Genomic DNA, 44,219 nt, shown 5'->3' with positions numbered 1-44,219 from the left:
ATGGATTTTCATCTATTATCTATTTTTACGGGTACGGAACCATTTGCTGATTCGTCCGGACTGTACCAGTTTAAAGATAAGCCAGGACAACACTAATAGTACTATCGCCGGCCCAACCGCCTGACGCGCCATTTTTGCGTAATCCACCATCTCCACTCGTAACTGGTAGTGGTAATTCAAAGGTGGCACTCCTTCTGCAGTTACCAACAATGAATATAACCCCTGATCCAGTCTTTCCAAACCGTTAATCACACCATTTGGATAATAATCCGCATTCACTTGGGCAATCGTCTCACCTTCCGGAGTCGCTCCGCGATAAACTTTCAGGCTAACCGGCATATTTCTTAGTGCCGGATCAATCAGATCTATCACCAGATACGTCTCCCCCGCGATCGGTATTTCTGTGCAATATTGTCCCGTCTGATCATGCTGCGGTTGATACGCACTCAGATGCACCATATTTTCACCAATTTGACGAACACAGACGTCTTCTTCCAATGGTACCGCTCCATGTGCCTGTACATTACTTGCGCTAACAGCACCAATCAGTCCACAACACACTAAAACTGTTTGTATTGATCGCCTCACCATGGTCAACCCTCCCCAAACTTTTAATTTATTTATGGCGAATCTCTCTCAATCTGTTTGATCGCCACACCCATACTTAACTGCCATTTCATGGATACAACAGTACCTTTGACAGATTTTAGGGTATTTCGTTCTTTGTTTTTTTAATAAAAAAACCGGTACACCTCCTGCCTAACGACAGCGATGTACCGGTTTGTGGCAATTAACTTAACTCTAGTGTTGCTTAGAGTTTGGTGAAGACCGGAATTACAGGACCAGCAATACTGGTGATATGCCGATTTCCTTCTTCATCCCAAGCCATCAACAGTCCACCAAATCGGCTTTCCGGGTCACCCAACAGTGCCATCAGGCGCTGAATTTCCCATAGTGCATCTTTGGCTTCCATTTTCATTTCTCTGGTTTCACCTGGCTGAATCGGTGTTTCGTCATCAAATGACAATCCAATCGCCGTTAATTCACGTGGATAATTTGGATCCAGTGTTTTACGTCCAACAGAGTTAATAAAACGGATACCTGCTGTGGTGAATTCACCGAACTCAATCGCGCTATCGCCGTTGTTGGTTACTTCCATTGAAACGCGCAACGCACGACCTGGTACGTCATAGTTGGCATCCGTTATAGTAATGGCAACCGGATTAGGCGCTACCGGTAATGGCGCAACCTTGGATTCGCCCGCTTGAATCGGCACAGTGTAGGGGTGTTTGTTTTCCGTGTAGCGATAACCACCCCATACCAAACCTAGCGTCACCACGACCATCACCCATGCAATCTTGGTATCCACCGGATCACGCAACAGGTCATCACCATATGCCAGCAATACCCGGCTACGCGGGAGGAACATAGGACGAATAGTAAATACACCAATCCAGAAAACACCCAATGATATCCATAATACGTGCCAGAAGAGGCCGTTGGTATGGTTGAATGTTTCCGAATCAATGGTTTCACCCGTCAGCAATTTGAGTGGATTGGTAAAATCATCCCAACTTCCCGTGATGTTCATCCATGCACCTGGTCCAGCAATTGGGCCCGCTCCTTCTACATTCAACATGGAATGGACATGATGGCGACCAGGAATACGTGCTCTCAGATTAACTTCGAACTCATAGTCACGTCCAATTTGCAACGGTCCAGAAATGAACCATGGGTGCCCATTAAGTTTGGTGCTAAGCCGAACAAAAACTGGACTCGGGCTACCTACGTTCAGAAATGCACGCTCCGGTTTGGAAGCAGCCCGTGGCCAGTCTGCAGCCAAATGAAATTTACCTTCTATTCTCGCATGCTCATTTACCTTGACGGTTTCCGGACTCCATTTGACATCGTACCATTGCACCGTACGCATCCTCAGGAATGGCTCTTGTGAACGCTCACCATGTGCCGCTACTGTTGAGACGTCGAGTGCCACAGTCATGGTCAGTGCAGCTACCGCATAGGCCGCACCGTAAAGCCCCATTACGCTATGCTTGTATAGTTTTTTGATATTCATTATTTGATCCTCTCTGGAAAGCCTTCTTCACCAAATGCAGTCACGTCTTCTCTATGTACAATACGACCTCTTTTACCTTTGACATAGAAGAAAGCTGTGCAATAGACTTTACCCAGATACCACCACACCAAAAATACCAGCATAGAGACAAACGATGCAAAAAATGCCGCAATTACTGTGGTATGACCACCAAAGGTACGTAATGACCCTTTCTCAATCAAGCGAGTGTATTCTGGCGTACCTGTGCGAATGTACAGGTGACCCATATAATCGGCCATCGACAATAAGTGCCCTTCTACTACAATCGGCAAGTGCGTAGGTCCAAATATTGTCCAGTTGCCCGGATAGAACAATAAACCAAAAAATGCACCACCAAGTAGCGCCGTAATCAAGAAATTACGTGTCAAATACAAGGTCAGATCCAGCATCAACGCACCTGGTAGCATGATGCCCGGTGTGACAAAGTTGATTGGGTAATGTGACCACCAGTAAAAACCCCAATAGCGAGTCAGCCATTCACCAAGCAACAGGCATATTACACAGAGAGTCGCGCCAAAAGGCTGACGGTAATTCACCCACAGGTAATACATGATGGCCGAACAGTAGGTAATACCCACAATAGGGGTTAATACCGGCCACCATTGACGATCCTTCCAATCCAGCCAAAAATCCCAGTCGCCTGCCAACAGCATGAAATGCATGTGGTAGGTTCCAACCAACAGTACAATCAGAATCGGGAAATACACCGCATCAATCAGCCGCGACATGTGAATCGCTTCCGGCGGCATTTTAGCCGCTTTCAGTATTTCATTCGTTCTGAACACACCAGTCAACAAACCTTCGCCTTTGGTAAGCAACGTCAGCACCATCAATAGCGGTACGATATATATCAGAGCCAGCAAAAACTCATTCATAAACCCCTCCCTTCTTTAGCTTGTAATATTAAGTGTAGCAACATGACGATCCCTCTATCTATATCAATAAAGTACCACTCCCGTGTCCAGCTGGCCTCAATCCCTTGAAACCAGCTGGTCATTTTTTCCTCATACTTTTCCTGGTACCGTGACATCAATCACCCTACCACAGCACAGAAATTTACCAGATTAGGGTACGATCCGGTTGTTGAGGATTTCTTTGCTTTGGTTATTCCAGATAACATCGGTCAAATTGGAATAACGGGTGATAATCTGTGCTGCAATACCACCCTGGAACAAACCAGCCCAACCCAGAATCACGAAGCCCCAGTGCAATGGTGCACTAAACAGTTCTTCCATGAACCAGAAAGCATGGCCCCATTCATTCAAACCAACATTAGGCAGAATCATCAGTGGCCCTGCAATCGCCATCACCAGCGGGAACGATATCCCACGGCTATACAGCGGCAGACGGGTCATTGCATACAGATATGAAGCAATACCACAGACGATGTACATTGGGAATGAACCATAAAATACCACTACATGGCTAGGGGTAAAGCTCGTATCACGAATAATCACTTGATGCCAGGAAGCATCTTGCTCCGTGAAGAAACTACCACCCCAGTACACCCCAAAAATGTACACGCCAATCCACATCAACCAGTAAAAATAACGTTTGATTTCCAGTTTCGGATCAAGGTTATCCAACTGCTCTTTGGTATCGCGCGTTTTCAGAATCCAACCCCAGGTTACCAGGGCAAACAGCGGCATAATGGTCATGTGTACACGCCACAACCCCATCCAGATACGATCAAACTCAGGTTCCATCGAGTCCATGCCGTGCGAATACGCAAAAGTACGCTGATACCATACCCAGAATATCGCTACCGACAGCATGGTGATCATGCCAAATTTGTACCACTTGGAGTCATACCACAACGTCATATCGTAGCCTCTTTCCGAGGTTGACGCTGCGCTGCTCGTTCCCATTGTAGTTGCCATCTCCAGTTCCTCCTATCTAACAACATTTTTGTTAAAAATCGTGATGACCTTGTTACATTTCATCACCTTTCACCACAAAAACCACAATTTTCATGCGGTCTTTGCTCTGTTTGTGACCTTTTGTTTCTGCTTTTGTTCCGGCAAAGTTACATCTTTCACGCCAGATACACCTGAAAGCGTAGTCACCTTCTCATCCTTAGTCAAGTTTTTTTGGCAATTTTCTACAGACCAGTTAAAAATCACCAATGATTCAGCTCACTAGAAAACAAAGGCCAAGTAAATCTTTCTCGACCTATTTTCCATATTTTTCTCTTCACGGTTTTTTATAGCCATTTAGTTAAAATGGTTATACCTATGAATGCCGACTCTATTGTGACAAACGCACAAAAAGTGGCTGGGAAACTGTTTATCATTTCCATTGCAAATGGCCGGCAACACCGGCACTATCTTTATGCTTCTATCCGCATTAGTAGTTCAAGCCATTCTTCTTCTGATTCCTTAATTTTTTCTTCTAAAATACAACGATTTTGATCCAGAGTCTGTATTTCTTTTTGCGTCAAATTGATATATGTCGAGCTATCCATCAAGCAATTATTGATAACATCCAGCTCAGTTTGAAGAGATGCAATTGACATTTCCAGCTTTGCTTGCTTTGTGGCCAGAAATTTTTTACTCGGATTCGGCTTGATTGCTGATAATGAAGATCTGTCTCCCGCCGACATATTAAGTTTTGTCCGCTCTGTTTTTGACATTCGTTTTTTTTCAATCCATTTTTTATATTCTTCCAAATCACCCTCGAACATTTTTGCAGATCCATCCGCAACCAGCCAAAGTTCATCAGCAACTGCTTTAATCAAGCTTCGATCGTGCGATACCAACACCACCGCACCTGGGTATTCTTCCAAAGCAAAAGTCAATAAATCGCGCATTTCCATATCAAGGTGATTGGTCGGCTCATCCAGCAGCAGAATATGTGGTTTCTGGTAAGCAATCAGAGCTAATGCCAGTCGGCTTTTTTCTCCCCCAGAAAAAGTTGCAACGGGTCGATCTTCATCATTTCCCGCTAGACCGAAGCGCCCCAGAAAATTTCTTAATACTAATTCTGTTTCACCAGGAGCAATTTTCTGCATATGCTGCAAAGGGGTTTTATTACCATCCAGATATTCCAACTGATGCTGGGCAAAATAGCCAACACGAATATCGGAATTAATATGTATTTGCCCAATTGTCGGCTTGAGCTCACCGATTAAAAGCTTGATCAGTGTTGACTTGCCCGCACCATTAGGCCCTATCAGCGCCACACGCGCACCTGTGCGCAGAGAAAGGTTGATCTGGTCAAATATCAATTGATCACTATATCCGAAACCAGCACTTTCAGCCTGTATCAACAAATCCGGGCCGCGTTCCGGTGCTTCGATTTTAAATTGATAGTGATCACTCTTGCCGCGAGCAGGAGCAATTCTTACCAAACGCTCCAGAGCCTTAAGCCGACTCTGTGCCTGTTTTGCCTTAGTTGCCTTGGCACGAAATCGCCGCACAAAATCTTCCATGTGTGCGATCTGTTGCTGCTGTTGCTGAAAAGCCTGATCCTGCTGATTTATTCTCTCAACCAACGCACGCTCAAATTTATCGTAGTTGCCACTGTAAGTATCGATTACACCATCCTGCATATAGGCCACCTGATTGATACATGCATTCAGAAATTCACGATCATGCGAAACAACGATCAAACTTCCAGGGTAACGTGCAAGATATTCTTCCAGCCATACAATCGCCTCCAAATCAAGATGATTTGTCGGCTCATCCAGCAGTAGTAGATCGGCACGTCGCATCAGAGCCCTTGCCAAATTGAGCCGCATACGCCATCCGCCGGAAAAACTGCTAACAGGCTGATCCAACTCGACTTGCGAAAAACCCAGGCCATTTAATAGCTGAGCCGCACGTGCTGGCACACCGTAGCCATCAATTTCTTCAAATCGATGCTGAGCGGCAAACCAGTCCACGTCATGCGTATTGCTCTCTAACACAGATTGTAATTGCTGCCATTCCGTATCCCCTTCCAGCGTAAAAGCCAGCGCGGTTTGCGCAGAGCTAACAATCTCCTGCTCGACAAAAGCAAGTGTCTTATTTTTCTGCAACGACACTTCACCCTGGTCTGGCGTAATCTCTCCACGGATTAACCGAAACAAGGTAGATTTACCACATCCATTTCTACCGACCAACCCAACTCGTTGATTCGCAAAAACCTGCAGATTGATTTCACGCAGCAATGGAATGCCACTTTGAAGAAAAGAAAGATTACGAATCGAAAGCATAAAAACCTCATCATTACTGGATCTAATCCAAGTGGTTACAAAAAAATTAACACGAAAACGAGATCATTGTTGGGACAAGGGTCTCGCTGTACAATGACCTCCTATCTTAAAAAATATACTTTAAGTCACTCTCACAAACCATCCGGTTTTTTGTTCGACCAACTCGTCTACTCAGATTTTATATTTTCCGATATGGATACAGCATTCAACTACCCTGTGCGCGTTTATTACCAGGACACCGATACCGGCGGCGTGGTGTATCACGCGACCTACCTGAACTTCATGGAACGCGCCCGATATGAATGGTTGCGTGAACTGGGTTTTGAAGTGGATGGAATGATTCACTCGCATAAAATGATATTTCTGGTTCGCTCACTCAATATTGAATATTTTAAGCCAGCCCTGTTGGACGATCTGCTGCAGGTAACTGTGCAGGTATCTGAAATAGGGCGAAGCCGGATTACCCTGCAACAGAAAGTATTAAGGGAGGATGGCTTATTGGTCAGCGCAACTGTCCACGTGGTATGTGTAGGCGCCGAAACATTAAGACCAATCAGTGTTCCGCTACCACTTCGCCAAAAAATTGAGAAAACATCATCATGAACTCAACTGTTACCAACGATTTATCTTTATTTTACCTGATTAGCAGCGCAAGCTTGCCCGTGCAGCTGGTCATGCTACTTTTGCTCGTGGCTTCCTTTTTTTCCTGGTGGTTTATTTTTCGCAAATTGTTTGCAATACGGCAGGCAACCAGACAAACAGATGAATTCGAAAATGCCTTCTGGCGAGGCGCTGATTTGAATGCGCTCTACCAGCATGCTGCTGGCGGTCGCGAGACTGTGGGCAGCATGGAACGTATTTTTGAAGCAGGGTTTCGCGAATTTACCAAACATCAACCCGGCGTGGAGGCTGGGATCATCATGGACAGCACCCGTGGCGCAATGCGCGCGGTTTATCAACGCGAAATGGATAAGCTAGAATCACATCTGCCATTTCTCGCCACCGTCGGCTCAGTCAGCCCCTATATCGGCCTGTTTGGAACAGTGTGGGGCATCATGAATGCTTTTCGCGAATTATCCAATATCGCACAGGCGACCATTGCACACGTTGCGCCTGGCATTGCCGAGGCGCTGATCGCAACGGCAATGGGACTTTTTGCTGCCATTCCTGCTGTAATCGCCTACAATCGTTATGCCAGCGAAACGAGCCAATTGGCAACGCGCTTTGAGAGCTTTATTGATGAAGTTGCCAATGTACTGCAGCGTCGTATCGCCCAGCCAAGAAATCCTGCGGGGCATTTATGATGCAACGTCGTAACAAACGCCAACTGATGAACGAAATCAATGTAGTACCTTATATTGACGTCATGTTAGTGTTATTGATTATCTTTATGATTACGGCACCACTTATCCATCCAGGCCAGGTTGAACTGCCTGAGATCGGGCAATCTTCTACGCCACCCGTCGAACCACTTGAAGTCAGCATCGACGTTGATGGCGGCCTGACGCTACGTGACCGCGCAGCAAAAGGTGAGGAACAAAAAGTAGATCGCGATCGACTGGTGGAGCTGATCAAACTCAAGCAGCAACAGAATGCAGAGCAACCTGTTGTTATTGCTGCCGACAAACGTGTTCGTTATGAAGAGGTCATTCAGATTATGGATTTGTTACAGCAACAGCAGGTCAGAAGAATCGGCCTGCTGACCCGCCCAAAATAATCAATTGACAAACATGCAAACGGCCATCCAGCCAGATAATCATCATGCAGAACCTGGGAAAGTGCGCGCAGCACTTTTTGCTCTGCTTATTCATCTGGTTTTCTTCGGCTTGCTGATATTTGGTCTGAACTGGAAGAATGAAGCGCCCGAAGCAACTATAGTGGAATTATGGCAAAATTTTGCCGAGACCGAGCCTATCAAAACCACACAGCCGATCAAGCCGACTCCACCTACCCCGCCAGTCGTACAAAAGCCTGAACCAAAGGTTGAACCCAAACCGCAACCTGTGGAATCGAAGTCACCTCGTCAACCTGCTATCACAACTGCCGAGCCTTCCCCACCTTTGCGTAAACCAGCCATTTCACTGAAGGCAATAAAAGAGAAACCTGCACCCAAGCAAACAGCGGAAAAACCGCCTGAGCCTGTTAAAAAAACTGTGCCAGAAACACCATCTGACAAAGATATTCCCCAAAAGCCAGTTGAAAAAAAGATTGCAAATACCCAAGCAACTGAGCAAAAAAAACAGCAGGAACAAGAACGCCTGGCATTAAAAGCAAAGCAGGCTCAAATACTGGATGAAATTGCAAAATACAAGGCGATGATCCAAGCCAAAATTCGCAGCCGGATCGTCATGCCACCTGATCTCCCCGGTAATCCGGTTGTCGAATTTCGTGTCATCCTACTGCCAGGTGGTGATGTATTGAGTGTGGACCTACGTCGCTCAAGTGGCTTTACTGTGTTTGATGATGCCGTAGAAAGAGCAGTGCACCTTGCAAGACCTTTACCTTTGCCACCTGATCCCGCCTTTTTCAGGGAATTCCGCGATTTCAGTCTGACTGTGTATTATCGTGAATAACTTTTCCAAAAGTCTTTTTTGAGAACTTTCACCATGCATTTACGTAATTTGATTTGTATCATATGGATGCTGCTGGTTGGCACCACGACAGGCTTGCATGCCGCGCTAAATATCGAAATATACGGCGGGGGTGGCAGCAAAATTCCGATTGCGCTGGTACCTTTTGCTGCTGAAGCGCAACTCCCGGAACGGGTCTCGGCAGTTGTAGCGGCTGATCTGGAGCGGAGTGGCTTATTCAAGCTGGTTGATACTTTTGGTGCTTCTCCGCATGAACTCGACCAAGTCAACTATGCCGACTGGCAGAATCGGAACGCGGCAGCGCTGGTGATCGGCAGTATCTCAACACAACCAGATGGTCGCCTGGATGTGCGCTTTCGCCTGCTGGACGTTGCCAAACGTATCCAACTCGCGGGTTTTTCATCCATTGTCACAACCGATCAATTACGCGCCCTCTCCCACCGCATCGCCGATGTCATATATGAAACCTTGACGGGCGAGCCCGGGTTTTTTAGTTCCCGTATCGCCTTTGTCAGGAAGCAAGGCGATCAGTATGCGCTCCAGATTTCGGATTACGATGGTCTCAATGCGCGCTCGTTGATCGAGTATAGCGAGCCCATCATTTCTCCTGCCTGGTCGCCCGATGGCAGCAGAATCGCTTACGTTTCTTTTGAAAAAAAGAAACCGGTCGTTTATGTCCAGACGCTGGCCACGCGCGAACGCAAGGCAGTAGCAAATTTCAAGGGAAGCAACAGCGCTCCCGCCTGGTCACCCGATGGGCGCAAACTGGCGGTTGTGCTCTCACAGCAAGGTGGGTCACAGATTTATCTGATCAATGCGGATGGTAGCGGACTGCAACGACTCTCGCAGAGCAGTAGTATCGATACGGAACCCACATTCTCACCGGATGGCCGCTGGATCATCTTTACTTCTGACAGAGGCGGCAGTCCGCAGATCTATCGAATGCCGGCATCCGGGGAAAATACCGGCAGAGCCGAGCGGTTAACTTTTGAAGGTGACTACAATGTTAGTCCGCGTATCAGTCCTGATGGAAAAATGCTGGTTTATATTCGTCGCAATGCCGGCGGATTCAACGTCGCAGTACAAGATATGTCCACCCGCCAAGCGCAGATATTGACTGATTCCAAATTCGACGAGTCCCCAAGTTTTTCCCCAAATAACCGTATGATACTGTACGCATCTGAAATCAACAGGCGTGGTATATTATCGCTCGTTTCAGTAGATGGGCAAGTGAAACAACGGCTTTCTCCAGACATGGACAATATACGCGAACCGGCGTGGGGTCCGTTACCGGGAAAACGATAATTTGTGTAGTAATGACCAATCATTCTTCGAAAGGAAAAAAATGAAACTAATTTTTAGTTTATTTATAGTGCTAGCATTAGCCGCTTGCTCAAGCACCAAGCCAGTGTCCACAACTGATATCAGTGATCGCTCGGACAGCAGGAGTGGGATAAATGGAAATGATGGGCGCTCCAGTTTTGGCATGAATCCACTACAAGACCCCAACAACATCCTGTCACGTCGGAGCGTTTACTACGATTTTGACAGCTATAGCGTCGCCAATGAGTACCGTGACCTGGTATTAGCTCATGCTGCTTATTTACGCGACAACGGTAGTGCACGGGTATTGCTCCAAGGCAATACCGACGAACGAGGGAGCCGTGAATATAATCTTGCACTGGGTCAACGCCGCGCCGACAGCGTCAAAAGTATCATGTTACTATCAGGCGCCAGGGATGAACAGGTTGAATCTGTAAGCCTCGGAGAAGAAAAACCTCGCGCGCTGGGTAATGACGAGTCTTCCTGGGCAGAAAACCGCCGTACCGATATTCTCCATCAGGGAGAATACTGATGCGGTTGCGTGCTTTCCTGCTACTATTATGCTTAGGCAGTAATCTGTGTTTTGCTGGATTATTTGATGATGCCCATGCGCGTGAACAAATAGAAACCATGAAAGCACGCATCGACTTTATTGAAAATACGCTCTCTGGGCAAGCCTTAATCGAGCTGCATACCCAAAGTGAAACAATCAGAATCGAACTAGGTAAATTACGTGGTCAGCTGGAAGAACTTCAGGAAGAAAACCGGGCTTTGCGCCAGCAACAAAAAGATTTCTACCTGGACCTCGATAGCCGTTTACGCGCACTGGAAACCGGCACACCTGGCTCACCTCTGCAAAATCCCGGAAATAGAATCAGTGATACCGCGCCACCCACAGGGTCAACCGATCTTGACAGACCAGTTACAACAGCACCTAACACATTATCCGAACGTAGCGGAAGTCGGCTGCAACCATCTGATGCGGTACAGCGCAGTCGCTATGACACTGCATACGATCTGTTTAAAGATGGCAGCTATGACGCGGCTATCGCCGAATTTGAATCTTTTATAAAACAATACCCTCAGTCCCAACTGGCACCCGCTGCCGCTTACTGGATCGGCAACTCATATTACGCTCAACGTGATTTCGATGAATCCATTGCTGCACAGCAATGGCTAATCGAAACTTATCCTGCCAGTTCTAAAATTCCCGATGCACTCCTTAACATGGCCAGCAGCCAGGCAGAAAAAGGCCAACGCGCTATCGCCCAAAAAACACTCAAGGATCTTATTGCTCGTTATCCTGATAGCGGAGCTGCCCTGAAAGCTAAAGCACGTTACGAATCAATAAAAAAATAATTCTGCCAAGAACACCGACGGCCTGCTGCAAACAAGTCAAGCTAGGTCATTTGGCTGCTAATTTTGTCTGTCCATCCATAACCAAATGCCACGTATTACCGAAATCTTTTACTCACTTCAGGGAGAAACTAGCCGAGTTGGATTGCCAACGGCATTTATCCGTCTGACAGGCTGTCCGTTGCGCTGCGGGTATTGCGATACCAGCTATGCCTTCTCTGGTGGGACATTGATGTCAATCGATAGCGTGATCAATCAGGTCGCCTTATTTTCAACGCATTATGTAACGGTTACAGGCGGCGAACCACTTGCCCAGGTTGATTGCCTGCCCCTGCTGGCGTCACTCTGCGATCTCGGTTATTCCGTTTCACTCGAAACCAGTGGTGCGATCGATATATCCCCAGTAGACACGCGCGTCTCCCGCATTGTTGATATCAAAACACCTGGCTCTGGCGAAGTTGAAAGAAATAACTGGAAAAACCTGGAATATCTAACCGCGCAGGATGAATTAAAATTTGTACTATGTGATGAAAATGATTACCACTGGGCCAAACAGGTGATGCACGATCGCAAGCTTGATCAAATTTGCCCAATTTTATTCTCGCCTGTTTTCCAGCAACTTGATCCAACCGCCCTGGCTACCTGGATTTTGCAGGATAAACTACCTGTCCGCCTACAGCTGCAGTTGCACAAACTGATCTGGGGTGAGTGCGCGGGCAAATAAAACTGATGCGTTCTGTATGAAAAAAGCAGTTGTACTGTTGTCTGGTGGCATGGATTCAGCGACCACTCTGGCTATCGCGCACCAGGCGGGTTTTCTCTGTTATGCATTGAGTATAGATTACGGTCAGCGCCACCACTCTGAATTACAGGCTGCTGCAAATATTGGTAATCTGATTCAGGTAGCAAGCCATCAATTCATCAAACTAGATTTGACTACCCTCGCCTCCAGCGCGCTAACTGATCCCTCAACTACTCTCCCTACGAAAGAAGAACCGGGTGAAATTCCGATCACTTATGTGCCAGCCCGCAATACCATTATGCTGTCACTTGCCCTGGCATGGGCAGAAGTACTGCAGAGTTATGATATTTTTATCGGTGTGACTGCGGTTGATTACTCTGGCTATCCCGATTGTCGGCCAGATTATATTGCTGCGTTTCAGAAAATGACCAATCTCGCGACAAAAGCCGGCAGAGAAGGTAAATATTTTCAAATTCATGCTCCCTTAATAAACTGCTCAAAAGCCGCTATTATTCGGAAAGGTATTACTCTTGGGCTGGATTACAGCCTGACGGTTTCCTGTTACCAAGCTGACGAATCCGGACATGCCTGCGGACACTGCAACGCCTGCCGCATACGCCATGCCGGTTTCATCGCAGCAGGTATTGCCGATCCAACCCGCTATCAGGAAAAGTGAGGTTGCCCTCGTTTGCCCCGCTCAATGGTTATACCCAGCTTTCGAACGCCATCCAACACATCCAGTTTAGCTGCGTTCACTTTCACCCATGGCGACTGAAATTCTGTCAGAATCATCTGCGCAATATTTTCTGTCAATGTTTCCAGTAAAGAAAAATGTTGCTCAGCGAGCATGGCACGAATACGCTCCACAATTTGTGCGTAATCCAGCGTGTCTTCAATCTGATCCGTCAGATAGTCATGTTTTGATGGTAAGCCGATTTCGAGATTCAGCTCAATCGTCTGAGGGATTTTTTTCTCCCAGGGATAAATGCCAATCAAGGTTTTGATTCTGAATGCTTCAAGAAAAATAATATCCATTTAAGGTGTAATCAAAGTGACAAATAAGAGTGATGATGTCAGATTTTAATCTATTGAAGAAAAGATGAGCATCTTGACAGTGCTGTTGATTCTGGCTGCTTACATACTCGGATCCATACCTTTCGCCGTCGTGGCGAGCTGGGTATTTAAACTACCCGATCCGCGCAGTTATGGTTCCGGTAATCCAGGGGCGACGAACGTCTTACGTACTGGAAAAAAAGGGGCTGCAATTCTGACTCTGTTGGGTGATGCGGGCAAGGGGTGGCTGGCTATTGTGCTCGCCCGTCATTTTACAGCGCCCGATGGAGAAAGCACCATTTTGATTGCCGGAATGATGCTGGCTGTTTTTATAGGTCACCTGTATCCAATTTTCCTGAAGTTTCACGGAGGCAAAGGCGTCGCGACTGCTGCGGGTGTGTTGCTGGGTTTGACTCCATGGCTAGGTGCACTCACTATGCTAACTTGGATAATTGTTGCATTTTTATCACGAATTTCATCACTGGCTGCTCTGTCATCGGCGTTATTGGCGCCATTTTATACACACTGGCTATTACAGGACAATATTCTGACTTCAACCGTACTGATTATTTCAGTTCTAATGATGACGCGCCATCGGTCCAATATTACCAACCTGCTTGCAGGCAAGGAAACACGTATTGGAAAGTAAGAAATAATTACAGCCCAGTAGTCTGGCGCCACCAGTATCATTCCATTATTTCGTCTAATGGCCAGCGAGCCTTAACGCTAAAGCTACCGTTACACTTGGGTAACGATTGCGCATATTGCAAGCGCAATGCTCCGGCAAGTGCAATCATGGCTCCATTATCGGTACAAAATACTAATTCTGGAAAAAAAACCGTGGTGCCATCTGCTTGTATCCGCTGTAAAAGCTTCTGCCGTAATCGTGCATTGGCACCCACACCACCAGCCACAACTAAGCGTTGCAGCCCCGTCATTGTTAACGACGCCGCCGATTTTGTTACTAAGACATCCGTCACTGCTTCTTCAAAAGCCAATGCGATATCAGCATAACTCTCACTATCTTCCTTATGCTGCTCGATCAGTAACGCGACCGCCGTCTTCAATCCACTGAAACTGAAATTTAGATCCCCACTGTGCAACATTGGGCGTGGCAGTCTGAATTTTCCTGGTTGCCCTGTCCGCGCTATTTCTTCCAATCTCTGGCCACCTGGATAACCCAATCCCAATAGCTTTGCCGTTTTGTCAAAAGCCTCCCCTGCGGCATCATCTACTGTTTCTCCCAGCAATTGATAACGCCCAACACCCTCTACCAGCATCAGTTGAGTATGTCCGCCAGACACCAGCAAAGCCACGAAAGGAAAGGTCGGTGCTGGCCGGGATAGTAGTGGCGACAAAAGATGACCTTCAAGATGATGCACAGCAAGTGCCGGAATTCCCAGCGCATACGCCAGCGACGCACCTATACTCGCACCGGTCAATAACGCCCCGGCTAGACCCGGGCCTTGCGTATATGCTATGGCACTGATCGCTTTCAAAGATATTTGGGTCTGCCCAAGTAACGTCTTAATGAGCGGCAGCACCCGGCGAATATGATCACGGGAAGCGAGTTCCGGTACCACACCACCATATTCGCTATGTAAACTGATCTGAGAATGAAGCACATGTCCTAATAGACCATGTTCAACATGATAAAGTGCGACCCCGGTTTCATCACAGGATGTTTCCAATCCGAGAACGATCATACTGAATAGGCCTTACATTTCACAAATGGTTGTTCTTGCTTGACAAGGGTAATCATTTTACTTTTCAGTAATTTATCTTAGCATATGCTTTTTAGACATCCAGCTTCAAAAAATCGCCGTTAATCGAATAGATGGTACACAGAAAAACCACAATTTTTTAATGGATTATTTGAAAAATAGATATTAGCACGCGACAGCTGGTCAAGCGTTATCAGCGGAAAGGTCTTTCTGAATTGATCAGCAAGAAACGTGACTACACCTCGAATTACCGTCACCGAACTGATTAGCGCACATTCCTATGGCTTTGGTCCAGCACTACGAGCTTGCAAGGGGCTGACCAGGCTGCTCGGTACGGCTTCATGATGCATAACCGCATATATTCTATGGTAGCATGTTGCACAGTTTTATCGACTGAACGCATTGGAATCAGCCTTGTATCGGCATATCCCGACAAACTTCATCATGATGCTCCTCGCCTCAGAGCTTCACAAATTTAAAACAATATTAACCAACCCGCAGCATAAACAATTCAGGGCATTTCTAAAAACTCATCCTTCGTTACTCACAAAAAATGTTTCCTTACATATCAATTATATGCTGCGTCAACATTTTTTACCCGCGCCTAGTCTTACTTAGAACGCCGCATTTTTAGAGGTAGTGCCCACCATTTAACCAAGGAATCAGGATCATGACTGACTGGACTGACGGCTATGTGGCCGATATCACTTATACCCACGGATACTATTCAGAACTCAATCCCTTACGCATGCGCCTGGCGCTACTTTATGCCGGTATACGGCCACCAACTGTTGATACTGCTTGTGAGCTGGGTTTTGGCCAGGGTATGAGCATCAATCTCCATGCCGCCACTTCTGCTACTCAGTGGCATGGTACTGATTTCAATCCCTCACAGGCAGGTTTTGCACAAGAACTGGCACAAGCGTCCGGGTCGAATGCGCATCTTTTTGATGAAGCATTTGCTGATTTTTGTGCACGCAGCAATCTGCCGGACTTTGATTTCATTGGTCTACATGGTATCTGGAGCTGGATTTCTGATGACAACCGACAATCCATCGTTGATTTCATTCGCCGCCGGCTTAAAGTGGGCGGCGTACTCTACGTCAGCTACAACACGCAACCCGGCTGGGCGGCGATGGTACCTTTGCGCGAGCTGCTGGCCAGGCATACCGAAGTACTCGGCATGAAGGGGCAGGAAATTTCGCAACGTATCGACACGGCACTGGATTTTTCCGGAAAGCTGTTTGATGCCAATCCAGCTTTTGCTCGTGCCAACCCTCAAGTGGCGGAGCGATTGAAGAAAATCCGGGAACAGAATCGTCACTACCTTGCACACGAATATTTCAATCGCGACTGGCACCCAATGAGTTTTGCCCGTATGGGCGAGTGGCTCGCACCGGCAAAGATCGATTATGCGTGTTCCGCAAATTATCTCGATCATATCGATGTACTGAATCTCACCGCTCAACAGCAGACGCTACTTAAGGATATTCCTCACCCCATGTTTCGCCAATTGGTGCGGGATTTCTGTATCAATCAACAGTTCCGACGCGATTTCTGGGTCAAAGGCGCGCGCCCGCTGAACACGCTTGAGCAAGCCGAGCTGTTACGCACCGAACGCTGTGTGCTGGCACAACCACGTGCGCAGGTGAGTCTTAGAGCAAATGGTAATCTGGGCGAAGCAACGCTACAGGAGGCAATTTATGCGCCTGTACTGGATGCGCTCGCCGACCATCAGCCGCGAACCTTAACTGAACTGGAACAGGCCGTTAAACGGCAGAGCATTACCTTTGCACAGTTGCTGCAGGCGGTCATCGTACTGTCTGGTAACGGTGCACTCGCGCCAGCGCAGAATGAAGCGGCCATCGCGCAGGCAAAAGAAACCAGCAAGCGTCTCAATCTGTACCTGATGACAAAAGCGCGCAGCAGTAATGAGGCTTCCTATCTTGCCAGCCCCGTCACCGGCGGGGGCATGACTGTGCCGCGCTTTCATCAACTGTTTATGCTCGCTGCTTCTCAAGGGCACAAAACACCACAGGACTGGGCGCAATATGTCTGGCATCTACTCACCCTACAGGGACAGCGCATCGTCAAGAAAGACAAAACTTTGGATACTCCAGAAGACAATCTTGCTGAACTGAGTGCACAGGCACAAACCTTTGCAGACCATGACTTGCCAATACTTAAGGCACTTCAGGTGGCTTGAGCAGGTTTCCGATAAATGCAAAACTGTGAAGATTCGAGCTGATCATAATCAACTAATATGAAGGCCGACATTACAAATAAAATTGGATATGGCTATATCTACTTCAACAACCGACCGTAGTCACGCTGGCCGTGGATGGTATCGTTATTGACCAGTATGCCTAATCAGCGCAGAACGAGGCTACGCGCAGATCAGCATATCTTTAGTTCACCGACTCGGATTAACCTGGCGGACAAACCTATCCACTCCTGGAGAGAAAACCTTTCGGTCATTTCTGTCGATACAAATGGGAGAGTCTATGTGCTCTACTTTGCCGATGATCAGAAACGAGCATCAGCTTCTTCAGTCAATCGGTGCTAAATCCCATCTAAGGGCACCCTAATGTATTCGTTTTTTGTATTCTGGCAGCAATCATGAGAAACCTCTACCACCTAACTGCCAGTCAGCCCGCTACGCCGAGGAATGTTCACCGGGAGGCTCATCATCAAACCAGCGATACAGCACAGGCAGGACAACCAGCGTCAGCAACGTTGAGGTAATCAGTCCACCGATCACCACAATAGCAAGCGGCTTTTGCACTTCCGAACCAGGGCCGGTCGCGAAAAGGAACGGTGCCAATCCAAGCATCGCGACAGTTGCAGTCATCAATACGGGGCGGAAGCGCTGCTCGCAACCCTTGATAACAGCATCCCTCACACTTACCCCTTCCTCACGTAGCTTGCGGATATAAGAAATCAGTACGACACCGTTCAGAACAGCGATTCCCCATAACGCAATAAATCCTACCGATGCCGGCACCGACAAATATTCTCCGGTAAAAAACAGCGCGACCACTCCGCCAATCGACGCAAACGGCAAAACCAGAATGATCAGTGCCGCCAGTTTGATGGAATTAAACAACAGAAATAACAGAAAGAAAATGGCCGCGATTGTAATCGGAACAATTACCGACAGCGTTTCCATAGCACGCTCCATGTTTTCAAACTGACCACCCCACTCAAAGAAATATCTGGAAGGCAATACCACTTCCTCAGCAATACGCTCCTGAATTTCAGCGACAAATCCACCTAAATCGCGTCCTTCAACGTTTGCACCAACTACGACGCGACGCTTGGCACTCTCACGCGAAACTTGCGCTGGCCCATCCACAATCTTGATCTTTGCCACCGAGTGCAACGGAACCCTGACACCATCGTGTGCAGTCAACAACAGATTACGAATTTCCCTGATACTGTCTCGGAAATTTTCCGGAAAGCGCACTACGATATCAAAGCGGCGTTCGCCTTCGTATAGGCTGGTTACGCTACGGCCACCAATTGCAGTTTCAATCAGTTCATTGACATCGGCGACATTGATGCCATTGCGCGCGATCGCATTACGATCGATATCAATCGTCAACGATTGTTGCCCGGACAGGCGTTCGATGCGAATATCACGTGCTCCGGGTACATTGCGCAGAATACGGGCGATTTGTTCTGATAGTGCTCGCAGATCTTTCAGATCGTCCCCGAAGATCTTGACCGCAATTTGTGAGCGTACACCTGTAACCATTTCATCAACCCGTTCCGCAATCGGCTGCGACAACACAATATTGACGCCTGGCAGTACTTCGAGAATTTCTCGTATGTCCTCATCCACTTCATCCTGGGTTCGCCCAGAATCCGGATCGAGGACAACAATGGGGTCAGATTCATTCTGTCCAGCAGGATCGGCGGGAGATTCACCCCGCCCCAGTTTAGATACCACACTTTTAACACCGGGCACCTGTGATACCATTTTCATCGCTTCCATTTCCATCGCGATAGCTTCACCCAGCGAGATCGAAGCAACACGATTAATCTGTGGAGTAAGCGCGCCTTCCTGCAAAATAGGAATGAAGGATTTACCAAGAAATGGAAAAAGTGAAAAAGAGGCCAACAGTAATATCAGCGAAGTGACAATTGTAATTCTGCGGTTGGCCAGCGCTTTATTAAGTAAAAACTTATAAGCAAACCTCAGTCTGGCAATGATACGGGTATCGTGATCTGCGCCACCTTTCAGAAAAAATACACACAACACCGGAGATAATGACAGCGACACAATCAGTGAAACGGCCAAAGCGATGGCAATCGTATAGGCAAGCGGGCTGAATAGCTTACCTTCCATTCCCTGCAAGGTCATCAGAGGCAGGAAAACCAGAATGATGATGCAAATCCCAAAGATTACCGGTACGCCCACCTCACTCACTGCGTTAACGATTATACTCAGGCGCGTATCCTTGGCGTCGGCGCTGTGCCCCAGACGATGAAAAACGTTCTCAACCACCACCACGGTGGAATCCACCATCAGGCCGATCGCGATCGCCAGCCCGCCTAATGACATAAGGTTGGCAGAAATACCCTGCTGATTCATCACCATGAAAGTGATCAATGGCGTGATAACAAGCGTTGCCACCACGATCAGACTGGAGCGGACATCCCCCAGAAATATAAACAGAATGACAATAACCAGAAAAATACCTTCTATCAATACCTTCGTCACTGTCCACAATGCAGCATCGACCAGATCGGTACGATCATAATAAGGCACAATCTGCAAACCATCCGGCAATAAGCCACGCGCATTGATGTCCGCCACACGTTCCTTGACACGCCCGACAATTTCCTTGGCGTTGCCGCCTCTGACCATTAGCACGATACCGGAAGCCGATTCCGTATAGCCGCCTTTGATAATCGCGCCTGCCCGAACTTCCGTGCCAAGTTTTACTTCAGCCACATCGCGCACAAATACTGGCACACCGTTTTCTTCAGCGAGTACGATATTGGCGATATCCTCCAAGGTACGAATCAGCCCTACCCCCCTTACCAGATACTGCTCAGCAGCCAGGGGCAATATTCCTCCGCTGGAATTGGCATTATTACCAGCAATGGCGCGCTCGACCTGTTTAAGCGTTAAATTATAATGGCGCAATTTATTGGGATCAGTCAGGACATGGAATTGCTTGACATAGCCGCCCTGCGAGTTTATTTCGGCCACACCCGGGATCGAGCGCAACAGTGGCCGAACCACCCAGTCCTGAACTATACGGCGCTCAGTCAGTTCTTCAACCGTCAACGCGCGTTCGCCATCATCTGGATGATCGATCGTATACTGGTAAACCTCCCCCAATCCTGTCGAGACTGGACCAAGCACAGGCGTAATACCGGGCGGCATTCTGGTGGAAACTTCCAGCAATCGTTCCATCACCAGTTGGCGGGCAAAGTAAACATCTGTTGCGTCAGTAAAGACCAGCGTGATGATTGATAAACCGCTTTTATTCAAGGAGCGCATCTCTTCCAGCCCGGGTAGGCCGGTCATCGAGATTTCAAGCGGAACCGTTACCAGACGCTCAATTTCTTCGGGGCTACGGCCAATCGCTTCGGTGGCAATCTGTACCTGAATATTGGTCACATCGGGAAAGGCGTCCACAGAGAGCTTCTGGGAAGCTTGAAAACCAAATCCAACAAAAATCAATGCCACCACCACCACTACCAGGCGTTGTTTCAGCATTGCCCGCACGAAAGTAGTAATCATTTTCTACTCCAGCTCGGTGCGTTTACGCTCATTATTGAGATGAAACGCTCCTTCGATCACGATACGTTGACCTGCCGTCACTCCGGAAAGTACTGGCCGCAGACGATTGACGGCCGAACCCAGCTCCACCGGTACCAGCGTATAAGTGTTGTCACCCTGTTCGACAAACACATGGTCCTGATTATTCTCACGAACAACGGCATCATCAGGAATAACCAGGTGCTCATGTGACTGCTCGGTAATATGTACCGTCGCAAGCATATCCGGCTTCAGTTTGCGCAACGAATTATCCACCTCAGTCCGCACCATCACTGTACGGGTCAGTGGATTCACTATATCTGCCACAGCTATGATTACGCCAGTAAAGCTTTCATTTCCCAGCGCCGGCACCAGGATTTCAACATTCTGACCTCGCCTGACAAACCGGGCGACTTGTTCTGGTACATCTCCTACCACCCAGACAACTGACAAATCAGCCAGGGTAAACAGCAAATCCGAAGGTTGAACCACTTGTCCCTGGGCAACATTACGCTCAATAACGATGCCACTTCTGGGTGCTTTGATTTCGATAGAAGGTAAAATACGTCCATGTCGGACCAAGTCGAGCATGGCGCCGTTATCCACCCCCAGCAAGCGGAGTTGATCCTTCGCAGCGCTCAGGTCTGCCCGGGCAATTTGTGCTTCGGACTCACGCCGTTGCAATTCAGCCGCACTGATGACATCACCGGCAAACAGCAACCTGGCACGCTTCGCAGCCTGATCGGCGAGTGTTGCCAATGAATTTGCGCGCAAGAAGGACAGTTGCGCCTGTGTCAGCTCCGGGCTGGCAATACGTGCCAGTTTCGCGCCCGCTTCGACACTATCACCAAGCTGAACATAAATCTCAACAATACGGCCGGTAATACTGGCACCCACACGCACTACACGCTGCTCATGCACCTTGATTTGCCCTGGCACATGCAATTGCTCGGCTATATCAGCAACGAACGGTTCCCCGATTTTGACCCGCTGTGCCATCTCCCCCTTGAGGATAACCTCGTTATGCCCGGATGATGTTTGCGCATCCTTGTTATCAACTTCTTCAGGAACTGACTGCTGACAGCCCACGATCAGCATGATCAGAAAAATGCAGGGAGCTAAGGTTATTTTGTTCACGTTCATTCGATATATTGGTCTTGTGGATAATGGGCACGTAATCGGTCGATTTCCGCTGCAGCCGCCTGCAATTCAAATTGGGCCTGTAGTAATTCCGAGCGCGTATTGCGCAACACCCGCTGGGTATCGAGCACTTCCATGAATCCTCGTTCCCCAAGACGAAAAGCGGTTTCTGCCACACGCAAGGCAGCCTCTGCCTCGCGGACGATTCCGCCCTCGAACATCTCCACCCGACGCCGGGCGATTTCCATCGACTGCCAAGCCGATTCAAGTAACCGCACGATTTCGTAGCGCCGATAATCGAGTGTTTCACGTAAGCGCGCCGCATCAAATACCGCTGCATCAATCTCGCCACGGCGTCGATAAAATAGAGGAATTTTGACACTCAATCCGGCAGTATTGGAAGTAAATTGCCGGTCCTGATAATTGCTGTACAGAATATTTACCGAAGGCAACACGGCAGCCTTTTCCTGATCGATCCGCAAATTTGCCCGGGCCTGCTCGGCCTCGAGACGCACAATATCCGGATTGCTCACTGGCAACTCCGCGCGTAATTCCTCCAATGAAGGTAAATCGACGGGATCCCCTAATCTAGCCACAACATCGAAAGTCGGTGGCAATGTCCCTGCGGTCAGCTGCAGCAGTGCAATACGTGAGCGCTCGACGTCCAACAGTGTCGCCTGTTTTCGGTTGGCTGCGGTCATGACCTCGGTATCCGCACGGATCAATTCGAAACGGGCGACCTCCCCGACTTCCACACTCAAACTGATGCGGCGGCGTATCGCTTCCATCAGGTCATAAATATCTGACTCGATCTCCGCCTGCCCTTTGCGCAGCAAATACTCATAAACAGTCACACGCAATCTGGCAGTCAAGTCCGCGCGTGCCTGATCGAGACTGGCACGGCTTGCTTCAACGCCAGCCTCCGCCCCGTCAATACGTGCATTACGTAATAATGGATTTTCCAGAGGCTGGCTCACAGTCACTTGGCGCTGCATCGAAGCGGGTCCGGTATCGATCTCCGGCAAGCGTGGGCTATCCGGCCCTGCCATAAAGCTTACTTCTGGATTGGGAAAAGCGGCTGCACTGACCACTTCTGACTTGGCTATCTCCACCTGAGTGCGTGCTGCTTGCAGCAGGCCATTAGCCTGTAAGCCGAGGCGCTGAATATCCTCTATGGTATATAGGTTGCTCGCTGCAGTAACCACGCCAGAGAAAAACAACCCTGCTGCGAAACTACCCAGGAAATGTCCTACAAATTTTTTTTGCATCGAAATTACAGTAGTATTGTACTGAATGGCCAGCATCCTAGCTATTCAGGACACTGACAGTGGCAGCTTTTGATTGCAATTAATTACTTTTGTCGCCTAAGTATACCGTTTTTCAGTTTTTGGTATAACGCGATTTCAATTTTCAATTAACAAAGTACTCCTTGACTCTACAGTTCTCTCATCTTTTGACACGAAATCCGGCTTTCAGTAAAGTCGCTGAAGTTGTGCATAAATCTATTCTCATTCACCTCCTCGCAAACACACCTCATCATACACAATCTCCTCACGAAACTTCCCTGGATGCCGGCTTCTCCACGGCAAAACCCTGATTTTCATGCTCACGGTTGACCATTTATCCCGTTCTATACTTCAACCAGTCTCGTTCAGTCTGGCTGATGGAGAATGCCTCGCTGTACAGGGCCCTTCCGGTTCGGGTAAAAGCCTACTGTTGCGAGCCATCGCGGATCTCGACCCACATGAGGGAACGATCAGTCTCGATGGCGTTGCGTGTCATACCATTCCTGCACCACAATGGCGCCTCCAAGTCATGTATCTGCCTGCGGAAGCGGGCTGGTGGGAAGATCGGGTGGATGCACATTTTCCGGATTGGGAAGCAGCTTGCTTCTGGGTCGAAGCCTTGCAGTTACCGACTTCCATCCGTAGCGCCGCGATACGAACCTTGTCCACTGGAGAACGGCAGCGGCTCGCCCTGGCACGCGCCCTTGTGCGTAGTCCTCGCGTGTTGATGCTCGATGAACCGACTTCCGGTCTCGACCGAACAAGTGTCTCCATCGTCGAATCTCTTTTGCTGCAACTGCTGCAGAATGGTACCAGCCTGTTGTGGGTGACACACGACCCTGCCCAGGCACAGCGGATTGCACAACGCTGCCTGCATGTGCAGAACGGCCATGTCCTTGAAACCACGCTCCGCACATCCGTTATCTCATGAACCACATCACGCTCGACCTGTACGATCTGGTGCTGGCCTCGGTACTGGTGATATTCAATGGATGCCTGTCTTTTTACCTGCAGCTGCGGCTGGAGCGCCAACTGTTGATCGCCACCCTGCGCATGATCGTGCAACTGACCCTGATCGGATTCGTGCTGAAAACGCTGTTCGCGCTGTCTTCTCCACTCTGGACTGGGCTGATGGTATTGCTCATGGTGCTGTTTGCCGGTCGTGAAATCATTGCCCGGCAAGAACGACGGCTGGCAGGTCTGTGGCTTTATGGGCTGGGAACCGGCTGCATGCTGTTGGCAACCACAGTGGTCACATTATTTGCACTGACCACCCAGATACAACCTGATCCATGGTATGACCCGCGCTATGCCTTGCCAGTGTTAGGCATGATTCTCGGCAATATCATGTCGGGAATCAGCCTGGGGCTATACAGCCTGTTGAACGGTGCGGCACGTGAACGTAGCGCTATCGAGGCGCAGCTGATGCTTGGCGCTACACGCTGGCAGGCAACCTTGCCAGTTACCCGCGAAGCGCTGCGCAACGCGCTGATGCCGATCATCAACACCATGGCCGCAACCGGCATCGTTTCGTTCCCCGGCATGATGACCGGCCAGATTCTCGCCGGCGCCGATCCGATGGAAGCGGTCAAATACCAGATGTTGATCCTGTTCCTGATCGCAGGAGGTACCGCTCTTGGCTCCGTCAGCGCCGTCGTAGGTGGAATTTACCGACTGACCGATACCCGGCATCGACTGCGGCTGGAGCGTTTGACAAACCGCTGAAATCCGGATGATTCTGTGCGCATTGTTTGCAGGCCGGAATTTGCGCAAACAAGATTCAGCCCTATGTCCGCTGACTGGCTATATTACAATAGACACATCATTTATTTCTTGAGGGAAACATGTCAATGAAACCATCTACAATTTTGAAAAAACTAACGATTCTTGCCGGGTTCCTGAGTATTGCCGCCATCACGGCCCCGGTACAGGCATCAGGCTCGTACATTTCCTGTTCGATGGATTACAAACTCAGTGGATGGTCATTTGTCGTCAGGCATTATGATGGCAGCGGCAACGTCACCTGCAGCAACGGTCAGCGCGCCCAGGTCAAACTGCGCTCCAGGGGAGTTGGATTCACCATTGGAAAATCCGACCTGGATGGTACCGGCTATTTTTCGGAGCTGAAAGACATCAGTGAAATTTATGGCGCTTTTGTCGCGCTGGAAGGGCACGTCGGTGTGATCCGGTCGGGACACGGGCAGGTCATGACGCGTGGCGTGGTATCTCTTGTAATTTCCGGCACCGGCCGGGGATTTGATATTGGGGTCACCTTAGGCGGGCTGGACGTCTCCCCGCTTGATCAATAGCTGTCCGGCACAATTTCTATCGCCCGTCAGATTTTGTTGAACAGGGACAATCCCGAGATACGGATAAAGGATTGCTGAGCTGCTTCAAGCAATGCCTGCTGACGGGTCAAGTCGGAGATAGCCTGGGCAAAATCCAGATCCTGCAGACGGGATAGCGACTGTTGATATTGGACGGCGGTGTCTTCTCCAGCTTGTTGCAATGCATCGACCTCCTGCAGGCGCGCACCGGCGGCGGCACGTGTGCCCAATACGTTGGTCAGGGCATGGTCTAAATTTTGCAGCGTGCTGTTCATGCTGTTGGTGAGCCTCGCATTTCCAGCCGCACCGCTCGCAGGCGTTTCCAGCGCGGCAATAAAATTACCGATGGTGGTAAACAGACTTTCATGACGGCTAGGTTGCACGGTGAATGTGTCGCCATCGGCAGGCGCTCCCTTGATGGCAAACTGCAGACCGTCAAAGCTGATCGCTTCTCCACTGGTATAGGGGCCGGATAATACCGTTCCGGGGGTAGCATTGGTCACCTCGAAGGTCGTCACACCGCCTGTCACGCTGAAACTGATCTTGTAATCATCCCCGGTCAGACTGGCGGCATCGGTTACCGAGCCGGAACCAATCACGCCACTGCCATTATTGGTATTTGTTGCAGCAGTCACAAACGTGCCATTACCATTTTTGATCTGCTCAAAAATCGCCAGCCCGGTTTCACTGACCGACAATTGACGGGAAGCAGATACCTGCGCCAGACGTTGCCCCTGATCGCCCGCATATTGCACCCCGCCGGCAACTTGAACAAAAGGCTGAGTTTTGCCTTGAAAGCCGGAGAACAGATAATTGCCCTCGTCGTCGGTCGTGTTGGCCAATCCCAACAATTCCTCGAAACGACCACGCAGCTCGATTGCCATATTCGACCGGTCGCTATCCGACAATGTTGGATTACCGACCGCTACGGTCAGCGATTGTACGTTCTGAATCAAATTAGTCACACTGCCCAGTGTACTATCGACCAGTTTAAGGCTGTCCCCTGCTCGCTGGCGGTTTTCCATGTACTGCGCATTCAATGAAGCTGCCTGGGTCAATTCATGCGCGCGCGCCGCACCAATCGGATCATCGGAGGGTGTAACGATACGCTTGCCGGTCGAGATTTGCTGTTGCAGCTTGAATAGCGAATTCTGTTGTTGCAACATGGATTTTGTGCCTTGATCGAACAGAGTATTGGTGCTGACGCGCATCATGGTTGTTTCCTCCGAATTGGGTCGATGATTTTTCTAAATTCTAAGCAAGGTATCGAACAGCGTATTGCTGACTTCAATCACCTTGCTGGATGCCTGGAACGCCTGCTGGTAACGCAACAGATTAGCCGCTTCCTCTTCCAGGTTGACGCCGGAGAGTGATTGCAGCGACTGATCGGTCTGCGCCAGCAGATTGGCCTGTGCGGTATTCATGACTTCCAGCTCGCGGGTTTGGTTGCCGATCTGGCTGACCAGGCGCGCATAACCGGATTGCAAAGACGCAGTTCCACCGATTAACGTCTTTTTCGTTTGTAGTCCGGCCAGCAACAAGGCATTGCGGTTATCCGAAACACCGCTGGTGTTGGCCCCGATTGTGAATGTATCCCCCGCCGCCGGCTCGCCGCTGATCTGCACCGTTAGCCCATTGAAACTGATATCGGCACCGGATTCATAATCCTTATCGGTTTCGGCAGCACCCACCCCTGCAATATCAAATTTGCCATCAAACGGCGAATGAAAGGTAATCGTCACGGCCTGTTGCAGGTTCGCATCAAGCGTATCCACCTTGCCCGCACTAATCTTGCCGGTGCCAGTATTACTGGTAGCGGCTTCAGTCCGGATTGGCGCCGCTGCGGCAATCTTTGCTGTATCGCTGATGGCAACCTGAATGTTTCTGGCGGCCTCGCGGGTAGGCTGAATGACAAAGTACTCGCCTGCCTGCATGCTACCACTGGTAACGCTCAGCCCATCCAGTGTCAGCGGCAATCCCGCGGTTGGCGCAGTTGCAGTGTTATCGGTCAAACGTGTCAGCGTGTAATTACTGCCATCAAAATCGAGACGGTAATCACTGGCGGTCAACTTGCTGACATCACTGACGATTGCCGTCACGCTGGAAGCCGACGTATTGTCGAGCGCCGACAGTATTTCCGGCTCAGGTACCTTGAAAAAGTCTTCGCCAAGCAACCCACTCAGATCCTGCCCGAGGCGATGCTGATCATTGAAGGTCTTCGCCAGCCCGAGCGCCAGCAAGCCGAATTCATTTTGTGCCGAATCAAGCGTCTCGTTACGGAAGGCGATGAGACCGCCCATACTTCCGCCCTGCAACTGATGTTCCGGAATCAAAACGGTTTTGCTGCCCAGATCCATCGCCACCGTTAGCCGCTGTGGATCTTCCCTGGAGGGCACGGCTTTGAGCGCCATGGTTTCCGAGCCGACTACCAGTGCCTGACCATTGCCGATGAACACATTGTGATGCCCGTTATCCTGCCGCACGACTGAAACATTGGCCAGTTTACTCAGGTCTCGTATCAACGCATCGCGCTGATCGCGCAGATCATTGGCGGGCTGCCCACCGGATGAACCTTCCACTGTCTGGATATTCAGGTTCATTCTGCCGATCTGTTTCGCCAGCGAGTTGATTTCATCAACTGAGCTGGTCAGTTGACTGTTGACACCTTCACGCACCTCGCTGAAGCGCTGATCCATGGACTGAAAACGTCCCGTGAGCGCTTCGGCATTGCTGAGCATTGCCTGACGCGACGGCACGGAAGCCGGATTGGCAGCCACATCCTGTACGGCGTTGAAAAAAGCATGCAGCGCAGGCGTCAACCCCGATGAGGTGTCTGCCAGTAAATTATCGAGCTGCTTGACCTCGTTATAGTAACTGTCGAGCTGACTGCTCTGGTTTTGTGTCTGCAACGACTGGGTGAACAGAAACTGGCTGAATATGCGCTGCACCGTCGAGACCTGCACTCCCTGACCAACAAACCCGTTGCCACGCATATCCGGAATATTGGTGCTGGCGATTGCCTGCTGGCGATTATAGCCGGGCGTAGAAGCGTTACTGATATTGTGGCTGGTGGTCAACAATTGTGCCTGCGCGGTACGCAGGCCGGAGACACCAATATTCGCAAGACTGTTTCCCATATTTTTGTCCTTATCTTTAATAAACTAATTGAGGTTATTAACGGCAATTACAGCAGGAAATTAACCCATGGACCTGTGTTAGCCGCCTGTTGCCTTGAAATTAAATACATCGCTGTTGATGATATTGATCAGTTTTTTCGCATAGTGTGGATCAGTTGCGTAACCGGCCTGCTGCAATCCCCACGCAAACGCGGTTGCACTGCGGCTTTTCACTACAGGGGCGTAGCGGGAATGGTTCTGCAGCAAATTGGCATAATCGCGAAAAGCCTCTTCAAACGAAGCATAGGCACGGAATTTCTCGCGCAACTTCTCTGGCTTGCCATCAATATATTCAGTGGTCGTTGCTTCAACGACCCTGCCGCGCCAGGAAGCGCCCGCCTTGATGCCGAACAAATTGAAGCTTGGCGCATTGTCTTTGTCACGAATCTGGTGCTTGCCCCAGCCAGTTTCCAGCGCCGCCTGCGCGATCATGAAACGTTCGGGAATTCCGGTTTCCTGCGCGACTTTCCTGGCATGTGGCAATAGCTCGGCGACGAATTCCCGAGGTTGACGCAATATCGGCTCCATTACTGCCATGCGTTCCGCCTTGATTGTGACCAGTGGCTCGCCGTGCGGCGTCGGCGTCATACCGGAATAATTCGGTCTGGCTATTGCTGTGTAAGGGCTTGACCATAGCTGCGACGGCAAATCCCGTGGCTGACTGGGTGACAGATTGACGAGCGGTACCGCCTGCTGATCGGCAAGTGCACCCAGCATCGCATTTGCCTCACCGATTGTCGTATCCGGGCTGGCATCCGCCTCAATCGATTGCGTCAATTGCTGCACGATCATGTCAGCCAGACCAATTCCCTTTTCGGCAAAATTCTGTGCCAACTGCTGATCGAGCATCTGTGTGTAGAATTTCGACTGTTCATTGTCGAATAACCCCTTTTCAGGTGAAGCATCACGCATGCTCTTCAGCATCATATTGACAAACAATGCCTCAAATTGCTTTGCTGCCTGATGAAGTCCTTCCTCAGGATTTTGCCTCGCGTGATGACGCAACTTCTCGATACTCTGACTATCGATTGCCAGCTGGCCAGTCAGATCGGACGTATTGATCATGCAGGCCTCACTAGATGATTTCGAGTTCGGCACGGAGAGAACCGGCTGCTTTCAACGCCTGCAGAATGGCGAGCAGATCCTGCGGCGTAGCACCGATTGCATTCAATGCCTTGACCACTTCCGCGAGATTCGCCGCACCCGGCAACAGCATCAGATTGCCTTCATCCGAACGAATTTCGATTTGTGATTGTGGCACCACCACAGTCTCCCCCCGCTCCGAGAAAGGCCCAGGCTGGCTGATGATCGGCTGAGTATTGATGATGACGGACAGATTACCGTGCGCCACCGCACTCGTTGCCAGCATCACTGCTTGATTCATGACGACCGAGCCGGTACGTGCATTGATGATGACTTTCGCCGGGCCTTGCGCTGGATTGATTTCCAAATTCTCGATCTGCGAAATAAATGTCACACGCTGGCTGCTGTCCAGCGGCGCCCTGATCTGGATGATGCGTCCATCAAGCGCAGTGGCAGTACCTGATGGAAAGCGACTGTTGACTGTCTCGACAATCATCCTGGCCGTCGTGAAATCAGTATCACGTAACTCCAGATGAATATGCTCGCCTTGACCGAGCACAGTTGGCACCGCGCGCTCAACAATCGCACCCGCGCTGATTCTTCCCGCATTCAGATGATTGATCTGCACACTGCTGCCTGCCGAACCCGCACCCGCACCGCCAATCACCAAAGATCCTTGTGCAACCGCATAAACTTGATTATCAATGCCTTTCAGCGGCGTCATCAACAGCGTGCCACCACGCAGGCTCTTGGCGTTACCCATCGATGACACAGTCACGTCGATATTCTGCCCCGGTTTGGCAAAGGCAGGCAAGGCAGCTGTCACCATGACCGCAGCGATATTGCGCAGTTGCATGTTGATACCTGGCGGCAAATTGACCCCAAGCTGTCCCAGCATGCTGGCAATGCTCTGCACCGAAAATGGTGCCTGCTGTGTCTGATCGCCCGTGCCATCCAGCCCCACGACCAGCCCATAGCCAATCAACTGGTTGCTACGCACCCCCTGAATACTGGTAATGTCCTTGATGCGTTCGGCGGCAACCATGGACGGCGTTAGTAACACGCCCAACCAGGCAAAGCCAAACAAAATGTTACGTAAGCTCATAGTAATGCTCGCTCAAAAGGGTAAGACCGAAAGAAAAAACCGGGACAGCCAGCCCATCGTCTGCGCTTCATCCAGATAGCCACTGCCACGATATTCGAGACGGGCATCCGCGACCTGTACCGATGACACCGTGTTATGGATGATGTTGATCGGATTGATCACACCAGACAGGCGAATATATTCATGCCCCTGATTGATGCCGATCTGCTTTTCGCCACTAACCAGCAGATTGCCATTGGGCAGAAAATCGATCACCGTCACCGCGATCGTGCCAGTGAAATTGTTGTTACTGGAACTTGCGCCTTGACCATCAAACTTGTTGGTCGATTCCGTTTCCAAAGCAACATCCTGGAACAGACTCTTGAGTGGAATTCCAATAAACGAGGGAATCGAAAATCCGGTTTCGCTCTCGCGCTTCACGTTACTGCCGGTTTTTTTGCTCGCATTGGTACGCTCGTTGAGCGTCACGATGATGGTGTCACCAAGACCGCGTGCACGCCGGTCCTCGAACAGCGGAATGTAACGCCTGCTGGACTGATGACTGAAAGCAGTCTGGTAGATGCTGCCGTGCGTTTCCACGGCCGGGACCGGTGGTGCAATTTCCGGCCGGATCGTCATCGGCTGCTGCACGGCGGGCTTGGGCGTGATCGCACATCCGGATACCACCAGAACCAGCGCAGGCAACACCAGTCTGACGATACGGAATTTATCGCACAGGGCGAAACGGTTGATCGATTTCATGATGTCCGTTGTAAGCTCATGGATAAAAAAATGATTACAGCTGTGCTAGTTTTTGCAGCATCTGGTCCGATGTCTGGATCGAGCGGGAATTGATCTCGTAAGCACGCTGCGTCTGGATCATTTCGACCAGCTCCTCGACAACATTGACGTTGGATGTTTCCACGAATCCCTGATTGAGCAGCCCCATACCATTCGTACCGGCAATACCGGGGTTAGCGACACCGCTCGATGCCGTTTCCAAATAGAGATTCTCGCCAAAACGCTGCAGTCCCGCCGGATTGATAAAACGGGTCAGCTGCAGTGTTCCCACCTGTACCGGTGCAGCCGTTCCGGGCGTCAAAGCCGAAACGGTTCCATCACGCGCGATGGTAACGCTCAATGCATCCGGTGGAATGGTGATGCCCGGCTGTACAATGAAACCGCTGGACGTTACCAATTGCCCATTTTCATCCGACTGGAACGCCCCGTCACGGGTATAGGCCAGCGTGCCATCTGGCAATAGAATCTGGAAAAATCCTTCACCCTGAATCGCCACATCGCGCGGATTACCACTCTGCTGCAGATTGCCCTGCATGAAAATATTTTCGGTCGCTACTGGCCGTACGCCGGTGCCCATCTGCAAACCAGATGGCAGACGGGTTTGCTCGGAGGACTGCGCGCCGGGTTGACGCAAGGTCTGATAAAGCAGGTCCTCAAATACCGGCCGCATCCGCTTGAAACCATTAGTACTGACGTTGGCCAGATTGTTGGCAATTACGTCCATTTTGGTCTGTTGTGCATCCAGACCGGTTTTTGAAATCCATAATGCGCGTGTCATACTATTGTCCTTTTATCGAAACTGATTGATTGATGGCTAACTTCTGAGCGTCAGGATTTCGCTTGCCTGCTGCGAATTCTGTTGCGCGTTTTCCAGCATTTTCATCTGCATGTCGAACTGGCGCGCCAGTGAAATCATCTTTACCATTTCATGAATGACATTGACGTTACTACCCTCAAGTGCGCCTTCCACCAGCACCACCTTTGGATCGGCCGGTGCGGCTTCGCCATTTTTCAGGCGGAACAGCCCGTCATCTCCCCGGATCATTTCCTCGGCGGGTGGATTGACGAGTTTGAGACGGCCAACGATCGACACCGCCGTTACTTTCGAGTCATCAGAAACGATCGAGACGGTACCGTCCTTGGCGATCATGACGCGGCTATCAGGCGGAATGGCAATGACACCGCCATCCCCCTTGACATTCAGACCATCACGCGTCATCAGCACTCCATTAGCATCAATTTGCAGATTGCCGTGGCGAGTATAGGCTTCCTCCCCATTTTCCAGCTGCACCGTAAGCCAGCCTTCACTCTGTACCGCCACATCCAGTGGTCGGCCAGTATGCTGAATCGACCCCGGGCTGAAATCGGAGCCAGTAGTGGTATCCAGCACAAACGCTCGGGTCGGCAGGCTGTCACCGTAAATCGGCACCGCACGAAAACTGTCCGTCTGTGCGCGGTAGCCGGTGGTCGAAGCATTCGCCAGATTGTGCGAAGCCGTTGCTTGCTGCGTCATGGTATGCAGCGCACCGGTCATCGCGGTATAAATCATTCGATCCATAATATTCAGTTACCTGTTAATTGATCAATATAAATCAAAGGTTAACCAGCGTCTGGAGGACAGCATCCTGTGCTTCAATGGTTTTCGCGTTGGCCTGATAGACTCGTTGCGCGGTAATCAGGCTGACCAGCTCGGTGGTCAGATCCACATTGGCTTCTTCCACTGCAGCAGATTGCAGCGAACCCAGCGTGCCACTCGACGGCAGGCCCACCAGTGGCAGCCCGGAATCCGCCGTTTCCAGCCATTGATTTCGTCCAAATGGCTTAAGGCCATTCGTATTAGCAAAGCTCGCCAGCACGACTCGGCCCAGTGTGGCGTTTTCGCCATTGGTATAGTTACCATTAATCGTGCCATCATCGGACACGCTGAATCCCGCCAGACGACCGGAAGTAAAGCCATCCTGACTCAGTTTGTTGACGCCGAAATTACTGCCAAACTGGGTGGAACTGGTCAGATCGAACGAAAACTCCAGCGGCGCAGTCGCACCCCAGTCAGCCCTTCCCAGGTTAGTGGCGATTGCCGGCAAATTCACCGATGCCGTGATCGGCCCCGCGGGTGCGGTCAGCGCACCATTGGTGTCAAAGTTCATTGTCATTGAGGATGAACCACCCAGCGTCACGCCAACTGGTTGACCAGGCGTTCCTGTTATTGAGTCTGTCTCTGTTGCGCCATCCACCGTGGCAAAAACTTCCCAGGTGGCCGGAGCGCTTTTCTGGAAGAACAGGGTCAGCGTATGCGAATTGCCGAGACTGTCAAAGATTGCACCGGAAGTGGAGCTGGCATACGTCGCCGGATTAGTGGCATCGAAGTCTGGCAGTGATGCCGGCACATCGATGCGCGAGTCAAGATTGACGCCTGCGGCAAATTTGCTGGTTGCCTGTGGTGTCAGCTCCGCGGTGGACAGTTGCAGATTGGTGGGAGTATCGGCAAGAATCTGCCCGGATTTGTTGGCAGCAAACCCCGTGACATTGAGGTTGTCCGCATTGACCAGAAACCCGTTGCTATCGAGATGAAACTGGCCATTACGGCTGTAACTGATCGCACCGTTGTCACTCATGCGGAAAAACCCACCGCCGACAATGGCAATATCCAGCGGATTGCTGGAATTGCTGATATTTCCCTGTGAAAATTGCTGGGCAATTGCCGCCACCTGTGTGCCAATCCCGACCTGGTTACTGCCCGCGCCCCCAAGAGAATTAGCGAATACATCACTGAATTGCGCCTGGGATTGTTTAAATCCAATCACATTGGCATTGGCGATATTGTTACCCACCACATCCAGATTGGTTACCGCTGCCTTCAACCCACTTAATCCGTGCTGAAACCCCATGATTTATACCCCTGTCCTAAAATATTTTTTTAATATCATTCATGCCGGCAAAGCCCAGTTCACCCACATCCAGCAACGCACCGTCGTCACCTGGCGCCGCGCTGCTGACCGTACCAAATGCCAAAGTAGTTGCTGTGACGTCTGCCTCGCCTCGCACTGCTTTCACAGAAAAACTGTAACGACCATCGGCTGTCTGGGTGCCGCCATTGGTCAGCCCATCCCAAACAAAGGTATTTACACCCAGCGATTGCGCAGCCAGATCGATATCACGCACGGCAATACCGGCCGCATCCTTGACCGTCACCACTACCTTGTCGGCAGGTTCCGTCAGTTCAAAACCACCAATTCCTGCACCCTTTTCGACCTGCATGGAAGTACCAGGAACCAATACGCCACGCCCGATCATGGCAGCCGCTTCGAATGAGCTACGTGCATCGGCATTTGCTACCAGTTTTTCCAGCGTGGCATTGAGCTTGTCGATACCACTGACGGTGCTGATCTGCGCAAGCTGGCTGGTCACTTCAGCGTTATCCATCGGATTCAATGGATCCTGATTCTGCATTTGAGTCACGAGCAGCTTAAGAAAGCGCTCCTGCGGGTCATCCTCGTTTTTGCGTACCGCAGTCAAGTTTTCCCCCTGACTGCCAAGCAGTGGCGAGATGCTGGAATTTACGTTTGCTACCTGATTCATGGCGAGCCTCCTTATTGACCGATTGAAAGTGTTTTCTGCAACAGTGTTTTGGTGGTATTCATCATGTCTACGCTATTTTGATAGGATCGCGATGCAGACATCATGTTGACCATCTCATCGATTGCGTTGACATTGGGTGACGTGACATAGCCTTTTTCATCCGCCATCGGATGCTTGGGGTCATAAGTCACCTTCATCGGTGAAGGATCGTGCACCACGCCCGCCACCTTGACACCCTTGGCAGTAGTCGTATCGACATCGATAGTTTTGAATACAACCTGCCGCGCGCGGTAAGCTTCGCCAGTCGAGCTGGTCACGCTGTCCGCATTGGCGAGATTACTGGCTACCACATTCAACCGCTGTGACTGCGCCGCCATCGATGAGCCTGCAATATTAAAAATACTGAATAACGACATAATTAATTTCCCTCCCTGATGGCAGATAACAAGCTTCTAATCTGGCCGCTGACAAAAGTCAGGCCAGCGTCATAGCGCAGCGCATTGTCAGCAAATTGCATGCGCTCGGTATCCATATCGACGGTATTTCCATCCGCACTCGGTTGTTGTGGAATACGGTACTGCGCCTGTGAAGAACCGATCGAACGAAAACTGGAAGGATTGATATGCTTGGCTGAAGTTGTGTTCAATCCAACATTCGTCTGGCCAGGAGCAAGCGAATTTTGCAACGCTTTGGAAAAATCAAAATCCCTGGCCTTGAAATTAGGCGTATCTGCATTGGCGATATTGCTTGCTAGCATCGTTTGTCTGGTAGCTCTCATATTGAGCGCGTTCTGTTGAAAACCAAGAAATTTGTCAAGTTTATTGATCATGATTTCCTCCTGTTGTATGGTCACAAATAATATAAGCATCAACCATGCCAACTTTTATTTACCCTGAACTGCCGTTGATTGATTAAAGAAATATATAATCCGCCCCCAATTCCCGCTTTAACCTTATTTCTGAGGCAATACCACGCATCCCGGGCGGCAAAAATTGTCGCAAGCGGCAAAAATTAACCTACACGAACTTACTTTCGGCAACTCGGAGCAATTTGATGGGCACACATGGGCGCCCACGTTATGACAAGCTTCAAGTCAATGATTTTGAGAAGACAAAGATTGCAACTGATGTGGGCCACACTAAACCGGACACACAATTTAAATAATCTGGATGCAGATTTGCTCGACAGAGTGGACGCTGATTGGGTTATTTAGAGCCTGGTTGCAGAAAAAACTTTCCCTATCAATGTTGTGACGTCGTGGTATGACAAGCGGCCCCCTGACCGGCGGCATGGTCGCGCAGTGGCTACGCATGAGATTTACCGAACTTACTTTCAGAGGTGGTTTGAACCAGAAGTTCTCAATATTCATCTTCCCTGCAAGCAAGACGCCACTTGTAGCGGCAACACAAACAGCGAGGGGAAGCCACTTTATATACGCTTGACTCCCGTAGCGGGCTTTACATATGAAGCGCTCAAACAATGGTCGGCTGAATGTCTGTCATCTACTGCACGAGTCGTATCTGATGGTTTGGGGTGTTTCGGGGCGGTTACGCATACAGCCGCGCAGCATGCGCGCCATATTGTGGGAAGTGGCAAATCTGCTGTGCAGCGTGCCGAGTTTCGCTGGGTCAATACGCTTCCTGGCAATCTCAAGACTGCCTTCAGCGGAACCTACCATGCATTCAATCACGCCAAGTTGCACAGAGTGCTATCTTGCAGAATTCTCCTATCGCTTCAACCGCCGCTTTGATTTGGCTGCCATGGTGCCGCGATTGCTGCGCGCCGCCGCAACGACAGTACCTCTTCCGATCGGTATATTGAGAATTTCTGAGACAGGTAGCTAATCAGGTTTTATTTTCAATGACTTCACGCTTGGCTTTTCATGCCTTAAGTTTGGCGTTGTAGTCCTTCAATAGCCGTTTTGTATTTACTGCTTCTTATTTCTCGTAGCTTTTAATTCTACTTTTCCAGATTACTCCAAAGCCACTTTCCGTCAGGTGGAGGACTATTTGGCACTGAGTCTCTTCTGATACTGCTTATGAATAATTTCAGCCGAGTAGTTGGCTGTAAGCTGCCTTCGATGCATTATTGTCTTGACGGAGGGGGCCACTATAGTGAGTCGGTATATTTGTCCAATGGTACAACCATGAACATCGTCACGGTGTCATCCACTTTGCAATCCCGGCATAACGCCATGCCAACCTGGATACCGACTTGCTGCAGAAGCGTGTCACTCTACGGGCTATGCGATCGTCACCTTGTACAGTGGGCACCCCATGCCCATGTCCACGCGTGGCACACACATAACCACCTCATCTCTCATTCCCGTGATTCTCGTGCATTACCCCGCACTGACTAACAGGGCTAACAGCTCATTTGACAACACCCCCAGTAATAGGGCAATCTCTCATAATCTCAGATTTGTACGCGGAAAAAATTTTTACACTAAAATTTCTCATTGCTTTGTATTAGCCTTAAAATGTTAGTGTACAAGCCCTGGTAGCTCAGGGGATAGAGCAACCCCCTCCTAAGGGGTAGGTCGGACGTTCGATTCGTCTCCAGGGTACCACTTGAATTATTTTTTTTTATCCTTTACCGGCATCTTGAACAGCACAGGCAAGGGTTTTGTATCTTCCTGTTTTTGGGATAGCAAGACTGATTTATGAGGCTCATCTCCACCAGATTCCACTGGATTTATTAGTGCAGCTGCTGCACTACTAGGTATATATGGTTGTGTAAAAATTGGGTCTTGCTTCGATTGTGGTGATCGTTTATGAGTACCAGAATGGTGGCGGGGGGCCGCTGTTTGTTCTCTTTGCAGTCGCGTTCTGGGAACCGATGTATCTGCAATAAATCCAGGAACTTCTATTAGCTCAAGTTTGGCATTCAACAATCTCTCAATATTGGTCAAAAGTTCCTTCTCATGCTCGCTTACCAGCGAAATAGCCTTACCTTTGCTGCCTGCACGACCAGTTCGCCCTATTCGATGAATGTAGTCCTCTGGCGTACTGGGTAACTCAAAATTAATGACATGAGAAAGTTTATCGATATCAAGGCCTCGTGCTGCCACATCCGTTGCTACGAGCGCTTCAACTTCGCCCAACTTGAATGCTTCAAGTGCCTGAGTACGCTGTAGCTGATTCTTATCGCCGTGAATTGCCAGGGCAGTTATATCATGTTGCGCTAGTAAGGTTGCCAACTTTCCAGCACTCTGCTTAGTTTTAACAAATATTAAAGCTTGTGTTAATTCTGCTTGCTTAATTAAGTGAATCAGCAACCTTAGTTTGCTATCCGGATTAACAAGGTGCACCACATGCGAAATAGATTCATTAACCGTATTCTTCCTTGAAACTTCAATTTTTACAGGATTTTTTAATAAACTATCCGCCAATCTTCTGATTTCTAATGAAAAAGTTGCCGAAAACAGTAGGCTTTGGCGTTGCTGGGGAAGCAGTGCCATCACTCGTTTAATATCTGGCAAAAATCCCATATCCAGCATACGATCTGCTTCATCCAAAACTAATATTTCAGTTTTAGAAAAATTAACCACCTTTTGCTCAATATGGTCCAGCAAGCGCCCAGGCGTGGCAACCAATATTTCTACGCCATTACGCAAACTTTGTGTTTGCGGCAACATATTGACGCCACCATAAATGGCTGCAACTTTCAGCGGCAAATATTTTCCATACTTTCGAACACTTTCATCAATTTGGATGGCCAGCTCTCGGGTTGGCGCCATGATTAGTGCGCGGACGGGATGTTTAGCTGGAGATACGCTCGTATTTGCAACCCCTTGCAATCTATGAAGCAATGGTAGAGTAAAACCAGCAGTTTTGCCTGTCCCTGTTTGAGCACTCGCCATCACGTCCCGACCAGCCAGAATCACGGGAATTGCCTCAGCCTGGATAGCAGTTGGCGTCGCATAACCCTCATCGGCAACCGCTTGCAAAATCTCTCTGGACAAACCCAGCTGTTCAAATGTTATTTCACTAATCATAAATCATTGTATTTTTTCCAAAAAGCACGCCTATAAACTGCTTTCAGCACTTTCCGTCAAGTATTTTGAGAACAAAAATATAGAGGGTTGTAGCCTCAAAGCACTGAAAACCAATGTGCAGACTTTTCAGGAATTACTCCACATCTACGGTGAAAGCAATTAAGCCTTGTTTTTACTAAGAATCGTTCTAAAATTTAGTACGATAGTCTTTATTCGTTTATAAACCAAGCCAAATTTATGAAACCCTTGTAATAAAATTGGCGCACAGCCAATTGCAACTGCGTCTACTAAACAATACCAGGCAGCGACACCGCTTGGAGGATTACCCTGCGACAAATTGAATACAGGTTCGATAGTTGCCCATCGCCAAGTACCCGCTGCCGTTCCAATCAACTCCAGCCAGGTAGTGATAAAAAAGGCTGCGAGATAGACTAGTGGTGATCTCCCTTTGAATAAGTAAATTAACAAAACAATATACAATAACGCACCAACCTGATCCCCCTGTTGGGGAATACCACTGACTCCCCAAGCAGACCACAGACCACAGACCCAAATCACAAAAATAGCAATTTTTCTAGCATGCTTAAGAAAAAAACCAGATCGCGCCAAAGCAACGGCTGTTAAGTAGACCATGCCATGTCCAGGAGGGATGTATAGTGGTATGTTCTCCAGCCTGTAGGTATAACCTCCCATATAAATTGACGCAAAATGCTCACCAGCGGTTGCAAATGCTACGGCAATCGCAACCTGCATACGTATTTCGCGATTTTCTCCCAATAAAAGCCCAATCAAAAAAATCCAGGCAATCACTCCCAAAAAATTTTGGAAAGCCAAGCTTGCATGCGTATCAATTACCAGACTCACTGCCACACAGAAAAAGGTAAAACCAGCTATAAAGTAATCCCGCCCGCGGTGTATATAGTTACCATTCAACTCTGGGAAATGCTTAAATACATTCATAATGCTACAAATAAAAAACCGTCTTTTAGACGGTTAGATGAAAACTGTTGGGTTATCTTTGCTCATACCAGAAAGTAATAGTTTGACTGGATTCTTTTTTATCGGCGATAAATAAAAACTACAGTATTCAATAGAGAATTCCTCAAACATAAAAAATTATAGAAATAATAATATTTTTCATGCTCCGAGGAAAACAGACAAGCTGCTTTCCTCGGAGCAAATAACTCCAGTAATAACCAAGTTGCTGGTCTTAATCTTTTTCCTTTTTGGTTTCTTTAGCGCTGGCCTGAAACTCGTCGTGATATTTGAATTTAGGCTCTCCAGTATAGACACCATCTAATTTGTAATGTTCATGCATGGCTTTTTCGTCCTTGACCATTTCATCGAACTTGAAGGTGTATTTTTCATCCACGTCCGGAGTGAACGGGGTGTAAGGAGGTTTGGCGCCCTTCCACGGTGATCCTTCATAATTCAGGTGGCAGGCATTGCAGCTTTCTTCAAAGTGGAAGTCCTGTCCTTTATCTGCCGGTACTTTACGTGAGGTGGTTTTGCCGGATTTCTCAAAAGCCTGTCCCGCCTTGCGATGATCACCTCGATACTGCCGCCCCGCTCCATGGCAGGATTCACAACCTACTGCAGCCAGTACCTTTTTCGGAGAATCAATGCTGTAACCGCCTTTTTTGTTAAACCCGTCCACATGACAACCCACACAGTCCTTGTCCTGGGTGTAGTCTTTGGCCGGGTCAAGTTTGGCTTTGATCTTGGCTTCTTTTTTGGCGTTAGGCTCGAGCGATTTCATCGCTTTGGCATGCGCAGTTTTGCTCCAGGATTTGGCTTGTGCCTTGTGGCATGAGCTGCATTTCTTGCGGCCTTCAAATGGTGCTTCTGCTGCCATGAGATTGCCAGTCATTAGCGTAAAAAGCGCCACAACCAGCAGTTGGGCGAGAGTGATGAGTTTCATTGCTTCTCCTTTTGTTGGTGGACGGTTGTTCGAGTCAGCCAGCTGGTTGCCGGTTATTTATGTGCTCGTTTGCCTTGCAACCGCTCTGATTTTATCAAAATGCCTTGCGATTCGCTCGCTGCCCGTATTGTACCCGATCACGACAGACTGTAAATCATTGCAAGCAGGTATCCCGCAAGATTTAGTGTTCATTCGTCACGCTAGCTGGATGGTTGTTCTGTCGGTAGTTTGTATACCCAATACCCGCCTTGCTGGTAGATCAGTTGCAGGGCGTCAAGCTCCAGCGGCGCTGGGCGGTCCGTTAGTGGCAACAGCGGTGCCAGCAGGGTCTGATAGCTCGCCTCGTCAGTCAGGAAGAAGGCACGAATCAGTTCGTCTGACAGTGACTGCAGGGTGTAGGTAGTGTAGCCACGCCGGCCCATTTCGGTTTTGAGGTGGCTGATCATGCCATGTATGTTACCGGTCATGCGGTAGTTTTTATAGGCCACTCCCAGTTTGTCCGGGTACAGCAGTCCCAGCTTGTACAGGTCGGTGACGTGTACAACCAGGTAGGTTTCGCGGTTGGGATCGGATAGTTTGCGCAATTCGGCCAGCCCCGCTTCAAGTGGCTCTGTCAGCGCATGAGTGAAATGCTGGAACCGGGTGCGCTCCTCATCGCTTACTGCGGTCGCAACCTGTTCGCTCTCGTAGGCAAGAATGGCAGTACGTTGTGCCTGCCAGCTGTCCGGAATGATGAGGGGTTCATGCAGTGGACTGCGGAATAAAACGTTGCGTCCAGTCAATAAGGCCAGTTGCGCAGAGGTGTCCCACCATGCCAGAATCAGGGCGTCTGCTGCAGCATGTTTGTCGATGGCGGCTGCCAGTGTACTCAGCTCGGCAGGCTTGCGATCGAGTATTAACAGCGGTTCGCTGGTCAGGTTTTCCCAGTCGAGCAGTACCGGGGAATGTTGTGCACGCCGTCCAAAATAGGCGTGAGCAACGACCTGGTCTATCTCTGGTACATACACTTCATACTGATCAATGGTCAGGTCCGGCCATGCGCTCAGCTCCAGTTGCGGAAATTTGCTGCTATCACCCGTCTCCAGTAATTGATAGCGATACGGGGCGGTCCCAGGGGTGAACCATAGCCAGGCAAACCAGATGAGCAAAACAAAACCTCCCGTTACCAGCAGGATGCCAAGTAACGGGAGGACTTTGTCCAGCCAGCCCGCTTGCGCGGGCCGGCCGGTCGTCAGTGGCTCACTCAAGCCTGTTTCCGCTTGCGACTACGCCAGCCAATCAAGGCCAGTGTGCCCGCGAGCAATAGGCCACCGCCCAGTCCGCCCAAGGAGATTTTTTCCTCAGGGGTGGTGATGTCCAGCAGGCTGGTTTTCTTGCCGTCCAGTTTGTTCACACGTTCTTGCAGGGCAGCCATTGCCTGCATTTTGGTATGTTCGTCCTGAATTTCAACATAGGCACGGTTGATCGGTCCCCAACCTTCGGTATATGTCCAGCCACCCGGGTTGGTGTGGGCCAGGCCTACGTGCATTTTCGCCAGGTCATTTTCAGCCATTTCCAGTACTTTCAGTTCGATCGAGGCGGGATTGTTGCCTTTCGACCAGAAGAGCTGGGTGAAAATGTGGAAACCAGGCTTCTCTGGTTCCGGTGGCGCAGGACGGTTGGTTTTCTGTCCCGTCAGGTTGCCCGTCTTGTACAGTTTTTCAACCAGTTCATGCGCTTCCTGATATTTGGCCAGTCCTTCCAGCGTACCTTTGTCCATCAGCTCAAGGTAGGAACGGGCAAAGCGTTCAGAGTGACACTGGGTGCAGGTAACCACCCAGGAGTCAAGCCGTGCTTCCGACCAGTCGCTGGTGATGTTTTCTGCTATGCCCGGAACAAACGGGTAGTTCGCCCAGCGGATTTTACGTGTGATGTTGTGGGTATATTCGCCTTCATATTCAAAATGGCAACCCGCACAGGTCGGCGCGTTCTGTCCACCTACCGCGTAGGCATCTTTCAGCGGCGCTTCCCAGTTCCATTTGTCTCCCAGCATGGCAACCATCTTGCCGTGCTTGGACATCGAATAAGTTTCCCAGTTGTTGTGGTCTACCCCGCTGTGGCAGGTGGCGCACGCTTCTGGTTTACGCGATTCCGCCGCAGAGAATTCATGTCTAGTGTGGCAGGAGTCACATTTGTTCTGGTTGGTATGACACATGGTGCAACCTTCTGCAACTTCCCGTTGCGGCATCGCGGCCCAGACAGTGGTCTCAACGTTGGCGCTGTAATCCAGCGCATGGGACGGACGACCATCCGGCCATTGGCCATTCGGCCAGATCATGGTGTCACGTTCGGATTCCCGTTCGGCAAATTCACGCAGGTGACAGGTTCCACAAACGTCCGCCGTTGGCATAACCAGGTCTTTGCTGTGATCAATCTTTTGCTTAGAGTCCGCATTGATCGATACGTGACAGTCAATACAGCCCACTTCTTTCAAAGGCTCTTTTTCGCCTAATTTGCCTATCGAACGCAGGTTGGCTTCGACTTCTTCCAGCTTGGCTTTCTTGTAGTAGGTCGGATCACTGGGTTGCAATTTGCGAACCTTGTCAAGGTTGGCATGCGTGCTGCGCTTCCAGGCCTGTACCCATACCGGCGACTCATCCGTGTGACATTCTACGCATTCCTTGCGGCTGGCTTTGTCACGCATCGAGGTAGGTGGTTTGTAAAACGTGGCCGGATCCAGGTACATGCTGTACGGAATCGGTTCCCAGTATTCCCCCATCGTGCCTTTGCCCGCCCCTTGTGCAGGATCCTTGTAACGCTTGACTAACGCTTCATGTGTCTCCTTCGGCGTCGCCTTGCTCCGATCCAGACCCAGTGCTTCATACGTTACGTCCGGTACCGACGATATGTTCGCCTGTATCCCACCAGCTACCATCAAACCACAAGCTAGCAGTACTCCCTTCAGCCAAAATC

42 protein-coding genes and 1 tRNA gene are annotated in these 44,219 nt (G+C 49.7%); 16 read left to right on the top strand and 27 right to left on the bottom strand.

All coding sequences use genetic code 11. The annotated features are described in order from the left end of the window. Nucleotides 1–15: 15 nt before the first annotated feature. From NSMM_RS05075 to NSMM_RS05055, 5 genes are all read right to left on the bottom strand, one after another. Nucleotides 16–591 (bottom strand): hypothetical protein, encoded by a 576-nt coding sequence (locus NSMM_RS05075; protein WP_176753861.1) that lies wholly within the window; start codon nucleotides 589–591, stop codon nucleotides 16–18. 220 nt (nucleotides 592–811) lie between these two features. Next, nucleotides 812–2,074, bottom strand: a complete 1,263-nt coding sequence (locus tag NSMM_RS05070; protein WP_090285232.1) for a methane monooxygenase/ammonia monooxygenase subunit B — start codon at nucleotides 2,072–2,074, stop codon at nucleotides 812–814. Then, on the bottom strand, nucleotides 2,074–2,988 hold the full coding sequence (locus NSMM_RS05065; RefSeq protein WP_245654688.1) for a methane monooxygenase/ammonia monooxygenase subunit A: 915 nt from the start codon (nucleotides 2,986–2,988) through the stop codon (nucleotides 2,074–2,076). The genes NSMM_RS05070 and NSMM_RS05065 overlap by 1 nt, the downstream gene beginning before the upstream one ends. Before the next feature lie 189 nt (nucleotides 2,989–3,177). Beyond that, the gene (locus tag NSMM_RS05060) at nucleotides 3,178–3,993 is read right to left on the bottom strand and encodes a methane monooxygenase/ammonia monooxygenase subunit C (protein WP_090285230.1); all 816 of its coding nucleotides are present in this window, start codon (nucleotides 3,991–3,993) and stop codon (nucleotides 3,178–3,180) included. 449 nt (nucleotides 3,994–4,442) lie between these two features. Continuing rightward, nucleotides 4,443–6,308, bottom strand: coding sequence for an ABC-F family ATP-binding cassette domain-containing protein (locus tag NSMM_RS05055; protein WP_090285228.1), 1,866 nt, complete (start codon nucleotides 6,306–6,308; stop codon nucleotides 4,443–4,445). 192 nt (nucleotides 6,309–6,500) lie between these two features. Here NSMM_RS05055 and ybgC point away from each other — a divergent pair, with 192 nt between their 5' ends. The 9 genes from ybgC (at nucleotide 6,501) to queC (ending at nucleotide 12,996) form a co-directional block, all read left to right on the top strand. Further along, on the top strand, nucleotides 6,501–6,911 hold the full coding sequence (gene ybgC / locus NSMM_RS05050; RefSeq protein WP_090285248.1) for a tol-pal system-associated acyl-CoA thioesterase: 411 nt from the start codon (nucleotides 6,501–6,503) through the stop codon (nucleotides 6,909–6,911). Next, nucleotides 6,908–7,612, top strand: coding sequence for a protein TolQ (gene tolQ / locus NSMM_RS05045; RefSeq protein WP_090285226.1), 705 nt, complete (start codon nucleotides 6,908–6,910; stop codon nucleotides 7,610–7,612). Before ybgC ends, tolQ begins: the two co-directional genes overlap by 4 nt. Next, entirely contained in the window at nucleotides 7,609–8,025 is a 417-nt protein-coding gene (gene tolR, locus NSMM_RS05040) for a protein TolR (RefSeq protein WP_176753860.1), read from the top strand. Before tolQ ends, tolR begins: the two co-directional genes overlap by 4 nt. 13 nt (nucleotides 8,026–8,038) lie before the next feature. Beyond that, the gene (tolA, locus tag NSMM_RS05035; RefSeq protein WP_090285224.1) at nucleotides 8,039–8,881 is read left to right on the top strand and encodes a cell envelope integrity protein TolA; all 843 of its coding nucleotides are present in this window, start codon (nucleotides 8,039–8,041) and stop codon (nucleotides 8,879–8,881) included. A 33-nt stretch (nucleotides 8,882–8,914) separates the two neighbouring features. After that, complete coding sequence (gene tolB, locus NSMM_RS05030; RefSeq protein WP_090285222.1) at nucleotides 8,915–10,204, top strand: Tol-Pal system beta propeller repeat protein TolB; 1,290 nt, start codon at nucleotides 8,915–8,917, stop codon at nucleotides 10,202–10,204. A gap of 40 nt (nucleotides 10,205–10,244) precedes the next feature. Continuing rightward, nucleotides 10,245–10,754: a peptidoglycan-associated lipoprotein Pal gene (pal, locus tag NSMM_RS05025; protein WP_090285220.1), complete on the top strand. Its 510-nt coding sequence runs from the start codon at nucleotides 10,245–10,247 to the stop codon at nucleotides 10,752–10,754. Beyond that, on the top strand, nucleotides 10,754–11,581 hold the full coding sequence (gene ybgF, locus NSMM_RS05020) for a tol-pal system protein YbgF (protein ID WP_090285218.1): 828 nt from the start codon (nucleotides 10,754–10,756) through the stop codon (nucleotides 11,579–11,581). Before pal ends, ybgF begins: the two co-directional genes overlap by 1 nt. Nucleotides 11,582–11,666: 85 nt before the next feature. Next, nucleotides 11,667–12,302, top strand: a complete 636-nt coding sequence (queE, locus tag NSMM_RS05015) for a 7-carboxy-7-deazaguanine synthase QueE (RefSeq protein ID WP_090285216.1) — start codon at nucleotides 11,667–11,669, stop codon at nucleotides 12,300–12,302. A 16-nt stretch (nucleotides 12,303–12,318) separates the two neighbouring features. Beyond that, complete coding sequence (gene queC / locus NSMM_RS05010) at nucleotides 12,319–12,996, top strand: 7-cyano-7-deazaguanine synthase QueC (RefSeq protein ID WP_090285214.1); 678 nt, start codon at nucleotides 12,319–12,321, stop codon at nucleotides 12,994–12,996. On the opposite strand, the gene NSMM_RS05005 is transcribed toward queC, so the two are convergent. After that, the gene (locus tag NSMM_RS05005; protein WP_090285212.1) at nucleotides 12,984–13,355 is read right to left on the bottom strand and encodes a dihydroneopterin aldolase; all 372 of its coding nucleotides are present in this window, start codon (nucleotides 13,353–13,355) and stop codon (nucleotides 12,984–12,986) included. The genes queC and NSMM_RS05005 overlap by 13 nt on opposite strands. Nucleotides 13,356–13,425: 70 nt before the next feature. Here NSMM_RS05005 and plsY point away from each other — a divergent pair, with 70 nt between their 5' ends. Beyond that, on the top strand, nucleotides 13,426–14,022 hold the full coding sequence (plsY, locus tag NSMM_RS05000) for a glycerol-3-phosphate 1-O-acyltransferase PlsY (RefSeq protein WP_090285244.1): 597 nt from the start codon (nucleotides 13,426–13,428) through the stop codon (nucleotides 14,020–14,022). Nucleotides 14,023–14,059: 37 nt separating this feature from the next. Here plsY and tsaD read toward each other — a convergent pair whose 3' ends face one another. Further along, complete coding sequence (gene tsaD, locus NSMM_RS04995; RefSeq protein WP_090285210.1) at nucleotides 14,060–15,079, bottom strand: tRNA (adenosine(37)-N6)-threonylcarbamoyltransferase complex transferase subunit TsaD; 1,020 nt, start codon at nucleotides 15,077–15,079, stop codon at nucleotides 14,060–14,062. A gap of 688 nt (nucleotides 15,080–15,767) precedes the next feature. Between tsaD and NSMM_RS04990 the strand changes: the two genes are divergently transcribed. Further along, complete coding sequence (locus NSMM_RS04990; RefSeq protein WP_090285208.1) at nucleotides 15,768–17,303, top strand: class I SAM-dependent methyltransferase; 1,536 nt, start codon at nucleotides 15,768–15,770, stop codon at nucleotides 17,301–17,303. 450 nt (nucleotides 17,304–17,753) lie between these two features. On the opposite strand, the gene NSMM_RS04985 is transcribed toward NSMM_RS04990, so the two are convergent. From NSMM_RS04985 to NSMM_RS04975, 3 genes are read right to left on the bottom strand one after another with little or no spacing between them, the layout of a single operon-like run. Then, complete coding sequence (locus NSMM_RS04985) at nucleotides 17,754–20,855, bottom strand: efflux RND transporter permease subunit (protein ID WP_090285205.1); 3,102 nt, start codon at nucleotides 20,853–20,855, stop codon at nucleotides 17,754–17,756. Nucleotides 20,856–20,858: 3 nt separating this feature from the next. Then, complete coding sequence (locus NSMM_RS04980; RefSeq protein ID WP_090285203.1) at nucleotides 20,859–22,016, bottom strand: efflux RND transporter periplasmic adaptor subunit; 1,158 nt, start codon at nucleotides 22,014–22,016, stop codon at nucleotides 20,859–20,861. Beyond that, on the bottom strand, nucleotides 22,013–23,281 hold the full coding sequence (locus NSMM_RS04975) for a TolC family protein (protein WP_090285242.1): 1,269 nt from the start codon (nucleotides 23,279–23,281) through the stop codon (nucleotides 22,013–22,015). The genes NSMM_RS04980 and NSMM_RS04975 overlap by 4 nt, the downstream gene beginning before the upstream one ends. Nucleotides 23,282–23,615: 334 nt before the next feature. On the opposite strand from NSMM_RS04975, the gene NSMM_RS04970 reads away from it, so the two are divergent. The 3 genes from NSMM_RS04970 to NSMM_RS04960 all read left to right on the top strand — a co-directional run bounded on the left by NSMM_RS04970 (nucleotide 23,616) and on the right by NSMM_RS04960 (nucleotide 25,608). After that, a complete protein-coding gene (locus NSMM_RS04970; protein ID WP_090285201.1) occupies nucleotides 23,616–24,230 on the top strand; it encodes an ABC transporter ATP-binding protein in 615 nt (204 codons plus the stop codon). Further along, nucleotides 24,227–25,024 (top strand): ABC transporter permease, encoded by a 798-nt coding sequence (locus NSMM_RS04965; RefSeq protein ID WP_090285199.1) that lies wholly within the window; start codon nucleotides 24,227–24,229, stop codon nucleotides 25,022–25,024. Before NSMM_RS04970 ends, NSMM_RS04965 begins: the two co-directional genes overlap by 4 nt. A gap of 125 nt (nucleotides 25,025–25,149) precedes the next feature. Further along, a complete protein-coding gene (locus tag NSMM_RS04960) occupies nucleotides 25,150–25,608 on the top strand; it encodes a hypothetical protein (RefSeq protein ID WP_143001864.1) in 459 nt (152 codons plus the stop codon). A gap of 26 nt (nucleotides 25,609–25,634) precedes the next feature. On the opposite strand, the gene flgL is transcribed toward NSMM_RS04960, so the two are convergent. The 11 genes from flgL to flgB all read right to left on the bottom strand — a co-directional run bounded on the left by flgL (nucleotide 25,635) and on the right by flgB (nucleotide 36,178). Continuing rightward, nucleotides 25,635–26,840 (bottom strand): flagellar hook-associated protein FlgL, encoded by a 1,206-nt coding sequence (gene flgL / locus NSMM_RS04955; protein ID WP_245654687.1) that lies wholly within the window; start codon nucleotides 26,838–26,840, stop codon nucleotides 25,635–25,637. A 33-nt stretch (nucleotides 26,841–26,873) separates the two neighbouring features. Next, the gene (flgK, locus tag NSMM_RS04950; RefSeq protein ID WP_090285195.1) at nucleotides 26,874–28,763 is read right to left on the bottom strand and encodes a flagellar hook-associated protein FlgK; all 1,890 of its coding nucleotides are present in this window, start codon (nucleotides 28,761–28,763) and stop codon (nucleotides 26,874–26,876) included. A 78-nt stretch (nucleotides 28,764–28,841) separates the two neighbouring features. After that, nucleotides 28,842–29,867: a flagellar assembly peptidoglycan hydrolase FlgJ gene (gene flgJ, locus NSMM_RS04945; RefSeq protein WP_090285193.1), complete on the bottom strand. Its 1,026-nt coding sequence runs from the start codon at nucleotides 29,865–29,867 to the stop codon at nucleotides 28,842–28,844. 10 nt (nucleotides 29,868–29,877) lie between these two features. Then, the gene (locus tag NSMM_RS04940; protein ID WP_090285191.1) at nucleotides 29,878–30,990 is read right to left on the bottom strand and encodes a flagellar basal body P-ring protein FlgI; all 1,113 of its coding nucleotides are present in this window, start codon (nucleotides 30,988–30,990) and stop codon (nucleotides 29,878–29,880) included. A 12-nt stretch (nucleotides 30,991–31,002) separates the two neighbouring features. After that, entirely contained in the window at nucleotides 31,003–31,731 is a 729-nt protein-coding gene (locus NSMM_RS04935) for a flagellar basal body L-ring protein FlgH (protein ID WP_090285189.1), read from the bottom strand. Nucleotides 31,732–31,765: 34 nt separating this feature from the next. Further along, a complete protein-coding gene (flgG, locus tag NSMM_RS04930) occupies nucleotides 31,766–32,548 on the bottom strand; it encodes a flagellar basal-body rod protein FlgG (protein ID WP_090285186.1) in 783 nt (260 codons plus the stop codon). A 36-nt stretch (nucleotides 32,549–32,584) separates the two neighbouring features. Next, nucleotides 32,585–33,328: a flagellar basal-body rod protein FlgF gene (gene flgF, locus NSMM_RS04925; protein WP_090285184.1), complete on the bottom strand. Its 744-nt coding sequence runs from the start codon at nucleotides 33,326–33,328 to the stop codon at nucleotides 32,585–32,587. A 34-nt stretch (nucleotides 33,329–33,362) separates the two neighbouring features. Continuing rightward, nucleotides 33,363–34,658 carry a flagellar hook protein FlgE gene (gene flgE, locus NSMM_RS04920; RefSeq protein WP_090285182.1) on the bottom strand — a complete coding sequence of 432 codons (1,296 nt, stop codon included), beginning with the start codon at nucleotides 34,656–34,658 and terminating at the stop codon, nucleotides 33,363–33,365. A gap of 16 nt (nucleotides 34,659–34,674) precedes the next feature. Then, a complete protein-coding gene (locus NSMM_RS04915; RefSeq protein WP_090285179.1) occupies nucleotides 34,675–35,349 on the bottom strand; it encodes a flagellar hook assembly protein FlgD in 675 nt (224 codons plus the stop codon). 11 nt (nucleotides 35,350–35,360) lie between these two features. After that, a complete protein-coding gene (gene flgC / locus NSMM_RS04910) occupies nucleotides 35,361–35,765 on the bottom strand; it encodes a flagellar basal body rod protein FlgC (protein WP_090285177.1) in 405 nt (134 codons plus the stop codon). Nucleotides 35,766–35,767: 2 nt separating this feature from the next. Beyond that, nucleotides 35,768–36,178 carry a flagellar basal body rod protein FlgB gene (gene flgB / locus NSMM_RS04905; RefSeq protein ID WP_090285238.1) on the bottom strand — a complete coding sequence of 137 codons (411 nt, stop codon included), beginning with the start codon at nucleotides 36,176–36,178 and terminating at the stop codon, nucleotides 35,768–35,770. Nucleotides 36,179–36,649: 471 nt separating this feature from the next. Between flgB and NSMM_RS04900 the strand changes: the two genes are divergently transcribed. Continuing rightward, entirely contained in the window at nucleotides 36,650–37,099 is a 450-nt protein-coding gene (locus NSMM_RS04900; RefSeq protein ID WP_090285175.1) for a transposase, read from the top strand. Between the two features lie 406 nt (nucleotides 37,100–37,505). Here NSMM_RS04900 and NSMM_RS16000 read toward each other — a convergent pair whose 3' ends face one another. Continuing rightward, nucleotides 37,506–37,652, bottom strand: a complete 147-nt coding sequence (locus NSMM_RS16000; RefSeq protein ID WP_218121017.1) for a hypothetical protein — start codon at nucleotides 37,650–37,652, stop codon at nucleotides 37,506–37,508. Nucleotides 37,653–37,842: 190 nt separating this feature from the next. On the opposite strand from NSMM_RS16000, the gene NSMM_RS04895 reads away from it, so the two are divergent. Next, nucleotides 37,843–37,918, top strand: a tRNA-Arg gene (locus NSMM_RS04895). Between the two features lie 6 nt (nucleotides 37,919–37,924). Here the strand turns inward: NSMM_RS04895 and NSMM_RS04890 are convergent. The 5 genes from NSMM_RS04890 to NSMM_RS04870 all read right to left on the bottom strand — a co-directional run bounded on the left by NSMM_RS04890 (nucleotide 37,925) and on the right by NSMM_RS04870 (nucleotide 44,211). After that, nucleotides 37,925–39,346, bottom strand: coding sequence for a DEAD/DEAH box helicase (locus NSMM_RS04890; RefSeq protein ID WP_090285174.1), 1,422 nt, complete (start codon nucleotides 39,344–39,346; stop codon nucleotides 37,925–37,927). A 159-nt stretch (nucleotides 39,347–39,505) separates the two neighbouring features. Continuing rightward, nucleotides 39,506–40,306 carry a hypothetical protein gene (locus NSMM_RS04885; RefSeq protein WP_090285172.1) on the bottom strand — a complete coding sequence of 267 codons (801 nt, stop codon included), beginning with the start codon at nucleotides 40,304–40,306 and terminating at the stop codon, nucleotides 39,506–39,508. 250 nt (nucleotides 40,307–40,556) lie between these two features. Further along, nucleotides 40,557–41,267 (bottom strand): cytochrome c-550 CycA, encoded by a 711-nt coding sequence (cycA, locus tag NSMM_RS04880; protein WP_090285170.1) that lies wholly within the window; start codon nucleotides 41,265–41,267, stop codon nucleotides 40,557–40,559. Between the two features lie 200 nt (nucleotides 41,268–41,467). Beyond that, nucleotides 41,468–42,514, bottom strand: coding sequence for a hydroxylamine oxidation protein HaoB (gene haoB / locus NSMM_RS04875; RefSeq protein WP_090285168.1), 1,047 nt, complete (start codon nucleotides 42,512–42,514; stop codon nucleotides 41,468–41,470). Next, a complete protein-coding gene (locus NSMM_RS04870; protein ID WP_245654689.1) occupies nucleotides 42,511–44,211 on the bottom strand; it encodes a multiheme c-type cytochrome in 1,701 nt (566 codons plus the stop codon). The genes haoB and NSMM_RS04870 overlap by 4 nt, the downstream gene beginning before the upstream one ends. Between the last annotated feature and the right edge of the window lie 8 nt (nucleotides 44,212–44,219).

Source organism: Nitrosomonas mobilis (assembly GCF_900103035.1).
GTDB lineage: Bacteria > Pseudomonadota > Gammaproteobacteria > Burkholderiales > Nitrosomonadaceae > Nitrosomonas > Nitrosomonas mobilis.
Note: the sequence above shows the minus strand (reverse complement) of the source record. Positions and strands in the feature narration are given on the sequence as shown.

Coding starts and splice junctions, on each gene's coding strand:
- flgL (WP_245654687.1), bottom strand. CDS start 26,840: ATGATGCGCGTCAGCACCAATACTCTGTTCGATCAAGGCACAAAATCC.
- NSMM_RS05055 (WP_090285228.1), bottom strand. CDS start 6,308: ATGCTTTCGATTCGTAATCTTTCTTTTCTTCAAAGTGGCATTCCATTG.
- flgK (WP_090285195.1), bottom strand. CDS start 28,763: ATGGGAAACAGTCTTGCGAATATTGGTGTCTCCGGCCTGCGTACCGCG.
- NSMM_RS04970 (WP_090285201.1), top strand. CDS start 23,616: ATGCTCACGGTTGACCATTTATCCCGTTCTATACTTCAACCAGTCTCG.
- pal (WP_090285220.1), top strand. CDS start 10,245: ATGAAACTAATTTTTAGTTTATTTATAGTGCTAGCATTAGCCGCTTGC.
- NSMM_RS04980 (WP_090285203.1), bottom strand. CDS start 22,016: ATGAACGTGAACAAAATAACCTTAGCTCCCTGCATTTTTCTGATCATG.
- tolR (WP_176753860.1), top strand. CDS start 7,609: ATGATGCAACGTCGTAACAAACGCCAACTGATGAACGAAATCAATGTA.
- tolB (WP_090285222.1), top strand. CDS start 8,915: ATGCATTTACGTAATTTGATTTGTATCATATGGATGCTGCTGGTTGGC.
- ybgF (WP_090285218.1), top strand. CDS start 10,754: ATGCGGTTGCGTGCTTTCCTGCTACTATTATGCTTAGGCAGTAATCTG.
- queC (WP_090285214.1), top strand. CDS start 12,319: ATGAAAAAAGCAGTTGTACTGTTGTCTGGTGGCATGGATTCAGCGACC.
- tolA (WP_090285224.1), top strand. CDS start 8,039: ATGCAAACGGCCATCCAGCCAGATAATCATCATGCAGAACCTGGGAAA.
- NSMM_RS05070 (WP_090285232.1), bottom strand. CDS start 2,074: ATGAATATCAAAAAACTATACAAGCATAGCGTAATGGGGCTTTACGGT.
- NSMM_RS04885 (WP_090285172.1), bottom strand. CDS start 40,306: ATGAATGTATTTAAGCATTTCCCAGAGTTGAATGGTAACTATATACAC.
- NSMM_RS05075 (WP_176753861.1), bottom strand. CDS start 591: ATGGTGAGGCGATCAATACAAACAGTTTTAGTGTGTTGTGGACTGATT.
- NSMM_RS05065 (WP_245654688.1), bottom strand. CDS start 2,988: ATGAATGAGTTTTTGCTGGCTCTGATATATATCGTACCGCTATTGATG.
- NSMM_RS04990 (WP_090285208.1), top strand. CDS start 15,768: ATGACTGACTGGACTGACGGCTATGTGGCCGATATCACTTATACCCAC.
- NSMM_RS04985 (WP_090285205.1), bottom strand. CDS start 20,855: ATGATTACTACTTTCGTGCGGGCAATGCTGAAACAACGCCTGGTAGTG.
- NSMM_RS04975 (WP_090285242.1), bottom strand. CDS start 23,281: ATGCAAAAAAAATTTGTAGGACATTTCCTGGGTAGTTTCGCAGCAGGG.
- tsaD (WP_090285210.1), bottom strand. CDS start 15,079: ATGATCGTTCTCGGATTGGAAACATCCTGTGATGAAACCGGGGTCGCA.
- ybgC (WP_090285248.1), top strand. CDS start 6,501: ATGGATACAGCATTCAACTACCCTGTGCGCGTTTATTACCAGGACACC.
- NSMM_RS05060 (WP_090285230.1), bottom strand. CDS start 3,993: ATGGCAACTACAATGGGAACGAGCAGCGCAGCGTCAACCTCGGAAAGA.
- flgE (WP_090285182.1), bottom strand. CDS start 34,658: ATGGGGTTTCAGCACGGATTAAGTGGGTTGAAGGCAGCGGTAACCAAT.
- tolQ (WP_090285226.1), top strand. CDS start 6,908: ATGAACTCAACTGTTACCAACGATTTATCTTTATTTTACCTGATTAGC.
- queE (WP_090285216.1), top strand. CDS start 11,667: ATGCCACGTATTACCGAAATCTTTTACTCACTTCAGGGAGAAACTAGC.
- cycA (WP_090285170.1), bottom strand. CDS start 41,267: ATGAAACTCATCACTCTCGCCCAACTGCTGGTTGTGGCGCTTTTTACG.
- flgJ (WP_090285193.1), bottom strand. CDS start 29,867: ATGATCAATACGTCCGATCTGACTGGCCAGCTGGCAATCGATAGTCAG.
- NSMM_RS04915 (WP_090285179.1), bottom strand. CDS start 35,349: ATGAATCAGGTAGCAAACGTAAATTCCAGCATCTCGCCACTGCTTGGC.
- NSMM_RS04935 (WP_090285189.1), bottom strand. CDS start 31,731: ATGAAATCGATCAACCGTTTCGCCCTGTGCGATAAATTCCGTATCGTC.
- NSMM_RS04890 (WP_090285174.1), bottom strand. CDS start 39,346: ATGATTAGTGAAATAACATTTGAACAGCTGGGTTTGTCCAGAGAGATT.
- flgB (WP_090285238.1), bottom strand. CDS start 36,178: ATGATCAATAAACTTGACAAATTTCTTGGTTTTCAACAGAACGCGCTC.
- flgG (WP_090285186.1), bottom strand. CDS start 32,548: ATGACACGCGCATTATGGATTTCAAAAACCGGTCTGGATGCACAACAG.
- NSMM_RS04960 (WP_143001864.1), top strand. CDS start 25,150: ATGAAACCATCTACAATTTTGAAAAAACTAACGATTCTTGCCGGGTTC.
- NSMM_RS05005 (WP_090285212.1), bottom strand. CDS start 13,355: ATGGATATTATTTTTCTTGAAGCATTCAGAATCAAAACCTTGATTGGC.
- flgF (WP_090285184.1), bottom strand. CDS start 33,328: ATGGATCGAATGATTTATACCGCGATGACCGGTGCGCTGCATACCATG.
- NSMM_RS04965 (WP_090285199.1), top strand. CDS start 24,227: ATGAACCACATCACGCTCGACCTGTACGATCTGGTGCTGGCCTCGGTA.
- flgC (WP_090285177.1), bottom strand. CDS start 35,765: ATGTCGTTATTCAGTATTTTTAATATTGCAGGCTCATCGATGGCGGCG.
- NSMM_RS04940 (WP_090285191.1), bottom strand. CDS start 30,990: ATGAGCTTACGTAACATTTTGTTTGGCTTTGCCTGGTTGGGCGTGTTA.